The 45,150-nt window shown below is 71.5% G+C and carries 41 protein-coding genes, 1 other RNA gene and 1 pseudogene (1 of these 43 running past the window's edge); 29 read left to right on the top strand and 14 right to left on the bottom strand.

What is annotated here, in order from left to right; translation table 11 throughout:
* Nucleotides 1-194: 194 nt before the first annotated feature.
* From ACIQJT_RS15610 to ACIQJT_RS15585, 6 genes are all read right to left on the bottom strand, one after another.
* Nucleotides 195-488, bottom strand: a complete 294-nt coding sequence (locus tag ACIQJT_RS15610; protein WP_028810033.1) for a hypothetical protein — start codon at nucleotides 486-488, stop codon at nucleotides 195-197.
* A 40-nt stretch (nucleotides 489-528) separates the two neighbouring features.
* On the bottom strand, nucleotides 529-1,539 hold the full coding sequence (locus tag ACIQJT_RS15605) for an LLM class F420-dependent oxidoreductase (RefSeq protein ID WP_365450963.1): 1,011 nt from the start codon (nucleotides 1,537-1,539) through the stop codon (nucleotides 529-531).
* A gap of 104 nt (nucleotides 1,540-1,643) precedes the next feature.
* The gene (locus ACIQJT_RS15600) at nucleotides 1,644-2,471 is read right to left on the bottom strand and encodes a hypothetical protein (RefSeq protein ID WP_365450965.1); all 828 of its coding nucleotides are present in this window, start codon (nucleotides 2,469-2,471) and stop codon (nucleotides 1,644-1,646) included.
* Between the two features lie 86 nt (nucleotides 2,472-2,557).
* On the bottom strand, nucleotides 2,558-3,457 hold the full coding sequence (locus tag ACIQJT_RS15595; protein WP_402643643.1) for an N-acetylmuramoyl-L-alanine amidase: 900 nt from the start codon (nucleotides 3,455-3,457) through the stop codon (nucleotides 2,558-2,560).
* 10 nt (nucleotides 3,458-3,467) lie between these two features.
* Nucleotides 3,468-4,130 (bottom strand): class I SAM-dependent methyltransferase, encoded by a 663-nt coding sequence (locus tag ACIQJT_RS15590; protein ID WP_402643640.1) that lies wholly within the window; start codon nucleotides 4,128-4,130, stop codon nucleotides 3,468-3,470.
* A 503-nt stretch (nucleotides 4,131-4,633) separates the two neighbouring features.
* Nucleotides 4,634-6,367 (bottom strand): MFS transporter, encoded by a 1,734-nt coding sequence (locus ACIQJT_RS15585; protein WP_365450971.1) that lies wholly within the window; start codon nucleotides 6,365-6,367, stop codon nucleotides 4,634-4,636.
* Between the two features lie 136 nt (nucleotides 6,368-6,503).
* Between ACIQJT_RS15585 and ACIQJT_RS15580 the strand changes: the two genes are divergently transcribed.
* Nucleotides 6,504-7,937: a DHA2 family efflux MFS transporter permease subunit gene (locus tag ACIQJT_RS15580; protein WP_402643637.1), complete on the top strand. Its 1,434-nt coding sequence runs from the start codon at nucleotides 6,504-6,506 to the stop codon at nucleotides 7,935-7,937.
* A gap of 28 nt (nucleotides 7,938-7,965) precedes the next feature.
* Here ACIQJT_RS15580 and ACIQJT_RS15575 read toward each other — a convergent pair whose 3' ends face one another.
* Nucleotides 7,966-8,598, bottom strand: coding sequence for a response regulator (locus tag ACIQJT_RS15575; protein WP_402643727.1), 633 nt, complete (start codon nucleotides 8,596-8,598; stop codon nucleotides 7,966-7,968).
* A 220-nt stretch (nucleotides 8,599-8,818) separates the two neighbouring features.
* Nucleotides 8,819-10,141 (bottom strand): sensor histidine kinase, encoded by a 1,323-nt coding sequence (locus tag ACIQJT_RS15570; RefSeq protein ID WP_402643634.1) that lies wholly within the window; start codon nucleotides 10,139-10,141, stop codon nucleotides 8,819-8,821.
* Between the two features lie 328 nt (nucleotides 10,142-10,469).
* Between ACIQJT_RS15570 and ACIQJT_RS15565 the strand changes: the two genes are divergently transcribed.
* From ACIQJT_RS15565 to ACIQJT_RS15555, 3 genes are read left to right on the top strand one after another with little or no spacing between them, the layout of a single operon-like run.
* Nucleotides 10,470-11,345 (top strand): MaoC/PaaZ C-terminal domain-containing protein, encoded by an 876-nt coding sequence (locus ACIQJT_RS15565; protein ID WP_402643631.1) that lies wholly within the window; start codon nucleotides 10,470-10,472, stop codon nucleotides 11,343-11,345.
* A 32-nt stretch (nucleotides 11,346-11,377) separates the two neighbouring features.
* On the top strand, nucleotides 11,378-12,454 hold the full coding sequence (locus tag ACIQJT_RS15560; protein WP_402643629.1) for a Zn-dependent alcohol dehydrogenase: 1,077 nt from the start codon (nucleotides 11,378-11,380) through the stop codon (nucleotides 12,452-12,454).
* Between the two features lie 8 nt (nucleotides 12,455-12,462).
* Nucleotides 12,463-13,404: a 3-oxoacyl-ACP reductase gene (locus ACIQJT_RS15555; protein ID WP_402643627.1), complete on the top strand. Its 942-nt coding sequence runs from the start codon at nucleotides 12,463-12,465 to the stop codon at nucleotides 13,402-13,404.
* 57 nt (nucleotides 13,405-13,461) lie between these two features.
* Here ACIQJT_RS15555 and ACIQJT_RS15550 read toward each other — a convergent pair whose 3' ends face one another.
* Together ACIQJT_RS15550 and ACIQJT_RS15545 are read right to left on the bottom strand one after the other, a co-directional pair.
* Nucleotides 13,462-13,614, bottom strand: coding sequence for a hypothetical protein (locus ACIQJT_RS15550; RefSeq protein ID WP_365117301.1), 153 nt, complete (start codon nucleotides 13,612-13,614; stop codon nucleotides 13,462-13,464).
* 96 nt (nucleotides 13,615-13,710) lie between these two features.
* Nucleotides 13,711-15,012: a hypothetical protein gene (locus tag ACIQJT_RS15545; protein WP_402643624.1), complete on the bottom strand. Its 1,302-nt coding sequence runs from the start codon at nucleotides 15,010-15,012 to the stop codon at nucleotides 13,711-13,713.
* 187 nt (nucleotides 15,013-15,199) lie between these two features.
* Between ACIQJT_RS15545 and ACIQJT_RS15540 the strand changes: the two genes are divergently transcribed.
* From ACIQJT_RS15540 to ACIQJT_RS15530, 3 genes are read left to right on the top strand one after another with little or no spacing between them, the layout of a single operon-like run.
* Complete coding sequence (locus ACIQJT_RS15540) at nucleotides 15,200-16,039, top strand: Nif3-like dinuclear metal center hexameric protein (protein WP_402643621.1); 840 nt, start codon at nucleotides 15,200-15,202, stop codon at nucleotides 16,037-16,039.
* A complete protein-coding gene (locus ACIQJT_RS15535; RefSeq protein ID WP_086724494.1) occupies nucleotides 16,036-16,779 on the top strand; it encodes a zinc ribbon domain-containing protein in 744 nt (247 codons plus the stop codon). Before ACIQJT_RS15540 ends, ACIQJT_RS15535 begins: the two co-directional genes overlap by 4 nt.
* Nucleotides 16,780-16,791: 12 nt before the next feature.
* Nucleotides 16,792-17,949: a bifunctional RNase H/acid phosphatase gene (locus ACIQJT_RS15530; protein ID WP_402643618.1), complete on the top strand. Its 1,158-nt coding sequence runs from the start codon at nucleotides 16,792-16,794 to the stop codon at nucleotides 17,947-17,949.
* Here ACIQJT_RS15530 and eda read toward each other — a convergent pair.
* Both eda and yaaA read right to left on the bottom strand, forming a co-directional pair.
* Nucleotides 17,932-18,591, bottom strand: a complete 660-nt coding sequence (gene eda, locus ACIQJT_RS15525) for a bifunctional 4-hydroxy-2-oxoglutarate aldolase/2-dehydro-3-deoxy-phosphogluconate aldolase (RefSeq protein ID WP_365450989.1) — start codon at nucleotides 18,589-18,591, stop codon at nucleotides 17,932-17,934. The genes ACIQJT_RS15530 and eda overlap by 18 nt on opposite strands.
* Nucleotides 18,592-18,653: 62 nt before the next feature.
* Nucleotides 18,654-19,436 carry a peroxide stress protein YaaA gene (gene yaaA, locus ACIQJT_RS15520; RefSeq protein WP_402643615.1) on the bottom strand — a complete coding sequence of 261 codons (783 nt, stop codon included), beginning with the start codon at nucleotides 19,434-19,436 and terminating at the stop codon, nucleotides 18,654-18,656.
* A 63-nt stretch (nucleotides 19,437-19,499) separates the two neighbouring features.
* Between yaaA and ACIQJT_RS15515 the strand changes: the two genes are divergently transcribed.
* From ACIQJT_RS15515 to rnpB, 5 genes and pseudogenes are all read left to right on the top strand, one after another.
* Complete coding sequence (locus ACIQJT_RS15515) at nucleotides 19,500-20,930, top strand: RNB domain-containing ribonuclease (protein WP_402643613.1); 1,431 nt, start codon at nucleotides 19,500-19,502, stop codon at nucleotides 20,928-20,930.
* Between the two features lie 114 nt (nucleotides 20,931-21,044).
* Nucleotides 21,045-21,623 (top strand): Uma2 family endonuclease, encoded by a 579-nt coding sequence (locus ACIQJT_RS15510; RefSeq protein ID WP_402643610.1) that lies wholly within the window; start codon nucleotides 21,045-21,047, stop codon nucleotides 21,621-21,623.
* 47 nt (nucleotides 21,624-21,670) lie between these two features.
* Nucleotides 21,671-22,492: a helix-turn-helix domain-containing protein gene (locus ACIQJT_RS15505; protein WP_402643607.1), complete on the top strand. Its 822-nt coding sequence runs from the start codon at nucleotides 21,671-21,673 to the stop codon at nucleotides 22,490-22,492.
* 19 nt (nucleotides 22,493-22,511) lie between these two features.
* A pseudogene (locus ACIQJT_RS15500) lies at nucleotides 22,512-23,342 on the top strand (DMT family transporter); the annotation flags it as partial.
* Nucleotides 23,343-23,427: 85 nt separating this feature from the next.
* Nucleotides 23,428-23,832: RNase P RNA component class A (gene rnpB, locus ACIQJT_RS15495), an RNA gene on the top strand.
* 125 nt (nucleotides 23,833-23,957) lie between these two features.
* Here rnpB and ACIQJT_RS15490 read toward each other — a convergent pair.
* Entirely contained in the window at nucleotides 23,958-25,850 is a 1,893-nt protein-coding gene (locus ACIQJT_RS15490; protein ID WP_402643605.1) for a DNA/RNA helicase domain-containing protein, read from the bottom strand.
* A 361-nt stretch (nucleotides 25,851-26,211) separates the two neighbouring features.
* On the opposite strand from ACIQJT_RS15490, the gene ACIQJT_RS15485 reads away from it, so the two are divergent.
* From ACIQJT_RS15485 to ACIQJT_RS15430, 12 genes are all read left to right on the top strand, one after another.
* Nucleotides 26,212-27,243: a hypothetical protein gene (locus tag ACIQJT_RS15485; RefSeq protein ID WP_402643602.1), complete on the top strand. Its 1,032-nt coding sequence runs from the start codon at nucleotides 26,212-26,214 to the stop codon at nucleotides 27,241-27,243.
* A gap of 299 nt (nucleotides 27,244-27,542) precedes the next feature.
* Nucleotides 27,543-28,163 carry a hypothetical protein gene (locus ACIQJT_RS15480; RefSeq protein ID WP_402643600.1) on the top strand — a complete coding sequence of 207 codons (621 nt, stop codon included), beginning with the start codon at nucleotides 27,543-27,545 and terminating at the stop codon, nucleotides 28,161-28,163.
* 47 nt (nucleotides 28,164-28,210) lie between these two features.
* A complete protein-coding gene (locus ACIQJT_RS15475) occupies nucleotides 28,211-28,717 on the top strand; it encodes a hypothetical protein (protein WP_402643597.1) in 507 nt (168 codons plus the stop codon).
* A gap of 1,148 nt (nucleotides 28,718-29,865) precedes the next feature.
* The gene (locus ACIQJT_RS15470; RefSeq protein WP_365451007.1) at nucleotides 29,866-30,621 is read left to right on the top strand and encodes an AfsR/SARP family transcriptional regulator; all 756 of its coding nucleotides are present in this window, start codon (nucleotides 29,866-29,868) and stop codon (nucleotides 30,619-30,621) included.
* Nucleotides 30,622-30,834: 213 nt separating this feature from the next.
* Nucleotides 30,835-32,319: a cation:proton antiporter gene (locus tag ACIQJT_RS15465; RefSeq protein ID WP_402643595.1), complete on the top strand. Its 1,485-nt coding sequence runs from the start codon at nucleotides 30,835-30,837 to the stop codon at nucleotides 32,317-32,319.
* A gap of 54 nt (nucleotides 32,320-32,373) precedes the next feature.
* Complete coding sequence (locus tag ACIQJT_RS15460; RefSeq protein WP_402643592.1) at nucleotides 32,374-33,918, top strand: acyl-CoA carboxylase subunit beta; 1,545 nt, start codon at nucleotides 32,374-32,376, stop codon at nucleotides 33,916-33,918.
* Entirely contained in the window at nucleotides 33,915-34,139 is a 225-nt protein-coding gene (locus ACIQJT_RS15455; RefSeq protein WP_365451013.1) for an acyl-CoA carboxylase subunit epsilon, read from the top strand. Before ACIQJT_RS15460 ends, ACIQJT_RS15455 begins: the two co-directional genes overlap by 4 nt.
* A 362-nt stretch (nucleotides 34,140-34,501) precedes the next feature.
* Nucleotides 34,502-35,413: an MBL fold metallo-hydrolase gene (locus ACIQJT_RS15450; protein WP_402643589.1), complete on the top strand. Its 912-nt coding sequence runs from the start codon at nucleotides 34,502-34,504 to the stop codon at nucleotides 35,411-35,413.
* A gap of 29 nt (nucleotides 35,414-35,442) precedes the next feature.
* Nucleotides 35,443-36,120: an antibiotic biosynthesis monooxygenase family protein gene (locus tag ACIQJT_RS15445; protein WP_402643587.1), complete on the top strand. Its 678-nt coding sequence runs from the start codon at nucleotides 35,443-35,445 to the stop codon at nucleotides 36,118-36,120.
* 90 nt (nucleotides 36,121-36,210) lie between these two features.
* Entirely contained in the window at nucleotides 36,211-37,920 is a 1,710-nt protein-coding gene (locus tag ACIQJT_RS15440) for an FAD-dependent monooxygenase (RefSeq protein ID WP_365451019.1), read from the top strand.
* Nucleotides 37,917-38,441, top strand: a complete 525-nt coding sequence (locus tag ACIQJT_RS15435) for a flavin reductase family protein (RefSeq protein WP_280894409.1) — start codon at nucleotides 37,917-37,919, stop codon at nucleotides 38,439-38,441. The genes ACIQJT_RS15440 and ACIQJT_RS15435 overlap by 4 nt, the downstream gene beginning before the upstream one ends.
* A 25-nt stretch (nucleotides 38,442-38,466) precedes the next feature.
* Nucleotides 38,467-39,663, top strand: a complete 1,197-nt coding sequence (locus ACIQJT_RS15430; protein ID WP_402643583.1) for a hydrolase — start codon at nucleotides 38,467-38,469, stop codon at nucleotides 39,661-39,663.
* 82 nt (nucleotides 39,664-39,745) lie between these two features.
* On the opposite strand, the gene fabG is transcribed toward ACIQJT_RS15430, so the two are convergent.
* On the bottom strand, nucleotides 39,746-40,546 hold the full coding sequence (fabG, locus tag ACIQJT_RS15425) for a 3-oxoacyl-ACP reductase FabG (protein WP_402643580.1): 801 nt from the start codon (nucleotides 40,544-40,546) through the stop codon (nucleotides 39,746-39,748).
* Nucleotides 40,547-41,394: 848 nt separating this feature from the next.
* Here fabG and ACIQJT_RS15420 point away from each other — a divergent pair.
* The 5 genes in view from ACIQJT_RS15420 to ACIQJT_RS15400 are tightly spaced (at most 15 nt apart) and all read left to right on the top strand, a layout consistent with a single transcriptional unit that may run on beyond the window.
* Nucleotides 41,395-41,838 carry a nuclear transport factor 2 family protein gene (locus ACIQJT_RS15420; RefSeq protein ID WP_402643578.1) on the top strand — a complete coding sequence of 148 codons (444 nt, stop codon included), beginning with the start codon at nucleotides 41,395-41,397 and terminating at the stop codon, nucleotides 41,836-41,838.
* A 15-nt stretch (nucleotides 41,839-41,853) separates the two neighbouring features.
* Nucleotides 41,854-43,125 carry a beta-ketoacyl-[acyl-carrier-protein] synthase family protein gene (locus ACIQJT_RS15415; RefSeq protein WP_402643575.1) on the top strand — a complete coding sequence of 424 codons (1,272 nt, stop codon included), beginning with the start codon at nucleotides 41,854-41,856 and terminating at the stop codon, nucleotides 43,123-43,125.
* Nucleotides 43,122-44,363 (top strand): ketosynthase chain-length factor, encoded by a 1,242-nt coding sequence (locus ACIQJT_RS15410; protein WP_402643572.1) that lies wholly within the window; start codon nucleotides 43,122-43,124, stop codon nucleotides 44,361-44,363. The genes ACIQJT_RS15415 and ACIQJT_RS15410 overlap by 4 nt, the downstream gene beginning before the upstream one ends.
* A 10-nt stretch (nucleotides 44,364-44,373) precedes the next feature.
* Nucleotides 44,374-44,631: an acyl carrier protein gene (locus tag ACIQJT_RS15405; protein WP_402643570.1), complete on the top strand. Its 258-nt coding sequence runs from the start codon at nucleotides 44,374-44,376 to the stop codon at nucleotides 44,629-44,631.
* Nucleotides 44,628-45,150: the 5' portion of an aromatase/cyclase gene (locus tag ACIQJT_RS15400; protein WP_365451032.1), read on the top strand. It continues 431 nt past the right edge of the window; only the first 523 of its 954 coding nucleotides appear in the window; its start codon is at nucleotides 44,628-44,630; its stop codon lies beyond the right edge, outside the window. The genes ACIQJT_RS15405 and ACIQJT_RS15400 overlap by 4 nt, the downstream gene beginning before the upstream one ends.

Here is a 45,150-nt window from a genome sequence, read left to right as displayed (position 1 = left end):
TGGCGGCTTTTTTGTGTTTGTGTGTCGCGGTTTTCTTGGTGGGGGGGGGGGGGGGGGGGGGGGTGTGGTGGGGGGGGGGGGGGGGCGGGCCCGGGGGGGGGGGGGGGGGGGGGGGGGGGGGGGGGCCGCCGGGGCCGGCCCCCCCCCGGGCCCCCCCCCCCGACCGGTACGGCCCCGCGCCCCTTCGGAACGCGTCAGTGACGGTGAGCCCTGTTGGCGATGGCGTGGCCCACGAAGAGGTAGACCACCGCTGCGAGGCCGTAGCCGGCCACTACTCGGGCCCATGCCTCGTCGAACGTGAACAGGTCGTAGGACCAGCCGGCCAGCCAGCGTGCGGCGTCGTGGATGAACTGCACGAAGTCGTTCCCACGATTGGCGTCCAGCAGGTACATCAGGATCCACAGGCCCAGGATGAGGGCCATGATGTCGGCGACGACCGCTATGACCGTCCCGGCTGAGTTGGCACCACGTCGCGTATGAGTGGACATGTTGTTCGAATGGCCGCGAATTCCCGGGCGAAACCTGGTGTCACGCGTTGAGCTCCGCCAGCACCCGCAGCGACTGCCGGTCCGGGGCCAGCGCCAGCAGGTCCGTCACCGGCCCCTTGCGCCACGACTCCAGCTTCTCGGCGATGCGTTGACGCGGGCCGACCAGGGAGATCTCGTCGGCGAACGCGTCCGGCACGGCCAGCACCGCCTCCTCGCGACGGCCTTCGAGGAACAACCGCTGGATCCTGCGCGCCTGTTCCTCGTACCCCATACGGGCCATCAGATCGGCGTGGAAGTTGCGCGCGGCGTGGCCCATCCCGCCGATGTAGAAGCCGAGCATCGTCTTGACCGGCAGCAGTCCCTCGGCCACGTCGTCGCAGACCCGCACCTGGGCCATGGGTGCGACGAGGAAGCCCTCCGGCGCTTCGGCGAGCGAGGTCTCGTACACCTCGGGCCGGTCCGGTGACCAGTACAACGGCAGCCAGCCGTCGGCGATCCGCGTCGTCTGGGCGATGTTCTTCGGCCCCTCGGCGCCCAGCAGGACCGGCAGATCGGCGCGCAGGGGATGGGTGATCGGCTTGAGCGCCTTGCCCAGACCCGTGCCGTCCGCGCCCCGGTACGGCAACGGGTGGAAACGCCCGTCCACCTCGACCGGCGCCGCCCGCCTCAGCACCTGCCGTACGACGTCGACGTACTCCCGGGTGGCGGTCAGCGGCGACTTGGGGAACGGCCGGCCGTACCAGCCCTCGACGACCTGCGGCCCGGACAGGCCGAGCCCGAGCATGACCCGGCCGCCGGAGAGGTGGTCCAGGGTCAGGGCGTGCATGGCGGTCGTGGTGGGCGAACGGGCCGCCATCTGCGCAACCGCCGTACCCAGCTTGATCGTTGAGGTCTGCGCCGCGATCCAGGTGAGGGGGGTGAACGCGTCCGACCCCCACGACTCGGCCGTCCACACCGAGTCATAGCCGAGCCGCTCCGCCTCCTGGGCCAGCGGCACATGGCCGGGGGAGGGGCCACGGCCCCAGTAGCCGAGCGCAAGACCGAGTCGCACAACGCCTCCTGACGGTACGTCAGCTCTCCGGGAACCGCTCGCGAATGTACGGCAACGGCCCCCCGCCCGGAAGGGCGAGGGGCCGTCCTACGACCTCGAAGGGCTCAGCCGCGCTGGATGCCGCTCGTGTCCTGGAGCACACCACGACGGCCGTCCTGCGTCTGGGCGACCAGACCCTGACCCCGCTGCTCGACCGCCAGGTACCAGGTGCCCGGGGCGAGTTCGGCGATCGGCGTCGGCGAACCGTCCTCCGCGAACAGCGGGCGCGGTACCGGCACGGCGAACCAGAACGGCGAGAACTCCGCGGCCGGCGGCTGCGGGGCCGACGGCTGTTGCTGCGGCTGCGCGCCGAAGGGCTGCCCCGGCTGCGGCTGACCGCCGTACGGCTGCTGACCCTGCTGACCCGGCTGCTGGGCGCCCGGGTAGCCGTAACCACCGGGCGGCTGGGCGCCGTAGGGCTGCGGCTGGGGCGGCTTGGGGGCCGGGACGAGGCCGGCCTGCAGAGCGGGGACGAGGGGCGTGGCGACGGCGGCCGCGGCCATGACCAAGGTGGCGACGAGAGCGAGGATCAGACCGATGCCGGCGCTGACGGTGTCCGAACTGGAGCCGTAGTCCGCGGCGCTCAGCGGATCGAAGACGTTGCCGAGGGCGCTCCAGGCGGCGAAGATCGTGAAGGCGATACCGACCTGGCCGAGGTCGAGCCCCGCCGGCTTGGGCAGTTGCATGCCGCGTGACACGACGACGAGGGCGGCGCCGATGATGCCCGCGAGCACAACCCCCATCACGACCGGACCGCTCGCCCAGGCGCTGGGGAGGTCGGCGTCGTCGGGGGCTCCGTCGACCGAGTACAGATCAAGGAACGACGCGATGAACAGCAACACCGCTGCACCGATCACCACGCCGTCGCCTCGAGTGAGGGAGCGGATATTCACTTCAAGTCCTTCGTAGGTCGTCTCGTCGTCGGTAGACCCTATCGTCCGGGCGGCCGGAGCGTACGGCGGGATCCACGCGCCGACCCTCACCCGCGCAGGAAACTCACGATTCCCGCAGAGATTCCTTGCGCGGCCTTCTGGCGCCAGGCCCCGCTGGTGAGCAGGGCCGCGTCCTTGCTGTCGCGCATGTTGCCGCATTCGATGAACACCTTGGGAACCTTTGACAGGTTGAGGCCGCCCAGGTCGGTGCGGGTGTCCAGGCCGGTGCCGTCGCCGATGTAGTTGGAGGGGGCGGTGCCCGTCACGCGGCCGAAGTCGTGCGCGACCAGCTCGCCGAGTTCGGCGGAGGGCGCGACGATCCGGCGGGTGTCGGCGATGCCCTGGTGGACGCGGCCCGGGAGGATCACGTGGTAGCCGCGCTGCCCCGCGCCGGCGCCGTCCGCGTGGATCGACACCACCGCGTCGGCCTTCGCGCTGTTGCCGATCCTGGCGCGCTCGTCCACGCAGGGGCCGTAGGGCCGGTCGCCGTCCTGCGTCAGCTTCACCGTCGCGCCCTTCCCCTCCAGCAGGGTGCGCAGCCGGTGGGCGACGTCGAGGGTGAACTCGGCTTCCGCGTAACCGGAGTTGGTGGACGTCCCCGTGGTGTCGCACTCCTTGCGGTGGGTGCCGATGTCGACCTTGCGGTTGATCTCGGCCGGGTGCCGGAAGTTGGTGACGTTGTGCCCGGGGTCGATGACGACGACCTTGCCCTGGAGCGAGGAGAGGGGCTTCTTGTCCTCGGCGGTGGTGGAGGAGGCGGCCGGCGGAGCGCTCGCCCGCCCACTCGCCGCGGCGTGCGTCCCGTTGCCGTCGGCCGCCCCGCCCACTCCCTCGTACACCAGCCACCCGAGCAGCGCGCCCGGCACGAGCACGGCGAGGGCGACCGTCAGGGGGCGACGGGGACGGCGGGGCCGGGGGGAACCGAATTCAGGGCCTGCGTACGACACGTCTGCGACTCTAACCCTGCTCCGGGGTCCCCGCCCGCGTCCGCCGCAGCACCCGCAGCGAGTCGGTCGCGGAGATCTCCGTGAAGGCGCCGGAGGCGAGGGCCCGCAGGTAGATCCGGTAGGGCGCCTGGCCGGTGAACTCGTCCTCCGGCTCGGGGAACACGTCGTGGATGACCAGCAGCCCGCCCTCGGCCACATGGGGTGCCCAGCCCTCGTAGTCGGCGTTCGCGTGCTCGTCGGTGTGGCCGCCGTCGACGAAGACCAGGCCGAGCGGGGAGCCCCAGACCTTCGCGATCTGCGGCGACCGCCCGACCAGGGCGACCACGTGCTCCTCCAGCCCGGCCCGGTACAGCGTCCTGCGGAAGGTCGGCAGCGTGTCCATCACGCCGAGTTCGGGGTCCACGGTCTGCGGGTCGTGGTACTCCCACCCCGGCTGCTGCTCCTCGCTGCCCCGGTGGTGGTCGACGGTCAGCGCGACCACGCCGGCCTCGCGGGCCGCGTCCCCCAGCAGGATCGCGGACCGGCCGCAGTACGTACCGACCTCCAGCAGCGGCAGCCCGAGCCGCCCGGCCTCCAGCGCGGCCTCGTAGAGCGCCAGCCCTTCCCCCAGGGGCATGAACCCCTTGGCAGCCTCGAAGGCGGCGAGAATCTCGGGCTTGGGGGCCACGGCCATGGGGTGTTCCTTCCAGTCGTCCGGCACGGGAAGCCTAAGGGGACGAGCCGGGCGGGGTGACGGGCGCCTCGGTCCTGTGCAGGTGAGGGGAGGCTGAGCGGGGCGGTCGTCTGCCGGGGGCGGGACGCCAGCCGGCCGTACCGGCGTCGCGGCGCGTCGATCAGCCGTCGCCCCGGCGCCCGCGGACCGCCGGCCACCCCTGCCGCCCCCGAGTCGGTCGCCGTACGTCGCCTCGGTCGGCCGTTGGCCCTTCTGGCGTGCGTGGCCTCTTCGCCACCGGTTCCCGGCCGTCCTCGCGTCAGCCGACTCCGTCGGTCGCCGTGAGTGTCCCAGCCGGCCGTTGGCCCTCTTGGCGGGCGCCGCTCCCTCGCCACCGGCCCCCGGCCGTTCCCACCCACATCGCACCCCCGTCCCGGACTTGGGGCGGGGGTGCGATGCGTCTGGGCCCCGGAAGGGGTAGGGCTCGAGGCCCGCCTGCCGTCACCGGTCCCCTGGGGGAGCGGTCAGGCTTTGATCGTCTCGCCCGGCAGGGCCAGGTCCAGGGCGACCGTGCGGGCGTCGCCCGTGTGGGTCGCCGAGGAGGCCAGGGGGCCGTGGCCGGTGGCGCGGGCGGCGAGGACGTAGGCGCCCTGGGCCGGGACGGTGAGGACGTAGGTGCCGTCGTCGTCGGAGAGAGTGGACCCGGCCTGCCGGCCCCGCCGGTCGATCAGCGTGACCTTGGCACGGGCCACCGGGGCACCGGACGCGTCCAGGACACGGCCCCGGAAGCCCCGCAGCACCTCCTCGGCGCGCTCCAGGTTCGCCTCCTCCTCGCTGCTCGCGCGGAGCTGCGGCGCACGGTTCGCCTTCGGCAGGAACAGCGCCATGAGCAGTCCGACGGCCACCGCGCCGGTCGCGATGAGGAACGACACCCGGAAGCCGTGCATGGTCGGGACGGCGACGCCCCCGACGTGGTCCGCCGTGTTCGCCAGCACCATCCCGATCACCGCGCTCGACACGGACGTACCGATGGAGCGCATCAGCGTGTTGAGACCGTTCGCCGCGCCCGTCTCCGACGCCGGGACCGCACCGACGATCAGGGCGGGGAGGGAGGAGTACGCGAGGCCGATGCCCGCGCCCAGGACGACCGCGATCACCAGGCTCTGCCAGGCCGCGCTCATCAGGCCGAGGCCGGCGCCGTAGCCGATGGCGATGACCAGCATGCCGAGGATGAGGGTGAACTTGGGGCCGTACTTGGCGGAGAGGCGGGCGTACACCGGCGCCGTGAACATCATCGTCAGACCCAGCGGGGCGACCAGCAGACCCGCGACGACCATCGACTGGCCGAGGCCGTAGCCGGTCGCCTTCGGGAGCTGGAGCAGCTGGGGAAGGACGAGCGAGACGACGTAGAAGGAGACACCCACCATGATCGACGCCAGGTTGGTGAAGAGGACCGCCGGACGGGCCGTGGTGCGCAGGTCGACCAGCGGGGCCTTCACCCGCAGCTCCATGACGCCCCACAGCACCAGGACGACCGCGGAGGCGGCGAACAGGCCGAGTGTGGTGCCCGAGGTCCAGCCCCAGTCGCTGCCCTTGGTGATCGGCAGGAGGAAGAGGACCAGGCCGGTGGAGAGGCCGAGCGCGCCCAGGACGTCGAAGGTGCCCTCCGCGCGCGCCGGGGACTCGGGTACGACGAGGAGGGTGAGGACGATCGAGAGGGCGCCGAGGCCGGCCGCGCCGTAGAAGAGGGCGTGCCAGTCGGCGTGCTGCGCGATCAGGGCCGCGAGCGGCAGCGCGAGTCCGCCGCCGACGCCGATCGAGGAGCTCATCAGGGCCATGGCCGAGCCGAGCTTCTCGCGGGGCAGCATGTCGCGCATCAGGCCGATGCCGAGGGGGATCGCGCCCATGGCGAAGCCCTGGAGGGTGCGGCCCGCGATCATGGGGAGCAGGGTGCTGGTGAACGCGCTGACCAGGGCGCCGACCACCATCACGGCGAGGCTCGCGATCAGCATGCGGCGCTTGCCGTACAGGTCGCCGAGGCGGCCCATGATGGGGGTGGCGACGGCGCCCGAGAGCAGGGTGGACGTCAGGACCCAGGTGGCGTTGCTGGGCTCGGTGTCCAGCAGTTGCGGCAGGTCCTTGATGACCGGGACGAGCAGGGTCTGCATCACCGCGACCACGATGCCCGCGAAGGCGAGCACCGGGACGACAGCGCCGGACGCTCTCCGGGTGGGCTGGTCGGTCGGCGTGTGCGTCATGTGAGGGAGGCCTCCGGGCCTGGAAGATCGGCTTACGTGTGGGATGAACTACGTATGCATGGGCAACTATTCCGATGCTTCGGCGTACTAACGATTTCTTTATATTCTCTTGGGGAAGTCGCACCGGGTTGAGACCATGACCGTCATGCTCGAAGCCCCTGACGCCACCCGCAGACCCCCTCGTGTCCGCTCCGCGCCCCCCGCCTGGCTGGTGGTGGCGCTCGCGTGCGCGGGCCAGTTCCTGGTCGTCCTCGACGTGTCCGTCGTCAACGTGGCGCTGCCGTCCGTACGCGCCGACCTGGGCATGAGCGAGTCCGGCCTCCAGTGGGTCGTGAACGCCTACGCCATCGCCTTCGCCGGGTTCATGCTCCTCGGCGGCCGGGCCGGTGACCTCTACGGCCGCAAGCGGATGTTCCTCGTCGGCCTCGGGCTGTTCACGGTGGCCTCGCTCGCCGGCGGCCTCGCCCAGCAGGGCGGCGAACTGCTGAGCGCCCGCGCCGTGCAGGGCCTCGGCGCGGCGGTGCTGGCCCCCGCGACCCTGACGATCGTCACCTCGGCCGTCCCCGAGGGGCCCGCCCGGGCCCGGGCCATCGCCACCTGGACGGCCGTGGGAGCGGGCGGCGGAGCGGCCGGCGGCTTCTTCGGCGGACTCCTCGTCGACACCCTGTCCTGGCGCTGGGTGCTGCTGATCAACGTGCCGGTCGGCGCGGTGGTCCTGCTCGGCTCGCTGCTCTGGCTGACCGAGAGCCGGGGCGGGGTCCGCCGACGCCTCGACCTTCCGGGAGCGCTGCTGGTCACAGCGGGACTGGCGGTCCTGGCGTACGGCATCTCACAGACCGAGGCCGAGGGGTGGACGGCGGCCGCCACCCTGGTCCCGCTGGCGCTGGGATCGGTGCTGATCTGCGGGTTCCTGCTCGTCGAGGCGCGTACGGCGGCCCCGCTGATGCCGCTCGGACTGCTCAGGGTGCGGGCGGTGGCCTCGGCGAACGCGGCGATGTTCCTGAGCGGTGGGGCCCTGTTCTGCACGTGGTACTTCATCACGCTCTACGCCCAGAACGTCCTCGGGTACACCCCGCTCCAAGCCGGACTCTCCATGCTGCCGAGCTCACTGGCGATCGTGCTCGGCTCCAAGCTCGCGCCCCGTCTCATGCACCGGCTCGGGGCGCGCCGGGTGGCGGCCCTGGGCACGCTCGTCTCGCTGGCCGGGTACGGCTGGCAGTCGACGATGACCGCCGACGGCGCCTACGTCACCTCGATCATGGGTCCCGGGATCCTGATGATGCTGGGCGCGGGTCTCGCCTCGACCCCGCTCGCCTCACTGGCCACGTCCGGGGCGGCGCCGGGGGAGGCCGGGCTGGTGTCGGGGCTGGTCAACACCTCGCGCACGATGGGCGGCTCCCTCGGACTCGCGGTCCTGTCGACGCTCGCGGCGGCCCGGACGGCGGGCGCGGACTCGCCGCAGGCGCTGACGGAGGGGTACGCGCTGGCGTTCCGGGCGGGGACGGGGGTGCTGGCCTTGGCGGTCGTGCTGATGCTGGTGTGGCTGCCGAGGAAGGTTGCGGCGGGGTGAGGGCCGCTCGGCCGGCGGGCGGTGGGGCTCACAGCCACCCCTGCTGCCGCGCCGCTCGTACCGCCTCCGTCCGGTTGCGGGTGCCGGTCTTGCCGATGGCGGCGGAGAGGTAGTTGCGGACCGTCGACTCGGAGAGGTGGAGCCGGTCGGCGACGTCGGCCACGGTCGCGCCGTCCGCGGAGGCCCGGAGGACGTCGCACTCACGGGCGGTGAGGGGGTTCGGACCGGCGCTGAGGGCGGCCGCGGCGAGGGCGGGGTCGATCACGGTCTCACCGGTCAGCACCCGCCGGATCGAGGCGGCCAGCTCCTCGACGGGACCGTCCTTGACGAGGAAACCGGCGGCACCGGCCTCCATGGCCCGGCGCAGATAGCCGGGCCGTCCGAAGGTGGTCAGGATCAGCACCCGGCAGTCCGGCGCCTGGTCGCGCAGTTCGGCGGCGGCGTCCAGACCGCTCATCCCCGGCAGCTCGATGTCGAGCAGCGCCACGTCGGGGCGGTGCGTGAGGGCGGCGTCCACGATCGCGTCCCCGTCCCCGACCTGCGCCACGACCTGGATGTCCGGCTCCATCCCCAGCAACAGCGCGAGCGCCCCCCGCATCATGCCCTGGTCCTCGGCGAGCAGCACGCGGATGGACTTGGCGGTCCGGCGATCCCGGGGCATCTCGTTCACGGGCCAAGGGTAGGACGCGAGGTGGTGGGGCGGGGTGCGCTTGCGCTGCGCGGACGTGCACGCTCCTCGCGAGGAACGGCCCGTTCGGCGGCCCGCCCGCGCGGGGCCGGTGGGCGGTCCCGGAGGCCGGGCGGCGGCGGACGACGGGTGACAGAGGTCCGCTTCTGGTGCGCGGACGCGCTCGCTCCACGTGGGCGAGCGTGGGCGCCCGTCATCGGCTCGTCCCGCTGATCCGGGGCCCGTCGACGGTCTCCGTCGGTTCATCGGCCCGCACCGATTCCCCCGACTCCGTCGGCAACTCCGCCCGCACCACGAACCCACCCCGTGCCCCCGGCCCCGCATCCAGCCGCCCGCCCGCCGCCGCCAGTCGCTCCGCGAGGCCGATGAGGCCGGTGCCGCCGAGGCGCGGAGTGGGCAGCGCCGAAGCCGGTTCCGTGCCGTCGGCCTCGGGAAGAGGCGCCCCTACGGCCGTCCCCCCACCGTCGCCCTCGACAAGGCGCGCCCCCGTCACCGTCCCCCCACCGTCGTCCCAGACGCGCAGTGTCGTCCGTTCCGCGGAGGCCCGTACGGAGATCTCGCAGTGCCGTGCTCCGCTGTGGCGGATCGTGTTGGTGACCGCCTCGCGGACCACCCAGCCCAGGAGGGTCTCGGTCCGGGCGGTGGGCGGGGGGCCGGAGCGGTGGACGACCGGCTCGATGCCCGCGGCGCGCAGGGCGGAGGCGGCCCGGTCGAGGTCCGCGCTGAGGCTGCCCTCGCGGTAGCCGGTCACCGCCTCGCGGATCTCGGTGAGCGCCTGGCGGCCGACCGACTCGATGTCACGGACCTGCCCGAGCGCCGCGTCCAGGTCGCGCGGGGCCAGGCGCCGGGCCGCCTCCGACTTCACCACGATCACCGACAGCGTGTGCCCGAGCAGGTCGTGCAGATCGCGGGAGAACCGCAGCCGCTCCTCCTCCACCGCACGCCGGGCCAGTTCCTCGCGGGCCCGGCGCAACTGCCGTACCGCTTCGGACAGGGACATGATCGCCGCCGTCACCATCGTGGAGATCCAGGTGGCGTACGCGGTGTCGAGTCCGCCCCAGCCGTCCCTGAGGACGGCGGCCGCGCCGGCGACCACGGTCACGACCGCCCCCGCCCACCGCAGGTGCGGCAGCCGCACGACCGCGCCCGTCGCGAGCCCCAACAGGGGGAAGAACAGCAGCCAGTTGCCGCCGTACCCCATCGCCAGACCGCAGGTCACCAGCCCCATCAGCACCAGCGCCACCCGCGTGGAGGCCGCCTCCCTGGTCTCCTTGCGGAAGGCGCGGAAGGCGACGTAGACGTAGAGCGAGTTGAAGGTGAGCAATCCGAGGCCGCCGATCCAGGGGTTCGGGGTCTCGCCCTGGAAGAGGTTGGAGAAGGCGCCCATCCCCATCAGCAGCCACGGCAGCAGCCCGAACCCGCTGCCCAGCCCCGCCTGCTGGTGGACCTCGTACCGTTGATGCCGTGCCTCGCGACCCTCGTCCACCCGGCACGACGGCTTGCGCGACCAGGACATGACCGTTCCTCCGCTCAGAGGCTCCCGGCGTGCGGCCGGGACGACAGGACAGCGTACGTAGCGACGCACACCCACGACGCTACGAACCGTCCCCGCCCTCCCGGCAGATGCGCCTGTACGGAATCCGGCAGGACAAATGTCACGGGCCCGGCCCCCCAGAACCGGCTCACCTGACACACCGTCAGGAGCCTTCACAAGTGCGTCGGGCTCGGCTATACAGAGGGCGCCGGACTGGAACGCGTTCTAGATCGGCCCGCGACGACCTCGGTGCGGCCGACGGTGCGGACGGCCGTACCGAGGTCTTGACCGAGCCCCTGTCAGGAGCCGTATGCCCATCGACGCAGCCAAGGCCCTCGCCGCCGAACCCCGGACCGGCGAGATCTCCTGGAACTCCAAGGACGTCCAGCTCTACCACCTGGGCATCGGGGCGGGTTCGCGCCCCGACAAGGAGAACCCCGCCACCGACCCCGACGAACTGCGCTACACCCTCGAGTCCCGGCTGCACGTGCTGCCGAGCTTCGCCACGGTCGCGGGCTCCGGATCGCCGGGAGTGATCAGCGGGCTGTCCATGCCCGGCGTCGAGGTCGACCTCGCCAAGGTCCTGCACGGCGGCCAGTCGCTGGTCGTCCACCGCCCGCTCCCCGTCCAGGGCACCGCCACCGCCACCCACCGCATCGCCGCCGTGTACGACAAGGGCAAGGCGGCCGTCCTGGTCATGCGCACCGAAGTCGCGGACACCGAGGGCCCGTTGTGGACCAACGACGCCCAGATCTTCGTACGGGGGGAGGGCGGCTGGGGCGGCGACCGCGGCCCCTCCGCGCGCCTGGACCCGCCCGCCGGCGACCCCGACCGGACCGTGGAGCGCCCCGTCCGCGAGGACCAGGCCCTGCTCTACCGCCTCTCCGGCGACTGGAACCCGCTGCACGCCGACCCCGAGTTCGCCAAGCTCGCCGGGTTCGAACGGCCCATCCTGCACGGGCTGTGCACCTACGGCATCACGCTCAAGGCGGTCGTCGACACCCTGCTCGGCGGGGACGTGACCCGGGTGCGGTCGTACGCCACCCGGTTCGCCGGGGTCGTGTACCCGGGGGAGACCCTGCGGATCCGGATGTGGCACACGCCGGAGTCCGTGCGGGTCGCCGTCAGTGCCGTGGAGCGCGAGGACGCCCCCGTCCTCGCCGACACCGTCGTCGAACACTCCTGAACCCAGAACGCCGTACGAGGGGAGCCCGCACCATGCGCGCAGCCGTACTGCACGAGATCGGCCAGGAAAAGCTCGAGGTCCTCGACGACGTCGAGGCGGTGGGCTTCGGACCCGGCAGGGTGCGCATCCGGATACGGGCCACCGGACTGTGCCACTCCGACCTGTCCGCGATGGCCGGGGTCCTCCCGCAGCCCGCGCCGTTCGTGCCCGGCCACGAGGGCGCGGGCGAGATCGTCGAAGTCGGCGAGGGCGTCGGTCACCTGAAGGCGGGCGACCGGGTCGTCGTGTGCTGGCTGCCCGCCTGTGGAGCATGTCCCGCCTGCAAGCGCGGCCAGACCGAGCTGTGCCTGGCCGGGTTCATGAACGCGGGCACCCCCAACTTCCGGCGCCCCGGCGGGGACGTCTTCGGCTTCGCGGGCACCGGCACCTTCACCGAGGAGGTCGTCGTCGACGCGGGCTGCGCGGTGCCGATCCCCGACGACGTGCCCTTCGACATCGCGGCCCTCATCGGCTGCGGGGTCACCACCGGCCTCGGCGCCGCCCTCAACACCGCGGACGTGGAGGCCGGTTCGTCGGTCGCCGTGATCGGCTGCGGCGGGGTGGGCATCTCCGCGATCCAGGGCGCCCGCCTCAAGGGCGCCGCCGAGATCGTCGCCGTCGACCCGGTCGCCGCGCGCCGCGAGGCCGCCCTGAGGTTCGGCGCCACCCGGGCCGTCTCCCCGGACGAACTCGCCGACGCCAAGCAGCAGGTGACCGCCGGCGAGGGCTTCGACTACGTCTTCGAGGTGGTCGGAAAGGCGGCGACCGCGCGGACCGCGTACGAGACCACCCGGCGCGGCGGCACCCTCGTGGTCGTCGGCGCGGGCGCCATGGACGACAACCTCCAGCTCAACATGTTCGAGCTGTTCTTCGACGAGAAGCGCATCCTGCCCTCCCTGTACGGCGGCGGGGACGTACTGCGCTCCTACGAGCGGACCATCGCCCTGTGGCGGGCCGGCCGTGTCGACCTGGACGGCCTGATCACCCACCGGGTGCCGCTGAGCGAGATCAACGAGGCGCTCGACCAGATGCGCACGGGCACCTCCCTGCGCACGTGCATCGAGATCTGAGCACCGGGATGTCCACGCAACCACTCGAAGGGCTCGCGGCGGTCGTCACCGGGGCCGGCCGGGGGCTCGGCAGGGCCGAGGCGCTGGAGCTGGCCCGGCTCGGCGCCGCCGTGGTCGTCAACGACTACGGCCAACCCGGCCGGGACGGTTCCGGCGAGGCCTCCGCGGGCCCCGCCGAGCGGGTGGTCGAGGAGATCCGGGCCGCGGGCGGACAGGCCGTCGCCCACACCGGGGACGTGGCCGACCACCAACAGGCCGGTGAACTGACCGAGTTGGCGATCACCGAGTTCGGCAGGCTCGACATCCTCGTCAACAACGCGGGCATCCTGCGCGACCGCATGGTCTTCTCCATGACCGAGGGCGAGTGGGACGCGGTGATCCGGGTCCACCTCAAGGGCCACTTCAACACCACCCGGTTCGCGGCCGCGCACTGGCGGGAGCGGTCCAAGGCGGCCGGCGGGCCGGTGTACGGCCGTATCGTCAACACCTCCTCCGAGGCGTTCCTCGCCGGGTCCGCCGGACAGCCCAACTACGCGGCGGCCAAGGGCGGGATCGTCGGACTCACCACCTCGACGGCCCTCGCCCTCGCCAAGTACGGCGTCACCGCCAACGCCATCTGCCCGCGCGCCCGCACCCGGATGACCGAGGACGTCTTCACCGGTCCGGAACAGCCCGAGTCGGGTCTCGACCCCCTCGCTCCCGAGCATGTCGCCCCGCTCGTCGGCTACTTGGCCTCGCCCGCCGCCGAGCGCGTCAACGGCCAGCTCCTCGTCGTACACGGAGGGATGGTCGCCGTCGTCGAACGGCCGCGGGTGCAGGCCAAGTTCGACAGCAAGCAGGACACCTTCAGCTACGACGAACTGGACGCACTGCTCACCCCGCACTTCGCGCGGCGGCCCGCCGGGGAGACCTTCGCGGCGGCCGAAGTCCTGGGCTTCAGAAGGGAGTAGGCGCGCAACGGCCCTGCCTCCCGTACGGAAGACAGGGCCGTGTCTCGCCGTCTGCCCTCAGGCCGCGGCCTCGGTCTGCTCGACCGACTTGCGGTGACGGCCACGCGGGGCCGTCTCGCTGTCCTGGACCGAGACCGGACCCCGGTGCCTACCGTGGCCCGTGGACTCCTGGACGTCGGCAGTCGACTGGTTCGTGCTGGCGTCGCTCATGGAAGTAATTCACCCCGTCAACATGATCTTTTTTACAGCGGAGGGAGTTTAACGGGCGCACCACGGGGCGAATCCAGGCGGCCCGGCCAACCGGCACTACTTCGTTACAAGATTGCCCAACGGGGCTTGCTGCAACGGCACAGGACGGGCCACGACAGGCTCCGGAGGGTCCGGTTCGGGCGCCCGCGCGGCCGTACCGCCGACGCCCTCCGAACCCCCCGGGCCCGCGTCCCCCGCCCCCGTGCCCCCCGCTTCCCCCGTTCCCCCCGGGCCCTCCGCCTCCCCGGTGAGGGCCCCGTTCCCCGGTGCCGCCGCCCACCGCGCCACCCCGCACGGCGTGTCCGCGGTGACGTACGGCAGGAGCAGCTCGCCGTCCTCGGTCCACAGCCCGGCACCCGCCTGCCACCCCTCGGGCGCCGCAAGGTGCTGGACCTGCCGGGCGGCCGGCCGCCACACGCCCACCCAACTGCCCATCGGGCCGTCGACACGCAGCGCCACCCCGCAGCTCTCCGGCACCAGCACCTGCCCCGGCTGGATCGCGAACGGCGTCACCGAACAGTCCGGCACCCGCAGGCACTCCGGGAAACGCACCGGCAGCGTGCTGCCCAGCACCCCCCACCCCAGCCGCGGCCGCCCCGGCGACGGCGCGTCCGAGGAGATCAGCAGCAGTCCGCTGTCCGGGTCGGCCAGCAGCAGCCGGTCGTCACTGCCGTCGGCGATCTGGAGCAGCGGCGACACCTCCCCGCCCCGCTCCAGATCGACCACCACCGCCTTGGTCCGCCCGCCCGTCTCCCGGTCCAGTGCCAGCATCCGCCCGGCCCGGTCCAGCCACACCCCGCCCGAACAGCGCCCCGGGACCTCCGCGAGATGCTCCGGCCCGAAGGCGCCGCCCGCCACCAGCCACACGGCACTGGAGCGCGGGCCCACCGCGAGGGCGTACGCCTTCTCACCGCCCGGCGCCGGCGGCAGCAGCCGCAGGACCGTGCCCTGCTCCGGGCACTCGACCGCGCCCAGCGGCAGCTCGCCGGTGCGGGGCCCGGTCGGGTAGAGCAGCGAGAAGGTGTGCCGCCCGTCCGCGAACCGCCTGATCAGCACCCGCCCGTCGGCCATCGGCTGCACCTCGGTGCCGGGCTCCTCGGGCTGGTTGCCGGGCAGCGGCACGGCGTAGGGCTCGGGGCCGTCCAGGGTCCAGCGCTCCGGGAACCAGGAGTCGCCGTCCCGGGCGAGGCGGGCCGCGTAGGAGCCGTCGACGGTGATCACGAGATCCGGCCGCACCTGCGTGACGCCGGGCTCGTCCCCGTCCCCGGTGATCGCGCGCTCCGTCCGCGAGGTCTCCCCGTCCCCGTTCTCGCCGTTCTCGTCGTTCGCCGCCGCGGGTTCGATGGCACAGGCCGTCATCGTCCGGTCACCTCCGGCGACGAAACTAGTTTTCGTACGCACGGGCGTGGGACGGACGGACTCCGGCTTCACACAAAGGGGTGGCCCAGGAACGATTCGCCTGAGGAGAACGGGGCGACTGTGCTGAGCGGGACGGGCGTCGGCGACTCAGGTTCAGCGGGGCGGACCAGGCAGGTAGCCTTTCCCCGTGCCCCGTCTGTCTGAAGTCATCGCCGCGCTGGAGAACCTGTGGCCCGCCGAGCGGGCCGAGTCCTGGGACGCGGTCGGCACCGTCGTGGGCGACCCCGACCAGGAGGTCACTCGGGTCCTCTTCGCCGTCGACCCGGTCCAGGAGATCGTCGACGAGGCGGTGCGGCTGGGCGCCGACCTGCTGGTCACCCACCACCCCCTCTACCTGCGCGGCACGACGACCGTGGCGGCCTCGCACTTCAAGGGCCGGGTCGTGCACACCCTCATCAAGAACGACATCGCGCTGCACGTGGCCCACACCAACGCCGACACCGCCGACCCGGGCGTCTCGGACGCGCTCGCGGGCGCGCTCGACCTGCGGGTCACCGGGCCGCTGGTGCCGGACCCGACGGACCCGGAAGGGCGCCGGGGACTCGGCCGGGTGTGCGAGCTCGACCCCCCGACGACCGTCCGCGAGCTCGCCGCGCGCGCCGCCGAACGCCTGCCGGCCACCGCCCAGGGCATCCGCGTCGCCGGCGACCCCGAGGCCACCGTCCGCACGGTCGCCGTCAGCGGCGGCTCCGGCGACAGCCTCTTCGACCAGGTCCGCGCGGCCGACGTCGACGCCTTCCTCACCGCGGACCTGCGCCACCACCCGGTCTCAGAGGCCCGGGCCCACAGTCCCCTCGCGCTGCTCGACGCGGCGCACTGGGCCACCGAGTGGCCCTGGTGCGAGCTGGCCGCCGCCCAGCTCGACGAGATCTCCGACCGCCACGGCTGGAACCTGCGCGTGCACGTCTCCAAGACGGTCACCGACCCCTGGACCAGCCACTCCCCTTCACCTGGAGCCCCCAACTGAACGCCGCGCCCGCCGACCAGATCCGACTCCTCGACGTCCAGGACCTCGACGTCCGCCTCCAGCAGCTCGCCCACAAGCGCCGGAGCCTGCCCGAGCACGCCGAGATCGAGTCGCTCACCAAGGACGCCACCCAGCTGCGCGACCTGCTCGTGGCCGCCCAGACCGAGGAGAGCGACACCGCCCGCGAGCAGACCAAGGCCGAGCAGGACGTGGACCAGGTGCGCCAGCGTGCCGCCCGCGACCAGCAGCGCCTGGACTCCGGCGCCGTGACCTCGCCGAAGGATCTGGAGAACCTCCAGCGCGAGATCACCTCCCTCGCCAAGCGCCAGGGCGACCTGGAGGACGTGGTCCTGGAGGTCATGGAGCGCCTGGAGTCCGCGCAGGAGCGGGTGGCCGAGCTGACCGGCCGGGTCGCCTCCGTCCAGTCGAAGATCGAGGACGCCACCGCCCGCCGGGACGCGGCCTTCGAGACCCTCGACGGCGAGATCGCCTCGGTGACCAAGGAGCGCGAGGTCATCGCCGCCTCCGTGCCCGCAGACCTCCTCAAGCTGTACGACAAGCTCCGCGAGCAGCAGGGCGGCATCGGCGCGGCCAAGCTGTACCAGCGCACCTGCCAGGGCTGCCGCCAGGAGCTCTCCATCACCGACATCAACGAGATCCGCGCGGCCGCGCCCGACACCGTGGTGCGCTGCGAGAACTGCCGCCGCATCCTGGTGCGCACGTCCGAGTCCGGCCTGTAAGGGGCGTCGGGCGTGCGGGAGTTCATCGTCGAGGCAGACGGCGGCTCGCGGGGCAATCCCGGACCGGCCGGCTACGGCTCCGTGGTGCTGGACGCGGCGACGGGGGAGACGCTGGTCGAGACGTACGAGTACCTCGGCGTCGTCACCAACAACGTCGCCGAGTACCGGGGACTGCTGGCGGGCCTGCGCGCCGCGCACGACCTGGACCCGACCGCCACCGTGCACGTCCGCATGGACTCCAAGCTGGTCGTCGAGCAGATGTCGGGGCGCTGGAAGATCAAGCACCCCGACATGAAGCCGCTCGCCCTGGAGGCGGGACGGGTGTTCCCGCCGGGGCGGGTGACGTACGAGTGGATCCCGCGCGAGCAGAACAAGCACGCGGACCGGCTGGCGAACGAGGCGATGGACTCGGGGGGTTCCGCGCGTTCGCTCCGGAAGCCGTCCTCCGCCGAGAGTGCTTCCGGGGTGACTTCCGCCAAGGCCGAGGCTGACGTACGTGCCGCCAAGGCTGTCGCCGGTCCCGGCTGGGCCCCGGCCGATATGGGCGCTCCGGCCACCTTCGTGCTCCTGCGGCACGGGGAGACTCCGCTCACGCCCCAGAAGCGGTTCTCGGGGAGCGGCGGCACCGACCCGTCCCTGTCCGACATCGGCAGGGAACAGGCGGTGAGGGCCGCCGAAGCCCTCGCCGCGCGGGGCACGATCCAGCACATCGTCACCTCGCCCCTGGCCCGCACCAGGGAGACCGCCGCCGCCGTGGCCGACCGGCTCGGCATCGAGGTGACCGTCGAGGACGGCCTGATCGAGACCGACTTCGGCGCCTGGGAGGGCCTCACCTTCGGCGAGGTGCGCGAGCGCTACCCGGACGACCTCACCACCTGGCTGTCCGACCCGGAGGCCCGGCCCACCGGCGGCGGCGAGAGCTTCGCGGCCACGGCGACCAGGATCGCGGCGACCAGGGACAAGCTGGTGGCGGCGTACGCGGGCCGCACGGTCCTGCTCGTCACCCACGTCACCCCGATCAAGACGTTCGTACGCCTGGCCCTCGGTGCCCCGCCCGAGTCCCTGTTCCGCATGGAGCTCTCGGCGGCGTCCATGTCGGTCGTCGCGTACTACGCCGACGGCAACGCGAGCGTGCGGCTCCTCAACGACACCTCACACCTGCGCCCGTAGCCGTCCCAGGTGGGAGGCCTCGCGGGCCAGCCTCTCGACCCGCGCCCAGTCCCGCGCGGTGATCGCATCCGCCGGGAGCATCCACGTCCCGCCCACGCAACCGACGTTGGGCAGGGACAGGTACTCGGGGGCATTACCGGGACCGATCCCGCCCGTCGGACAGAACCGCGCCTGCGGCAGCGGCCCGGCGAGGGACCTCAGATACGCCGTACCGCCCGCCGCCTCCGCCGGGAAGAACTTCATCTCCGTCACTCCCCGCTCCAGCAGCGCCACGACCTCCGAGGCCGTCGACACCCCCGGCAGGAACGGCACCCCGGCCCCCCGCATCGCCTCCAGGAGTACGTCCGTCCAGCCCGGACTGACGAGGAAGCGGGAGCCGGCGGCGACCGCGTCACGGACCTGCTCCGGCGTGAGGACGGTCCCGGCCCCCACCACCGCGTCCGGCACCTCCCCGGCGATCGCGCGGATCGCGTCGAGCGCGACGGGCGTCCGCAGGGTCACCTCGATCGCGGGCAGCCCGCCGGCGACCAGCGCCCTGGCGAGCGGTACGGCGTCGGAGGCGTCCTGGACCACGACGACGGGGACGACGGGCGCGAGGTCGAGCAAGGAGGCGGGGCTGGGGGCAGGGGAGGAGGAGGCCATGACGTCATCATGGCCAAGTGCTGCACCTTGCGCAAAGGTCATTGCACCCTGCGCAATGCCACTCAGTGGATCTCGTCCACCAGCACATCCAGCGCCCACGCCTGCCCTGCCTTCGCGGGCGCCGACGCCTCCACCACGTACCCGAGCTCCCGCAGCGCCTCGACCAGTTCGGCCGGCCCCTTCGGAGCCACCCCCGCCGCCAGCAGACTCCGCACCATCCGCCCCTTCGTCGCCTTGTTGAAGTGGCTGACGACCTTCCGGGTCGGCGCGTGCAGCACCCGCACGGTCGCCGTCCGCTCGGCGATCTCCCCCTTCGGCTTCCACGCGGCCGCATAGGCGGAGGACCGCAGATCGAGCACGAGCCCGTCCCCGGCGGCCTCCGCGAGGACGGAGGCCATCGGCGTACGCCAGTGCGTGGCCAGCGCCCCGAGCCCGGGCAGCTTCACCCCCATCGAGCAGCGGTACGACGGGATCCGGTCGGTCGGTCGGACCGCTCCCCACAGCCCCGAGAACACCAGCAGCGAACGCCCCGCACGCCTCTTCGCGGCCGTGTCGAGGGAGGCCAGGTCGAGGGCGTCGTACAGGACGCCCGTGTAGATCTCCCCGGCGGGCCGCGCCCCCGCGGTCCGCAGCTCGACGTTCTTCGCGACCTCGCCCCGCAGCCCCTCGCTCAGGCCCAGCACCTCGCGTGCCTTCTCCTCGTCCCCGGCGCACAGCTCGACGAGCGCGTCGAGGACCGCCTCCCGGCCCTCGTGGAGCCCCGGCAACGACAGCGACTCCAGCTTCAGCGGGGCACCACGACCGGAGGACGCCTTGCCTTCGGAGGGAGGCAGCAGGACCAGCACGGAACATCTCCTTCTGTTGAGCTCCGGACAGCGTACGGGGCCGGATCTGCCTACCCTCGCTGTATGCCCCGCCGCCGCATACGTGTGACCGACGTCCCGCTACGGACCGCCTTCGCCGCCCTGCGCAGCGAACTCGACGTGCCCTCGGACTTCCCGCCGGAGGTCCTTTCCGAGGCCGAGCGGCCCCCTCGTCCAGGGGCTCACGTCGACGCGACCGACATCCCCCTCTTCACCATCGACCCGCCCGCCTCCACCGACCTCGACCAGGCGATGCACCTCTCCCGCCGGGGCACCGGCTACCGCCTCCGGTACGCCATCGCCGACGTCGCCGCCTTCGTCGTACCCGGATCGGCCCTGGACGCGGAGACCCACCGCCGCGTGCTCACCCTGTACTTCCCGGACACCAGGGTCCCGCTGCACCCGCCGCTGCTCAGCGAGGGCGCCGCGAGCCTCCTCCCGGACCAGGTCCGCCCGGCCGCGCTGTGGACGATCGACCTCGACGCGGAAGGCCGTACGACCGCGGCCGAGGTCCGCCGCGCCCTGGTCCGCAGCCGGGCCAAGCTCGACTACGAGAACGTGCAGCGGGAGATCGACGCGGGTACGGCGGAGGAGCCGCTTCTTCTGCTGAAGGAGGTCGGCGAGCTGCGGGAACGGCTGGAGGTCGAGCGCGGCGGCATCTCCCTACGGGTCCCCGAGCAGGAGATCGTGGAGCGGAACGGCACGTACGAGCTCATGTACCGCGCCGGGCTGCCCGCCGACGGCTGGAACGCCCAGATCTCCCTGCTCACGGGCATGGCGGCGGCGGACCTGATGCTCGCGTACGGCACGGGTGTGCTCCGCACGCTCCCCGCCGCCCCGGACGGCGCGGTGGGCCGCCTCCGCCGCACCGCCACCGCCCTGCACATCGACTGGCCGCACCACGTCTCGTACGCGGCGCTGATCCGTTCCCTGGACCCGCGGACCCCGTCCCACGCGGCGTTCCTCCAGGAGTGCACGACGCTGCTGCGGGGTGCGGGTTACACGGTCTTCCGGGACGGCGAGGTGCCGCCCCTCACCACCCACGCGGCGGTCGCCGCCCCCTACGCCCACTGCACGGCCCCGCTGCGCCGCCTGGTCGACCGGTACGCGTCGGAGATCTGCCTGGCGGCGGTCGCGGGGGAGCCGGTGCCGGAGTGGGTGCTCGCGGCTTTCGACGCGCTGCCCCGCGAGATGTCCGAGGGCGGCCGGCGTGCTGCCGCGGTGGAACGGGCGTGCGTCGACCTCGTCGAGGCGGCGGTGCTGAAGGGCCGGGTGGGAGAGGTGTTCGACGGCTGCGTGGTGGACCTGGACGAACACCGGCCGACGGTGGGGACCGTGCAGTTGGAGACACCGGCGGTGATCGGCCGGATCGACGGGGAGGGGCTGTCGCTGGGGGAGCGGCTGCGGGTGAAGGTCGTGGAGTCGGACCCGGGCACGTCCGCGAGCCCGGCGAAGGTGCGCTTCGCGCCCGCTTGACCGCGTGTCCGAGGCACTGGTCGTGTGCCACGATCGAGGGAACGGTTCCCGATCCCACGGACAGGTGATCTTGCGATGTCCCCGTCTGGCGAGCGACAGAAGGAGGGGCGTGACATGAGTGCCGTGACCCCTGAGCCGCTCACGCCGGCTGAGGGACTGCTGGAGATCTTCCTGACCCTCGACACCCCGGAGGGTTTCCGGGCTGAACTGATCGAGGGGGAGATCGTTGTGACGCCGCCGCCGGACGGAGATCACGAGGACTGCATCGGGCTGATCGTGAACCAGGCCATCAGGCGAGCCCAGACGGACATGCAGTTCTCCGGCAACAAGGGACTGAAACTGCACAGCGGAGGCGGCTGCCCGAAGAATCACGTGATCCCGGACGGTACGTTCGCCCCCGCTGAGAGGCGGCTTTACCGGGGTGCCGATTCCTGGACGCCCTGCGACGGAGTCGCCATGGTCCTCGAGGTGACGTCGGCCAAACCGGAGGCGGACCGTGAGGCCAAGCGCCGCTGCTACGCCCGCGGTGGCATCCCGCTCTACCTGCTCGTCGACCGGGAGGCCTCGTCGGTGACCCTGTTCAGCGTCCCGGAGAAGGACGACTACCGGGAACACTGCACCCGGTCGTTCGGCAGGACGCTGGCCCTCCCCGCACCGTTCGCCTTCGACCTGGAGACCGCGGACTTTCTCTGACCGCCAGGGTGTTGCACCCTCTGAGCGAGACGGACAGGGGGCGGGCCGTGGCGGAACAGGCACTGTGGACGAGAACACGGTTGGGCCGCTGCGGCCCCCCGCTCGACCTCCTGACCGCCCGCTTCGACAAACACGTCTACGCCCCGCACGCCCACGACGAGTACACGATCGGTGTCTGCGTGGGCGGCTCGGAGCTCATCGACTACCGGGGCGGCCACATCCGCACGGGCCCCGGCTCGATCGTCGTACTGGCCCCGGGCGAGATGCACACGGGCGGCCCGGGAACCACGACGGACGGCTACGCGTACCGGGCCCTGTACGCGGCGCCGGCCCTGCTGGCGGACGGCGCCACGGACACGCCCCACTTCCGGGACCCCCTCCTGGACGACCCCGAGCTGGCTGCCGCCCTCCTCTCCGCCCACTCCGAACTCAGCGTCTGCCCGGACCCGTTGGAGACCGAGTCCCGCCTCCCCTGGCTCCTGACGGCCCTGGCCTGCCGCCACTCCACGGCCCGCGTGACGACCTGCGTGATCCCCGGCGCGGAGGCGGTGGCGAGAGCGGTCCGCGACCGCCTGGCGGACGAACTGCTGTCACCCCCGTCCCTGGCCGACCTGGCCGCGGACCTGGGCCTGTCCCGCTACCAGCTCCTCAGGGCCTTCCGGACGACGATGGGCGTACCGCCGTACGCCTGGCTGGCCCAGTACCGGGTGGGCAGGGCCCGCGGCCTGCTGGAATCGGGACTGCGCCCCTCGGAGGTGGCCGCCCGGGTGGGCTTCGCGGACCAGGCGCACCTGACGCGCTGGTTCCGCCGGGTGCTGGGGGTGACCCCGGCCGCGTACCGCAACAGCGTTCAAGACGCGAGCCGTTGAGGACACCGACGATGTCCGCATGACTGCACGCGGCTGGTTCCTGTTCTCCCTGATGGGCGTGGTGTGGGGCATCCCCTACCTGATGATCAAAGTGGCGGTGGACGCCCCGCTGTCGGCGACGACGGTGGTGTTCGTGCGGTGTGCCCTGGGCGCCCTGCTCCTGCTGCCGTTCGCGATCAGGCAGGGCGGCCTTCTTGATGTCGTACGGTCGCACTGGCTGCCCATGCTGGCCTTCGCGGTCATAGAGATCATGGGCCCCTGGTACACGCTGACGGACGCGGAACGCCACCTCTCCAGCTCGACGGCGGGCCTGCTGATAGCGGGCGTACCCATCGTCGGCGTGCTCCTGGCCCGCTTCTTCGGCGACACGGAGGGACTGGGCGTACGACGGGTGACGGGCCTGGGGCTGGGACTGGCCGGGGTGGGAGTCCTGACCGTCCCGCACCTCACCGGGGGCGACGCGAAGTCCATGGCGGAGGTGCTGGTGACGGTGGTGGGCTACGCGACGGCCCCGCTGATAGCGGCACGCCATCTGAAGGACGTCCCTTCGTTGCAATTGACGGCACCGTGCCTGGCGCTGGCGGCTCTGGTGTACGCCCCCGGCGCGGCCCTGACCTGGCCATCCTCGATGCCCTCGTCCTCGGTGCTGGCGGCGCTGGCGGGCCTGGGGGTGATCTGCACGGCGGTGGCGTTCGTGGCCTTCCTGGAACTGATCAAGGAGGTCGGCCCGACGCGGGCGACGGTGATCACGTACGTCAACCCGGCGGTGGCGGTCGTGGCCGGCGTCCTGTTCCTGTCCGAGCCCCTGACTGTGGGCGTAGGCGTAGCCTTCTTGTTGATCCTGGCGGGCTCGATCCTGGCGACGGCGGGCCCGGTGCGCGTGACCGCCGAACCATCCTGCACCGAGTCCCCGGTAACATGGTCCCCACGGCAGACGAGCCGGGCGGACGGCCGCGTGGAGTCCCCTCTTGGAGGGCTCCCCGAGGAACGTCCGGGCTCCACAGGGCAGGGTGATGGCTAACGGCCACCCGGGGTGACCCGCGGGAAAGTGCCACAGAAAACAGACCGCCCGGCGCTTCGGCACCGGGTAAGGGTGAAACGGCGGTGTAAGAGACCACCAGTGCCCAGGGCGACCTGAGCAGCTAGGTAAACCCCACCCGGAGCAAGGTCAAAAGGGAGCACCTCGGTGCTCCTGCGGGGACGTTCGAGGGCTGCCCGCCCGAGTCCCCGGGTAGACCGCACGAGACCGGCGGCAACGCCGGTCCTAGATGGATGGCCGTCTCCCCGGTCGCCGCGAGGCGGCTGGGTGACAGAACCCGGCGTACAGCCCGACTCGTCTGCCGCTTTTTGCCAATGCGTTGTCGGGTGCCCGCCGAACGCGGTCGGGACCGAAGGGCCTTACCCGCGTTCTGGCCGCACAGAGGCGTCGTCCGGAAGTGCACCGCCTCGCATGAGGCGGCTCGAACTACACGAGTTCCGGCACCTCGGCCCGAGACGCCGGATGAATGAGCGACCGGAGCTTCTCGCGGGTCTCCGCATCCGTCGAATAGATGATCGTGCCGACCATTCCCCGCGTCAGGAGCACCTTGTACGTGTTGCGGATGAGGCGGTCGACATCGGCGTCCGGCGTGGCCCTCGTGAAGGACGGGTCCTTCGACGCCGAGCGGTCCACGACCCAGCGGTCCGTTCGCCAGACCAGGTCGGGTCCGATGATCACGCCCGACCAGTCGTACTCGAAGCCTTGCGCGGTGTAGACGCAGCCGACCTGGCCGAAGCCGGCCGGGTCGGTGGCCCAGAGCGGGGCCGGGGGTGCGCCGAGGGCGGATCGGTCGCCGTAGAGGTTCCAGGGGCGGGACCATTGGCCGATCACGACGTCTTCGGGGAGGGCCGTCATGTCCGGCGTGATCTTCGTGGTCCACTTCCAGCAGTAGCCGGCCGACATGCGGGCGCCGTAGCCCTCCTCTCGGCGTGCGACGAGGAAGTCCTCCAGTTCCTGCGGGGTCTCGGCGGTCAGTAGTTGGAGCTTGCCGTCGGGCTCCCATTGGCTGGGCGTGCCGCCGTCGAGGCCGAGCAGGTCGACGACCCACTTCTCGTACGCGTCGCTCCCGCCGCACCTGAACTGGCCGTCCAGCTCCACCACCGTGCAGTCGAGGCCCTCCGCGGCGGCGGCCCGTTCGATCTCCTGCCTGGTCCCCATCTCGCCGGGGCGCACGACTTGGTGCTGGTCGAGCAGGAAGACGGGGACACGGGCCGCGTCGATCAGTTCGGCGACCTGAGGGCGTCCGGTGCGGAGTGCCGCCTTGGTGTAGCGGTTGGCGGAGGTCTTCCGCAGACGGTGGGCCTCGTCGCAGATCAGCACGTCGAGGTCGTTGGGTTCGGCCTCCATGAAACTGTTGAAGTACATGAACAGCTGCTGCACTTCCCGTTTCTTGTGACCAGCGACCCTGCGCATGGTCTTGGTGAAGGACGCCGATCCGGTCGCGTGCAGCGCGGGTACTCCGCGGCGGTACAGCTCGCCCAGGACGGACAGGGCGATCACGCTCTTCCCGGATCCAGGTCCGCCGGTGACCACGATCACCTGCTTGTGGTTGCCGCGCCTGGCCTTGCGGACGGCGGACATCACCTTCTCGTAGGCGACCCGCTGCTCGGCGATGAGCACGAACTGCTCGCGGTCGCGGATCTCGGCTGCCGCCACCGACATCAGCTGCTTCGACGGCCGTACCTTGGCGTCGAGCAGTACGTCGGCCGCGTGTGCGCCGGGTTTCGCGGCGAGCCGCGAGCGCAGGAAGTCGAGGAAGGCGCCGCGCTGTTCGCCGGTGTACATCCGGCCGTACTGGTTCTCCTCGACGTTCCTCAGCCCCGCGGCCTGGAACTCGGTCGCGTTGTGCAGGAACGCCACGCCGGCCAGCGAGTCGGGCATCCGCTCCAACGCGCCGTTGAACGACCGGAGATACTCGCAGTAGCCCCGCACCTGCTCGATCGGGTTGAGGACGGGCTGCGCGTACGCGTCGATCCGGCACAGCAACGGCTCGTCCTCCTCCGGGTAGGCCGCGCTCCACTGCTTGAGTTCGACGACGACGTACGACGGCTCGCCTGTGGTCGGGTGCACACCGGCGAGTACGGCGTCCGCGCGCTTGCTGGTCAGGGGCAGGCTGTACTCGACGAGTACCTCCACCTCGTCGAGCCCGGCCTCGATGAGCGCGTTGACGAGGGCGGGGAGGCTGCGCTCCCAGGACCGTATCTCCGCCTGTGCGGGCCTCCGGCCGTGCTGGTGACGGAAGTTCTCGGTCAGATGCAGCGCCAGCGACCCTTCGAGGATGCGGGCGGCCACGGACGCCGCGGACTCACGGAACAGCAAGAAAACGCCCCCAGGCAGCACGAAGAAGACTCGTGCGGGTGGGGGCATGTCCTCCGATGTCCGCCGCGCAGGCGGATCAGGAAGCCCGTCGGGCCGCTGAGATGGTGCTCGCCATTTTAGGTGAGCTTGCCGATCACGGGGAGGGGACGGGGGAGGGGCGGGGTGAGGCGCGAAGGCTGGGCGCGATCCCCGGGTCGCTACGAGGCCAAGCTTCGGGCCCGTACCTCCCGCCACCGGTGCGGAGGCGGACACGTGCCCACCGTCCCTCCAACTGAGGACCTGTCAGTGGGAGCTGATAAACGTATTAACTGATCGCCACTCGACGCCGTTGGTGGTGCCCGGACCGTGAGGGGGACCTTTCGTGACCATCTTTGCCCAGCCGGCGAGTCTGAAGCGGCCATCTGTTCGTGCACACTACGAAGAAACCATCCTGCAACCTGTTGACCTGGCGAGCCATACGGACCTCCTCGACCGCCGGGTGACGCAGACGCTGGCGGGCCTCTTCCCGTCCGGCCAAGCGCAAATATGGGGGATCACACCAGGCATCGACGGCGCTAATCTTCCGCAGATTCGCAAGATGCAGCCCGGAGACGTCGTCTTCTTCTCCGGCAGTGGACGTCTCTACCTCGTCGGTACCGTCGCGTTGACCTGGCACAACCGTGCTCTTGCACACCGCCTTTGGGGGGTTGACGACAGGACGGGCCAGACATGGGAGTACATGTACGCTTTGACCGGAGTGCGAGGTATTGACTTCCCGATGGCGGAGATTCGCTCTCTGCTGAGGTGGAACCCCAGGCGCAACATTCAAGGGTTCGTTGCTCTACGAGAAGCGGACGGCGTAATCCTCACAGACCTAGTGGGGTTCGAAGACAGCGTCCACAAAGGCCTCCCGGGTACCAACAGGCCTGCGACGCCTCCCTACGGCCCATCGGACGCAGCTGCGGACGCCCAGCGACGTGCGGAACAGGGGCGACTGAAGAAGGCACTGTTGCCGGGCACAGAAGGCGAGTGCGCCCTTTGCGGGCGTACGCTGCCGCGAGCCTTTCTCGTTGCTGCGCATATAAAGAAGCGTGCGGCATGCAGCGAGGAAGAGCGATGGGACCTCAACAACATCGCCATGCTCGCGTGCCTTCTCGGCTGTGACAGCCTCTTCGAGCACGGATTCGTCGCTGTCGAGGAAGGAGGGCAACTCAGGATCAGCCCCGTCGCCGCGAGTGCGCCCCCAGTTGCCAAGTACATAGCGGAGCACCTGGCTGACCGTTCCGTTGCATGGTGGACAACGGAACGCGAGCCGTACTACGCGTGGCATCGTTCGCACACTTTCCAGCTGGGCGCTTTGACGCCCGAGCAGGTCAAGCGGGCTGAGTCAGCTCCGCGTCGCGGCACGTTGTAGGTGCGCTGGTGAAGGGTGGGTCCTTCGAGATCAACCAGTCATGACTCGGCGCTTGACACAGCTCTGCTGCAACCAGTTGGCGTTGCTCGGTCGCCGACGTCGGCGGCATGTCGTCGCTTCGTTGTCCGAGCTCTGCTACCCCCGGTCGTGCACGCCTGTTCCTCTCCATCGAATGTCGGCAGCGTTCGAATTGCGTTGAGTTCACCACGATCGGGTGAATCCATCCGGTTCGAGGAAACCGTGCGAGGCCTGTGCAAGTCACACACCTTGCACTGCACGACATATACCCCAGGGGGACCATGAGCCAGCAGCAGTACCCGCCGCAGCAGCCCGGTTGGGGAGACCCCCAACAGCCCTTCGGACAGCCACCGTTCGGGGTGCCGAAGAGGAAGAAGGCCGGCACAGGGAAGGTCATCGGACTGGGCTGCCTCGGTCTCGCCGGTCTCTTCGTTCTGATCGCTCTCATCGGTGCTGTCGCGGGCGGCGGATCCAGCTCCAACGGCGCCAAAGGGCCCGGCATCAAGGTCGGAGGCGCTGCCGATGGCTCCACGTCGAAGGGCTACCAGACGGTCGACGCCTCCGAAGGCAGTGACCACAAGGCCGAAAAAAGGACCAGCGAGAAGGTCGTGATCTTCAGGGTGTGGGGCACCGCACCCGCAGGTGCCCTTGGACCGCTCAACATCACCTACGGGTCCGACTCCGACAACCGCGACGGCGCCTTCGAGAACGGCAAGTTCGAGGCCACCCTGCCCCTTGACGACGACGCCGTGTACTTCAGTGTCACGGCACAACTCCAGGGATCCGGGGACATCCACTGCTCTGTCACGGTCGGCGGGAAGACGAAGAAGGCCCATGCGGCCGGTGACTACAACATCTGTATGGCCCAGCTCAGTTCGGGTCTGCTGGGAGGGTGGCACTGACCATGGTCGAAAGCACTCCGCCACAGCCCGCCTTTCCACCGCCCGGGGTGCCGACTCCGCCAAGGAGGCTCCGCACCAACGCGATCGTCATCGGCTCAGCCGCCGCCGTGATCGCCGCGATCGTCACCACCGGCGTCGTCGCCGTGCGGTCCACGAACGACGACGACAAGCCGGCTGGCGTCGCGGCGTCGAGCGTCCCTGACGCGGACGTCGTCAGTCCCGTCATGGAGCCGGACCCGGAACCGACGTACGTCGAGGTCGACGCTGACAGTTTCTCGATCGAGTTGCGTACCACCGCGCGTCAGTGCTTCGGATCAGCGGGCTGCAACGTGACCGTGGAACCGGAACTCACCTACCTGGGCAGCAGCGGGGATCTCGACCCGGACGCCGTCTATGAGATCACCTACGAGATCCAGGGCGACGAGTCCGGGCCAGTCATCCAGACCGCCGAGTTGACGAACCAGACAAACCTCAGCTACCGATCGTCTCTGGTCAGCACCGCCTCGTCGAGCACGGAGCTCTCCGTGGAGATCACCAACATCCAGCAGGGCTGAGGCAACACAGGGATCAGGCCGAGGTCCGTTCCAGGGCCGTGACCGCGAGCGGTGGCACACGCCCACACAGCCGCCTCCGGGCGCGGCCGGCCGGGCCACCGGCAATTTGGCGCCAACCCCCTGAGCCCCTCGGCTGGCGGCTCGACGCCGCCGCGCGATACGGCTACTTCGGACGCGGAGATCATCCTCGCGAACAACCCGGATGCCGACGGCCCTACGGCGTCACCGTGCGACGGTCCCGCGCCGGACCAGTAAGGGCCCTCACGAGCAGAACGGCTTCGGTGTACATCGACTCCGACGCTCAGGCGTGCCGGTCCAGCCGTTGGCTGAAGCTGTTGCCTCGCCTTGCGGCCTTGTAGGTCGCGTCGTGGGCGGATGGGCGGTACGCCCTGGGCGAGCGGGCTTGAGGCCCAGTGCGGCTCCCAGGAGTCGCCGCCGTTTCGTCCCGCCGATCCCGATCTCACACCTTCCCCCTCCGTCGGCGGAGATCTCCGCACGCCCGGCATACAGCGCGACTCGTCCGTCCAGTCGGCGCGGCGATGCTCAAGCGCTTTCCACCTCCATCGATCCCGGAATCAGGAAGTCGGGGCGATCTGGAAATTACCTGCGGTGCGGGCAATGATGTCGCGAGGTGGAATTCTTCTTTCCGCTTATTGGGGTCGCGCGGATACAGTGTTCTATTTCACACGCTTGCGAGGGCCGAGCCCGGTGCCGTCCCGGCGGGCGGCGTCTGGCCCGGCGTGGCTGGGCCCCGGCATGGGCGTTCACCTGCGTAGGAGCGGATGGTGAGGGGTTCGAAACCTGACATGTCGTCTTATGGTCACCAATGGTGCGGCTCCTGGCCGACTGCCGCCATCGGCAACCGGGAATTCACATTCCACGCGCCTGATTTTACTAAATTCTGGTGGAGTTCCGTGACGGCACTATCTAATGGCGTGCTCGCCCCGGGCTTCGATAATCTTCAGCGCTCAAGTACGCCTCGAGGTCGGCTTGAGAGGTCCTGGCGCCCTGTCCGGTAAAAAGGCATTGTTGCCTCTGCGGGATCGGCAGGGAAATGGTTGAAAGTGAATCGATTCTGCATCGACGGGGAGCGAGACAACTGTGGACGGGGGAAAAGGATCGTGGTAACGATCAATGTGCTAGGACAATTGGAGGTCATCGCGGGTGGGCGCGACCTGGCGCCGACCGCACCGCGGGTCAAGGCGGTGCTCGCGCTGCTGGCGCTCAACGCGAACCGGGTGGTCAGCACCGACACCCTGTTCGCCGAGCTGTGGGACGACCGGCCGCCGCGCAGTGCGGCCACCACTCTGCAGACGTACGTCTACCAACTGCGCCGGATCCTGGACTCCATACCTCAGGGTGACCGGCGCTGCGACATCGTCACCAAGGCGCCGGGCTACGTCCTGCGCACCGCGGGGACCGACGCCGAGCGCTTCCTGACCGTGGCCGAACAGGGCCGCTGCCTGTGGCGCCAGGGTCATGTCGCGGAGGCCGCCGAGCGGTTGCGGCAGGCACTCGGCCTGTGGCGCGGCCATGCGCTGGCCGACATCAACCTGGGGCCCGAGCTCACGATCCACAAGGCCCACCTGTGCGAACTGCGGCTGCGTGTGCTGGAGTTGCGCATCCAGGCGGACGCCCGGCTCGGCCGGCACCAGGAACTGATCCCCGAACTGCGGTCCCTGGTCGCCGAACACCGGCTCAACGAGCGGCTGCACGCCCAGCTGATCGACTCGCTGCGCGCCGCCGGCTACCGCGCCGAGGCGCTGCGGGCGTACCAGGACCTGCGCAGGGTGCTCAAGTCCGAGCTCGGTCTCGAACCGGCCCCGGACGTGCAGCGGCTTCAGGCCGAGGTGCTCAACGGGGGGCACGGCGGCTCCGTGACCACCCTCCTGCGCACCGGCTGACCCGGCGACGACACGCGCCACAGACCGCCCGGGACGAAGGCTTGCTCCGTCCCGGGCCGGTCCGGCCTGCCCACGGCCGCCCAATAAGTGCCGCACTCCACGCCGCCCGGCTGCTTCGAGTGCCACACCCCACGCCGCCCGCCTGCTTCGAGGCGGTGACTCAGCCATCGTTCTGTGAGGAGAACCCTGGCCATGGCTCATGACGGTCAATCCATGCCCCTCGCGCCCCCCGCGGGCGAACCCGAGCACGATCCGCCTCGCCTCCGCGGCGCCGCCCGTGCAGTCGTCACCTATGGGCTGCTGGTCGTCGTACCGCTGGCGCTGGCGCTGCTGCTGTGGAGGTACGGCGTCGACCACCCGGTGAAGGAGATCACCGGCGCGACGAAGGCGGCCGAGCCGGCTGACCTGGTTGGACAGGTGCTGGTGGCCGGGGCCGTGGTGGTCGCGGCGGCCGGGGCGCTGGGGCTGGCGGCCCGCGCGGTCGGTCAGTCACCGGTCGTCGGCGAGATCCTGGCCGGACTGCTCCTCGGGCCGTCCGTGTTCGGGGAGTTGGCGCCCGGTCTGTCCAAGGAGGTGTTCCCCGCGGCCGTCACGCCGGTCATGAACAACCTCGCGCAGGTCGGCGTGGTTTTCTTCATGTTCCTGATCGGCCTGGAGATGCCGCTCACCATGCTGCGCAGGCTCGGCGGCAAGGTGCTCTCCGCCGGGCACGCGGCGCTCGCGGTGCCGTTCCTGCTGGGCATGCTGGCAGCGCTGCGCCTGCGCGACGAGTACCAGCCCGACGGGGTGCGCACCGGGCCGTTCCTGCTGTTCGTGGCGCTGTCGGTGTCGGTCACCGCGTTCCCGGTGCTGGCCCGGATCCTCGCCGACCGCGGCCTGATAGGCACCCGGCTCGGCGCGATGGGCCTGGCCATGGCCGGCGTCGGCGACGTCACCGCCTGGTGCGCGCTGGGCGTGGTGGTCGCCGAGGTGCGCAGCGACTCGCCGCTCGGTGTGCTGGTCGCCGTGGCCGAGGTGCTGGTCTTCACCCTGGTGCTGTGGTTCGCGGTGCGCCCGGCGCTGGCGCATGTGCTGCGGGTGCTGGAGAGCAGGCACAGCGGGGCGCTGCCGGTCGGCACCCTGATCACCTTCTTCGTACTGGTCTGCGCGGTGACCACCAACGCGTTCGGGGTGCACGCGATCTTCGGCGCCTTCCTGGCGGGCGTGGTGATGCCGCGCTCCTCCCGGACGGTACGGGACTTCGCGCACCGCACCGAGGGCCTGGCGCTGTGGCTGCTGCTGCCGTTCTTTTTCGCCGCGGTCGGCCTGCAGACCCGGCTGCAGTCGGTGTTCTCGCTCTCGGCGCTCGGGGTGCTGGCCCTGGTGCTGCTGGTGGCGGTGGCCGGCAAGGTCGGCGGGACGTTCGCGGCGGCCCGCCTTGCCGGTGAGGGCAACCGGGAGTCACTGGGGCTCGGCGTGATGATGAACTGCCGTGGCCTGACCGAGCTGGTGGTGCTCAACGTCGGTCTGTCGCTGGGAGTGATCGACTCCCGGCTGTTCGCGGTGCTGGTGGTGATGACCCTGGTGACCACCGTCGGGACCGACCCGCTGCTGCGTCTGCTGCGGCTCGACCGGCTCTCGCAGACCCCTGGAGGCGGCTTGCTCCCGGTCGAGGCCCCCTCCCAGACTCGGGGAACGGCCGGGACACGTCAGCCATGAGAAACGGGGCGGGATCCGATGCGTGACGAGGACACAACACATTCGACGAGTGCGATGCGGCAGAGCGTCGACACCCTCCACGAGCTCAAACAGGCCGTCCTGGAGGGACCGAACCCGGCGGCCACCGAACGGCAGCACGCCAAGGGCAAACTGACGGCACGTGAGCGGATCGCCGTACTCCTGGACAAGGGTTCCTTCCAGGAGGTCGAGGCGCTGCGGCGGCACCGGGCCACCGGATTCGGGCTGGAGGGCAACCGCCCGCACACCGACGGTGTGATCACCGGCTGGGGGACGGTGGAGGGCCGCACGGTGTTCGTGTACGCCCACGACTTCCGGCTGTTCGGCGGTGCCCTGGGCGAGGCGCACGCCCAGAAGATCCACAAGGTCATGGACCTGGCGATCGCCGCGGGCGCCCCGCTGGTGTCGCTGAACGACGGCGCCGGCGCCCGGATCCAGGAGGGCGTCTCCGCACTGGCCGGCTACGGCGGGATCTTCCAGCGCAACACCCGCGCCTCCGGGGTGATCCCGCAGATCTCCGTGATGCTCGGCCCGTGCGCGGGCGGCGCGGCCTACTCGCCCGCGCTGACCGACTACGTCTTCATGGTCCGCGAGACCTCCCAGATGTTCATCACGGGACCGGACGTCGTCCAGGCCGTCACCGGCGAGAAGATCACCCAGAACGGCCTCGGCGGTGCCGATGTGCACGCGGAGCTGTCGGGCGTGGCGCACTTCGTCTACGACGACGAGCAGACGTGCCTCGAAGAGGTGCGGTACCTGCTGTCCCTGCTGCCGCAGAACAACCGGGAGCAGCCGCCGGCGGTGTTCACCGCGGACCCGGCCGACCGGCGCGGTGAGGCGCTGTACGAGCTGGTGCCCAGCGACGGGAACCGCCCGTACGACATGCGGGCGGTGATCGAGGAACTGGTCGACGACGGGGCGCACCTGGAGGTGCACGAGCGCTGGGCGACCAACGTGATCTGCACGCTGGCGCGGCTCGGCGGGCGGACGGTGGGCATCGTCGCCAACCAGCCGCGCTCCCTGGCCGGCGTGCTGGACATCGACAGTTCGCAGAAGGCCGCCGGGTTCGTACAGACCTGCGACTCCTTCAACATCCCGATCGTCACCCTGGTCGACGTGCCGGGGTTCCTGCCGGGTGTCGACCAGGAGCACGACGGCATCATCCGGCACGGCGCCAAGCTGCTGTACGCGTACTGCAACGCGACGGTGCCCCGGATCTCCGTGGTGCTGCGCAAGGCGTACGGCGGCGCCTACATCGTGCTGGACTCGCGATCCATCGGCGCGGACCTCGCGCTGGCCTGGCCGACGAACGAGATCGCCGTGATGGGCGCCGACGGCGCCGCGGGCGTCATCTTCCGCCGGGAGATCGCCGCCGCCGAGGACCCGGAGGCGGTACGCAAGGCCCGCACCGACGAGTACCGGGCCGAGCTGATGCACCCCTACTACGCGGCCGAGCGCGGTCTCGTGGACGACGTCATCGACCCGGCCGAGACCCGGGCCGTACTCGTCCGAGGTCTGGAGATGCTCGCCACCAAGGACGCCGACCTGCCGATGCGCAAGCACGGCAACCCGCCGCAGTGACCGGGCCCGCCGCCGAGGAGCGGCCCGTGGTGCGGATCGTGCGGGGGCGGCCGACGCCCGAGGAGACGGCGGCGGTTACCGCGGTGCTGCTGGCGGTCGTCGCGGCCCGGAACGCCGCCGAGGAACAGCCCGGTGCGCCCGCGCCCGGTACGGCCCGCTGGTACCGCTGGGAGCGCACCGCCGGGTTCCGGCCGGGGCACAGCTGGCGTCTGGCCCGGTGATCGGGGCCGCTGTCGAAGGGCGGCCGCTGGTTGTGGATCGTTCGTGGGCGGCTGACGGTTGGCGGCTGGCGGCTGGCGGCCGACGTCCGGCAGCCGGCGTCCGGCGTCCGCAGTGGCGGTCTGTGGCGCTGAGGGTCGGCCCGGTCGGGTTCGGTACGGCCGTTGCTGCCGCTGGGAGCGCACCGCCGCGTTCCGGCCGGGGCGCAGCTGGCGTCTGGCTCGGTGAGGGCGGACAGTTCGCGGCCGGCCCGGTGCCCGGGGACAGCTCGCGGCCGGCCCGGTGACCGGGGACAGTTCGTGGCCGGCCCGGTGGTCAGGGTCGCTTCGAGTGGCCGTCGAGGGGGCCGGACGACAGTGGCCGTATGGCAGCTTTCACCGGTGCACCGAGACTCGAAGAGATCGCTGAAGGGGTTCACGCCTTCCTCCAGCCCGACGGCGGCTGGTGCCTCAACAACGCGGGGCTGGTGGTCGACGGCGGCACCGCGCTGCTGATCGACACCGCCGCCACCGAGGCCCGGGCCCGACGGCTGCGCGAACTGGTCGAGGGCACCGCCCCGCAGCCCCCGCGGCTGCTCGTCAACACCCACTCGCACGGTGACCACACCTTCGGCAACCACCTCTTCCCGGAAGCGGTGGTGGTGGCCGCCGAGCGGACCCGGCAGGAGGCGGTCCGTACCGGACTGCACCTGACCAGCCTGTGGCCCGACGTGGACTGGGGCGCGGTCGAACCGGCCGCGCCCCAGGTCACCTTCGACCAGGAGCTCACGCTCCACATCGGCGAGCAGGAGGTCCAACTGCGCGCCTTCGGCCCCGCGCACAGCTCCTGCGACACCGCGGTGTGGCTGCCGGAACGCCGTGTGCTGTTCGCCGGCGACCTGGTGATGAACGCGGTCACCCCGTTCGTCCTGACCGGCTCGGTCGGCGGACTGCGCGACGCGGTGGCCCGGCTGCGGGCGCTCGACGCCGTCACCGTGGTGCCCGGACACGGCCCGGTCGGCGGCCCGGAGCTCCTCGAGACCACCGAGCGCTACCTCGCCCGGCTGCTGGACCTGGCCAAGGCCGGCCTCGCCGAGGGACGGGAACCGCTGGAGGCGGCCCGCGCAGCCGACCTCGGCGAGTTCGCCGACTTCCTGGACCCCGAACGGCTGGTGCCCAACCTGTACCGCGCCTACGGCGAACTGCGCGGCGGACGCCCCGAGGACTTCGCCGGCATCGACGAGATGGTCCGCGGGATGGCGGAACTGCACGGAGGCTTCCCCGCCTGCCACGCCTGAAGCCTGACGACACGAGAGAGGACCCACCAGTGAGCACGAAGGACGAGAGCGGCCCGGTCACCCTGATCGCGGTGCTCGAAGCGCCGGTCGAGAACACCGACGAGTTCATCGCGGGCTGGCGCACCCACCTGGAGCCGTTGCGCACCGCGCCCGGCTTCCGCGGTGCCCGTCTGCACCGCGCCCTGCGCGCCGAGCACCGCTTCCCCCTGGTCGCGGTCGCCGACTGGGCGAGCCCTGCGGACCTGGCCGCCGCGGTGTCCGGCGAGCAGCGCGGCCCGGGCGCGGAGAAGTACGCCAAGACCGTCCATCGCGGGGTCTACCGGGCCATCGGTGAAGTCGCCTCCGGGCAGCGGCCCGGCGGTGCGGGCGTGACGATGATCAACGCCTTCGAGCTGCCCGACGAGCGGGTCGAGGAGTTCCTCGACGCCTGGCGGCCCCGGGCCGAACGGGCCAGCCAGTCACCCGGGTTCGTTGACTTCCGTATGCACCGGGCGGTCGGCGAGGCCTCGCTGCCCCTGGTGAACGTCGCCCACTACGCCAGCGTCGACGCGTGGAAGGCGCTCCAGGCCGACCCGGAGTTCCAGGCCCGGAAGGCCGTCAACCCGCCGTACGCCACCGCCAACCCCGGCCTGTTCGAAGTGGTCGCCGAAGTGGTCGCCGAAGCTGTCGCCGAAGTGGTCGGCGAGGCGGTCGCCGAACCGATGTGAACCGGTGGGCCACCGCTTCCACGCGGGCTTGAGCGGGCTACGAGAGCGCCCGCACAGACTTCAGACGACTTGTTACCAGCAGGAGGAGCGATGGTGGATCAGGCTACGACCGATGTGGTGATCCTCGGCGGCGGGCTCGCGGGTCTCACGCTCGCGGTCCAGCTCAAGAACGCGCGACCGGAGACGGACGTGGTGATCCTCGACAAGCGGCAGGGCCTGGCGCCGGAGGCGGCGTTCAAGGTCGGTGAGTCGACGGTGCCGGCGGGCGCGCACTACTTCGCACAGATCGTCGGGATGAAGGAACACCTGGAGAAGTTCCACCTGAAGAAGAACGGCCTGCGGTTCTTCCAGCCCGCGGGCGGCAACCAGGACATCACCCGGCGCATCGAGCTCGGCCCGCGGGAGTTCCCCGCCCACGACAACTACCAGATCGACCGCGGCCGGTTCGAGAACGAGCTGACCCGGATGGCGCTGGACGCCGGCGCGGACCTGCGCCAGGGCGCCTCGATCACCGACATCGAGCTGCGCGAAGGCGACCAGGACCACACGGTGACGTACACCCAGGGCGGCGAGGAGCGTACGCTCACCGCCCGCTGGCTGGTCGACGCGGCCGGGCGCGCCCACTTCGTCAAGCGCAAGCTGGGTCTGTCCCGCGAGGTGTCGCACACCATCAACGCCTCCTGGTTCCGCCTCACCGGCGGCATCGACCTGGAGGAGTGGGGCAAGGACGACCCGGGCTGGATGGAGCGGATGAACCGCCCCGGCATCCGCAGGTTCTCCACCAACCACCTGATGGGCGAGGGCTACTGGGTGTGGCTGATCCCGCTCGGCTCGGACCACATCTCGGTCGGCGTCTGCGCCGACCCGCGGGTCCACCCGTACGAGGAGATCCAGACCTTCGAGAAGGTCCAGGAGTGGCTGCGCGCCAACGAGCCGCAACTGGCCGAGGTCGTCGACGGCCGCACCGGCGACGTCGCGGACTTCATCAGCCTGAAGGACTTCGCCTTCGGCACCGAGCGGGTGTACTCGCCGGACCGCTGGATGCTGGTCGGCGAGGCCGGCGCCTTCGCCGACGCCTTCTACTCTCCCGGCTCGGACATGATCGGCTACGGCAACAGCGTCACCACCGACCTGGTCACCCGGGACTTCGCGGGCGAGGACATCACCGAACGGCTGGAGTTCTACAACGAACTCCACCTGCGCACCTTCCAGTTCGTGCTCTCCAAGGTCGAGGACCACTACCCGGCCTTCGGCAACCCCGCCGTGATGGTGCCCAAGCTGTGCTGGGACGCCATGCTCAACCACGTCGGTGTGGTGCTGACCTTCGTCAAGGACCGTTTCCTGGACTTCGCGTTCATGCAGCGGGTGCGCGGCGACCTGGAGAAGCTGTTCACGCTCAACGACCGCGTCCAGCAGGTCTTCCGTGACTGGAACGAACTGGAGAAGGTCGTCACCGACGGGCCGGCGGCCGCCTATGTGCCGGCCAAGGCGATCAAGGACAGCCACGCCACCCTCGTGGTCGACTACACCGACGACGAACTGGCCGCCGAGATCGCCCGGAACGTCAAGGTCGCCGAGGCACTGGCCGTCGCCGTCCTGCACCGGGCCGCCCGCAAGCTCGACAGCACCCTGGACCCGGAGGTGCCGGTCAACCCGTACGCGGTCGGTCTGCGTCCCGACGACTGGCAGGGCGACGGCCTGTACAGCGGACCGGTGCTGCTGACCCTGGCCGAGGCGGAGAAGATCTCCGAAGGCAGCCAGGGCCTGTTCGTCGACCCGCTGCTCGAGGGTGCGGCATGAGCGAGCGACGTGCGGCGAGTGTGCTCCAGCCGGGCCCGGCCCTGGTGGACCCGCAGGCGTTCCGCAGCGTCTGCGCCCACTGGGCCACCGGCGTCACCGTGATCACCACCGGCGGTGCCGGGCGGACCGTGGGGCTGACGGTGAACTCCTTCACCTCGGTCTCCCTCGACCCGGCCCTGATCCTGGTCTGCATCCACAACGACTCGGGCGAACTGCCGGTCTTCCGGCGCACCGGCGCCTTCGCGGTGAACATCCTGGCCGCCGACCAGGAGGAGCTGTGCCGGTCCTTCGCCAGCCGGCACACCCGGCACACCGTCCAGGCGGACACCCGGCCGGGAATCAGCGGTGTGCCGGTGCTCTCCGACGCGCTGGCCTATCTGGAGTGCCGGATCGACCGCGAGGTGGACGGGGGCGACCACGTGATCGTCATCGGCGAGGTGATCGACCTGGCCGTGCAGCGCGAGGAGGGGCCGTTGACCTTCTTCCGCAACACCTTCCACCGGCTGCCGGCCGCCTCCTGAGCACCGATCCGTGAGGAGAAGACAGATGCCCACCGCCGCAGCCGCCGTCACGCCCACCGCCCCGGATGCCGTCACACCCACCTCCGGGTTGGTCACCGCCGCGGCCGCCCTCGCCCCCGCCGCCGGACGCCGTGCCGAGGCCGCCGAACGGGCCCGCGACGTCGAGCCGGCCGTACTCGCGGAGATCGTCCGGGCGGGATTCGCCCGGCACTTCGTGCCCGCGGCGGTCGGCGGCACCGCCGGATCCTTCACCGACCTGGTCGAGGCGGTCGAGGTGATCGCCGAGGAGTGCCCGGCCAGTTCCTGGTGCGCCTCGCTGATCGCCTCGATCGCCCGGATGGCGGGGGCGTTCCTGCCCGAACAGGGTCAGGCCGAGGTGTGGGCGAACGGCCCGGACGCGGTGCTGGTGGGGTCGGTGACACCGTTCGGCACCGCCGTGCCGGCCCCCGGCGGCTGGCTGGTGCGCGGCCGCTGGCCCTACATCAGCGGCGTCTCCCACTCGCACTGGGCGCTGATGTGCGGCCTGGTGGAGACCGGGACGGGCAGTGACGCCCGGCTGTTCGCCCTGCCGCGCTCCGCGTACCGCATCGAGGACACCTGGCACAGCGTCGGCATGGCCGCCACCGGCAGCAACACCCTGGTCCTGGACGAGGTGTTCGTGCCCGAGCACCTCTCCTTCGACCGGGCCGACCTGTTCGCCGGACGCACCAGCGAGGCCTGGGGCGGCCCGGCGGCGGCCTGCCACCGGGCCCCGCTCCAGGCGGTCAACGGTCTGATGTTCGCCGCGCCCGCGGTCGGCGCCGCGCTCGGCATGGTCCGCACCTTCACGGCGTACTTCGCGGAGAAGGCCGCCAACGCCCCGCAGCTGCCCGGCACCACCGGCGTGCAGGGCGTACGGGGCTCCGCCGAGCAGGCGCTGGCCCGCTCGGCCGGCGAGGTGGACGCGGCCCGGCTGCTCCTCGGGCGGGCCGCGCGGCTCGCCGACGAGGGCGCCGTCGCCGGCCCGCTGGAGGCCACCCGCAACCTGCGGGACTGCGCCCTCGCCGTCGACCTGTCGGTGACCGCGGTGGACCGCCTGTTCCGGCAGGCCGGCACCCGGGGGCAGGCGCTCTCCGGTCCCATGCAGCGGCTGTGGCGGGACGTCACCGCCATCTCCACCCATGTGGCATTGCAGTTCGAGCCGGCCGCCCGTGGCTGGGTCGACCAGGTGCTCAAGGTCTGACTGCCCGGTCCCCGCGCGACGTAGGGCGCCGGTACCTCGACCGAGGTACCGGCGCCCTACGTCGCGCGTGAAGACGGGCCGATCAGTAGTTGCCGAGGCCGCCGCAGACGTTCAAGGCCTGCGCGGTGACCGCCGCCGCGCCAGGGGAGACCAGGTAGGAGACCATCGCGGCCACCTCGCTCGGCTCCACATAGCGGCCGAGCGGCACCCGGGTGGTGATCCGGCTGTGGGCCTCCTGCTCGTCCACGCCCCAGATCCCGGCGTAGTGCTCGCGCACCCGCTCGGCCATCGGGGTCTCCACGAAGCCGGGGCAGACCGCGTTGACGGTGATGCCGGTCTTGGCCAGCTCCAGGCCCAGCGACTTGGAGAAGCCGACCACGCCGTGCTTGGAGGCGGTGTACGGCGCGGCGTGCACCACGCCCTGCTTGCCGCCGGTGGAGGCGATGTTGACGATGCGTCCGGTGCCGCGCTCCAGCATGCCGCCGGCGGTCAGCGCGGCCTTGGTGACGAGGAAGACGCTGTTCAGATTGGTGTCGATGACGTCGAACCACAGCTCGTCGGGCACCTCGGCGGTGGCCCCGCCGCCCGGCCGGCCGGCGTTGTTGACCAGCACGTCGAGGCGCCCGTAACGCTCTACGACGGCGGCGACCAGCGCCCGCACCTGCTCGGGCGAGGTGACGTCACAGGTGCTGCCGTCGACGTCGAGGCCCTCGGCGCGCAGCTCGGCGAGGGTGTCCTCGAGGGTCTTCTCCGTGCGGGCGCACAGGTAGACGGCGTGGCCCTGGCGGGCCAGGGTACGGGCGATCTCGTGGCCGATGCCGCTGGTGGCACCGGTGACCAGCGCGACCTTGCGCTCGGTGGCGGTGGAAGTGGATGGGTTCATGCCCACCACGGTCGCCGCGCCGCCTCGCGCCCCGGTCGAGCCCGGCTCCAGACCTGCGCGGCTCGCGTTCTGGTCGGTTCTGGCGCTGGGCCGGGGGGTGCGGGTTCTGACCGTGTTCTGTGTCCCACGGGGGGGCTCTGGTCGTGCTCTGTGCCGGGCCGGGGTGCTGCGGGTTGGTTGTGTCCAGTGCCGGGCCGGGATGGTTCGGCTCCTGGTTGCGCTCTGCGCCCGACTCCGGTGGGCTCGCGCCCTGGGCCGTGCTCTGTGCCAGGTTCGGGCGGTTCGGGTCGGGTGGAGCCCGGCTCCAGACCGGGGTGGTTTCCGGCCTTGGACCAACCCTGCTCCGGGCCCGGGTGGCTCACGCCCGGTCATGTCCTGTGCCAGACGGGCTGATTCGCGCCCGGTCGCGCCGTGTGGCAGACCCGGGCGGCTCGCACCCGGTCGAGCCCCGCCCCAGCCGTCGTCCGCTCGCAGCCGGTCGACTTCTACGCAAGCGCAGTCCAGCTCGTGCCCTGTCGAGCCCTGCCCCGGCTCAGTCGGCTCGCACCCGGTCGAGCCCCGCCCCAGCCCTCGTCGGCTCGTGTCCGGTCGAGTTCTGCCCAAGTGCAGTCCAGCTGGTGCCCTGTCCAGCCCTGTCCCGGCTCAGTCGGCTCGCACCCGGGCGATCCCCGCCTCCAGACCCAACCGGCCCGCGCCCAGTCCAGCCCTGCCCCAGCCCTCCCCCCCTCTGCCCCAACCCCAACCGACCCGTCCCCCCGTAGCCCCCCTCCAGCCCCCCCGACGGCATTGAGCCGGGCTCGACCGGGGCTCTTGGGGGCGATTGAAGACTGAGCGCAATCAACGGTCGCGTGAAGGAGTTCGAGGAGATGGAGTCGACCGGCGTCAGCGCCGAGTTGTACGCAGAGGTTCTTCAGTACTACGCGCGCCAGATGCAGGCGCTGGACGCGGGCAAGGTGGAGGAGTACGCCGACACGTTCACCGACGACGCGGTCTTCGGCCACACGCCCGGCCGGGAGCCCGCGCGCACCCGGGCCGGCATCCTGTCCGACCTCCACGAGGTGCGCGAGCGGTTCGTCGCCGACCCGCAGCAGCGGCGCCACTTGTTCACGATGGTCGACGTCGAGCAGTCGGCACCGGGCCGGCTCCGCAGCACCTGCTACGCGCTGGTGCTCACCACCCGCCCCGGCGGCGGTCCCGAGATGGTCCGCAGCTGTGTGGTGCGCGACGTCCTGGTCCGCGAGGACGGACGGCTGCGCAACCAGGAGCGGCTCGTCGACCACGACGGTTTCTAGAGAGAGGGGGTTGTGATGAGCCGACGAGTGGTCATCACCGGCATCGGCGTACGAGCCCCGGGAGGCCGGGGCACCAAGGAGTTCTGGGACCTGCTCACCGCGGGCCGCACCGCGACCCGGCGGATCAGCTTCTTCGATCCGTCGCCGTACCGGTCGCAGATCGCCGGCGAGGCGGACTTCGACCCGGTGTGGGAGGGGCTCAGCGGGCGGGAGATCCGCCGCATGGACCGGGCCACCCAGTTCGCCGTGGTCTGCGCCCAGGAGGCCGTGCAGGACAGCGGCCTGGACTTCGCGGGCATCGATCCCGCGCGCATCGGCGTCACGCTGGGCAGCGCGGTGGCCGCCGCGACCAGCCTGGAGCGTGAGTACCTGGTGCTGTCCGACTCCGGCCGCAACTGGCTGGTGGACAGCGACGAGTGGCTGTCGCCGCACATGTTCGACTACCTCGCGCCGAGCGTGATGCCGGCCGAGGTGGCGTGGAAGGTCGGCGCGGAGGGACCGGTGTCACTGGTCTCCAACGGCTGCACCTCGGGCCTGGACGCGGTCGGGCACGCCCTCCAGCTGATCCAGGAGGGCTCGGCGGACGTCATCGTGGCGGGCGCCACCGACACCCCGATCACCCCGATCGTGGTGGCCTGCTTCGACGCGATCAAGGCGACCACCGCCCGCAACGACGAACCGGAGACCGCCTCCCGCCCGTTCGACCGCTCCCGCACCGGGTTCGTGCTCGCCGAGGGCGCCGCGGTCTTCGTACTGGAGACCCTGGAGTCCGCGCGGCGCCGCGGTGCTCCGATCTACGCCGAGGTCACCGGCTACGGCACCCGCTGCAACGCGTACCACATGACCGGCCTCAAGCCCGACGGCCGGGAGATGGCCGAGGCGATCCGGGTCGCCCTGGACCAGGCCGGCGTCAACCCGACCGACGTGGACTACATCAACGCCCACGGCTCCGGCACCAAGCAGAACGACCGGCACGAGACCGCCGCCGTCAAGCGCGCCCTCGGCGACCACGCGTACCGCACGCCGGTCAGCTCGATCAAGTCGATGGTCGGCCACTCGCTGGGCGCCATCGGCTCGGTGGAGATCGCCGCCTGCGCACTCGCCATCAAGAACGGCGTGGTGCCGCCCACCGCCAACCTGCACGAGCCCGACCCGGAGTGCGACCTCGACTACGTGCCGCTGACCGCCCGGGAACGGGACGTGCGGACCGTGCTGACGGTCGGCAGCGGATTCGGCGGCTTCCAGACCGCGATGGTGTTGCGGCGTCCGACGGGGGAGAGGGAATGACCAGGACCGTAGTCACCGGGATCGGCGCGCTCGCCGCCAACGGCCTCGGCACCGAGGAGTACTGGGCCGCCACCCGGCAGGGCCGGCACGGGCTCGGTGAGCTCAGCCGGTTCGACGTGGCGAAGTACCCGGCGAAACTGGCCGGTGAGATCCCCGGGTTCGACGCCGCCGACCACCTGCCGGACCGCCTGCTCCCGCAGACCGACGTCTCCACCCGGTACGCGCTGGTCGCCGCCGGGTGGGCGCTGGAGGACGCCAAGGTCGACCCGGCCAGCCTGGTCGACTACGACATGGGCGTGGTCACCGCCAACGCGCTCGGCGGCTTCGAGTTCACCCACCGCGAGTTCCACAAGTTGTGGACCGAGGGCCCGCAGACGGTCAGCGTCTACGAGTCCTTCGCCTGGTTCTACGCGGTGAACGCCGGTCAGATCTCCATCCGGCACGGCATGCGCGGCCCCTCCAGCGCCCTGGTCACCGAGCAGGCCGGCGGCCTGGACGCCCTCGGCCACGCCCGGCGCACGGTGCGCCGCGGCACCCCTCTGGTGGTCGCCGGAGGCGTGGACTCCGCGCTCGACCCGTGGGGCTGGGCCTCGCAGATCGCGGGCGGCCGGCTGTGCACCGGCACCGACCCGGACCGCGCCTACCTGCCCTTCGACCGGGACGCCGGCGGTTATGTCCCCGGCGAGGGCGGCGCGCTGCTGGTGGTGGAGGACGCCGACGCGGCCCTGCGCCGCGGCGCCCCGGACATCCTGGGCGAGATCGCCGGCTACGCCAGCGGCTTCGACCCCGCGCCCGGCTCCGGCCGGCCCCCGGCGCTGCGCCGCACCGTCGAGGCGGCACTCGCCGACGCCGGGGTGAGCGCCGCCGAGGTCGACGTGGTCCTCGCCGACGGGGTCGGTGTGCCCGAGCTCGACCGGGCGGAGGCGGCCGCGCTGGGCGAGGTGTTCGGCGCCGGCGGGGTGCCGGTGACGGCGCCGAAGGCCGGATCCGGCCGCACCTATGCGGGCGGTGGCTCGCTGGACGTCGCCACCGCGCTGCTGTCGATCCGCGACGGCGTGATCCCGCCGACGCCCGGCACCCGCGAGGTGCCCGCCGAGTACGGCATCGACCTGGTCCTCGACCGGGCCCGGAAGACGGACGTGCGCACCGCGCTCGTGGTCGCCCGCGGTCTGTGGGGCTTCAACTCGGCCGTCGTCGTCCGTGCCTGGGACGCCGACGCCACCAACGACCTTTCCTGAGGAGACAGTTGTGAACATCACCGTGGACGACATCCGCCGTGTCATCATCGCCAGCGCGGGCGCCCCCGAGTCCCAGGCCGCGGAGGCCGACTTCGCCGACACCTCCTTCGACGAGCTCGGCTACGAGTCGCTGGCGCTGATGGAGACCGCCTCCGCGATCGAGCGCGAGTTCGGTGTGTCGGTGCCCGACGAGCTGCTCTTCGAAGCCCGTACGCCGCGCGACCTGGCCGAGCTGGTGCGCTCCGCGAAGGAGGCCGCGGCCGCATGAGTCCGCTCACCCGAGAGATGGAGCACAGCCGGCTGGTGCGCGCGCCCGCCGACCGGCTGTACGCGCTGGTCGCGGACGTGAGCCGGTGGCCGGTGCTGCTCGGGCCGTGCATCCGGGCACGGCAGATCGAGCGGCACGGCGCCGACGAGCGGATCGAACTGTGGGCGCGGACCAACGGCACGGTGGCGACCTGGACCTCCCGCCGCACCCTGGACCCGCGGAACCTGCGGATCACCTTCCGACAGGACCGCTCCACCGCGCCGGTCGCCTCGATGTCCGGTGACTGGTCCTTCCACCCGGCCGACGACGGCCGGACCCGGATCGTGCTCACCCATGCCTTCACCGCCGTGGACGACGACCCCCGGGCGCTGGAGTGGATCGCGCAGGCGGTGGACCGCAACAGCGTCCAGGAGCTGGCCGCCATCGGCGGGTTCGCCGAACTCCCCTACCCGCCGGAGCGGTTGGTTCTCTCCTTCTCCGACCGGATGGAGGAGCCCGGCGTGGACCCGGCCGACGTCT

It is taken from the genome of Streptomyces sp. NPDC091972, from assembly GCF_044756385.1.
In the GTDB taxonomy this organism is placed as follows: Bacteria; Actinomycetota; Actinomycetes; order Streptomycetales; family Streptomycetaceae; genus Streptomyces.
The sequence above is the reverse complement of the archived record's forward strand: the minus strand, read 5'-3'. Positions and strand labels throughout refer to the sequence as shown.

Excerpts from the sequence above, each read along its gene's own strand:
- ACIQJT_RS15610 (WP_028810033.1), bottom strand. The coding sequence starts at position 488 with ATGTCCACTCATACGCGACGTGGTGCCAACTCAGCCGGGACGGTCATA.
- ACIQJT_RS15590 (WP_402643640.1), bottom strand. The coding sequence starts at position 4,130 with ATGGCCGTGGCCCCCAAGCCCGAGATTCTCGCCGCCTTCGAGGCTGCC.
- ACIQJT_RS15585 (WP_365450971.1), bottom strand. The coding sequence starts at position 6,367 with ATGACGCACACGCCGACCGACCAGCCCACCCGGAGAGCGTCCGGCGCT.
- ACIQJT_RS15580 (WP_402643637.1), top strand. The coding sequence starts at position 6,504 with ATGACCGTCATGCTCGAAGCCCCTGACGCCACCCGCAGACCCCCTCGT.
- ACIQJT_RS15575 (WP_402643727.1), bottom strand. The coding sequence starts at position 8,598 with ATGCCCCGGGATCGCCGGACCGCCAAGTCCATCCGCGTGCTGCTCGCC.
- ACIQJT_RS15570 (WP_402643634.1), bottom strand. The coding sequence starts at position 10,141 with ATGTCCTGGTCGCGCAAGCCGTCGTGCCGGGTGGACGAGGGTCGCGAG.
- ACIQJT_RS15565 (WP_402643631.1), top strand. The coding sequence starts at position 10,470 with ATGCCCATCGACGCAGCCAAGGCCCTCGCCGCCGAACCCCGGACCGGC.
- ACIQJT_RS15560 (WP_402643629.1), top strand. The coding sequence starts at position 11,378 with ATGCGCGCAGCCGTACTGCACGAGATCGGCCAGGAAAAGCTCGAGGTC.
- ACIQJT_RS15555 (WP_402643627.1), top strand. The coding sequence starts at position 12,463 with ATGTCCACGCAACCACTCGAAGGGCTCGCGGCGGTCGTCACCGGGGCC.
- ACIQJT_RS15550 (WP_365117301.1), bottom strand. The coding sequence starts at position 13,614 with ATGAGCGACGCCAGCACGAACCAGTCGACTGCCGACGTCCAGGAGTCC.
- ACIQJT_RS15545 (WP_402643624.1), bottom strand. The coding sequence starts at position 15,012 with ATGACGGCCTGTGCCATCGAACCCGCGGCGGCGAACGACGAGAACGGC.
- eda (WP_365450989.1), bottom strand. The coding sequence starts at position 18,591 with ATGGCCTCCTCCTCCCCTGCCCCCAGCCCCGCCTCCTTGCTCGACCTC.
- ACIQJT_RS15515 (WP_402643613.1), top strand. The coding sequence starts at position 19,500 with ATGCCCCGCCGCCGCATACGTGTGACCGACGTCCCGCTACGGACCGCC.
- ACIQJT_RS15510 (WP_402643610.1), top strand. The coding sequence starts at position 21,045 with ATGAGTGCCGTGACCCCTGAGCCGCTCACGCCGGCTGAGGGACTGCTG.
- ACIQJT_RS15480 (WP_402643600.1), top strand. The coding sequence starts at position 27,543 with ATGAGCCAGCAGCAGTACCCGCCGCAGCAGCCCGGTTGGGGAGACCCC.
- ACIQJT_RS15465 (WP_402643595.1), top strand. The coding sequence starts at position 30,835 with ATGCCCCTCGCGCCCCCCGCGGGCGAACCCGAGCACGATCCGCCTCGC.
- ACIQJT_RS15460 (WP_402643592.1), top strand. The coding sequence starts at position 32,374 with ATGCGGCAGAGCGTCGACACCCTCCACGAGCTCAAACAGGCCGTCCTG.
- ACIQJT_RS15450 (WP_402643589.1), top strand. The coding sequence starts at position 34,502 with ATGGCAGCTTTCACCGGTGCACCGAGACTCGAAGAGATCGCTGAAGGG.
- ACIQJT_RS15440 (WP_365451019.1), top strand. The coding sequence starts at position 36,211 with ATGGTGGATCAGGCTACGACCGATGTGGTGATCCTCGGCGGCGGGCTC.
- ACIQJT_RS15435 (WP_280894409.1), top strand. The coding sequence starts at position 37,917 with ATGAGCGAGCGACGTGCGGCGAGTGTGCTCCAGCCGGGCCCGGCCCTG.
- ACIQJT_RS15430 (WP_402643583.1), top strand. The coding sequence starts at position 38,467 with ATGCCCACCGCCGCAGCCGCCGTCACGCCCACCGCCCCGGATGCCGTC.
- fabG (WP_402643580.1), bottom strand. The coding sequence starts at position 40,546 with ATGAACCCATCCACTTCCACCGCCACCGAGCGCAAGGTCGCGCTGGTC.
- ACIQJT_RS15415 (WP_402643575.1), top strand. The coding sequence starts at position 41,854 with ATGAGCCGACGAGTGGTCATCACCGGCATCGGCGTACGAGCCCCGGGA.
- ACIQJT_RS15410 (WP_402643572.1), top strand. The coding sequence starts at position 43,122 with ATGACCAGGACCGTAGTCACCGGGATCGGCGCGCTCGCCGCCAACGGC.